Source organism: Sphingomonas sp. (assembly GCF_039595165.1).
Classification (GTDB): Bacteria; Pseudomonadota; Alphaproteobacteria; order Sphingomonadales; family Sphingomonadaceae; genus Sphingomonas.
In genome coordinates this window covers 1-53,092 of the sequence record NZ_JBCNMA010000008.1, presented here as the reverse complement: position 1 = coordinate 53,092, position 53,092 = coordinate 1, and the positions used below count along the sequence as shown (strand labels likewise).

The window sequence follows — 53,092 nt, the reverse complement described above, 5'->3', positions numbered from 1 at the left end:
GCCGACGCGCCCTGAATATCCCGGCTCATTCCACCACTCCTTTAGAGACAGACCGGGGAGCGGCGATCAGGGCATAGGCCCGCGCAAACGCTTCACGATCGCTAGGCTGCCAAGGGTTGAACGGCGCTTCCCGGTACCCCGCGACATCGAAGTGCGCGCGGCCAGCATCGAGATAATCGGCCATCTCCCATTCGGAGCGGTCGCGCACGTAGGGATCGAGCGTGTCGAGCTTCGACATGGGATCAGGACTCCCCGCGAGCTTTGGCGATGGCGGCGGCTGCCACATTGAACGCCGTCTCGGCCTCGGCGAGCATATTCTCCATGCCCTCCACGTCCCGGTTCTTTTCGGCGTCCGGGCCGGTGAAATAGAACGCTATGAACTCGGCCAGATTGCCGAGTGACGTCAGCAACTCCGGGGCGGCGGCGATCAGGCGGGCGTTGGCGCGCCGCTCACCGCCTATGATCTGCGCGGCCGAATTGAAGGTCACGACGCGGCGACCATCTGCACCGAGGATGTGACGGGGGATATCTGGCGCGTCAGGGCGCGTCTTCTTGCAGAGCGTGACGGCCCAAGGTCCCGGCGTATGCTGTTCGATCGACATTACGTGATCCTTTGGAGAATCTGACTGTTTCACGCGGCGCGCTTTTCGGCCTGAGCCAATTGACGGCGGCGAGTCCTTGCGTGATTGCAGGCGCGGCATTTCCAGCAGGGCCTGCCATCTCGAACCTCGACGTAATCGTCGACGCGGGCATGCCCGCACTTGCAGCACACCCCGCCGTGACCAAACGTTGGTCGCGCCTCCGCTGCGCAGGTGCGGCACCCGCGGTATGCAAGGCTGTTGATGACGTTATCCCCCTCTAGGGGGTGCCCATTCGGGCAGAACCGACGCAGGGCCCGTGCGTTAGCGCGACCCTTCGCGATGGCGTCTCTGGTGTTCTCGGAAAGAGTTCCGGGCCAGATATGATTGGGATTGACGCAGTTAGGATTATCGCATGAGTGGCAGGCGAACTTCCCCTCGGGGAACGGCTTGCCGTTGGCGATTTCCCAAGACAGCCGAGTCGCTACATACCGCCGCCCGTTGCGGCTGATGCGGCCATAACCGGCGCGAGTTTTCGTGCCCGTCCAAGGCCAGCATTCATCCGCGCCGCGCCGATCGACCTTGGACCAGAACTTTGCCTCAAGCTGTTCCACTGAACGCATCTCCCCAGCCACCACAACGGCGGCTATGGGAGGGGTATGAATGAGAAATATCTCACCGTCAATAGAGAAATGAGAAAAATCTCACTTCATTGATTCGTTGCCCATATGAGGGCAAAATCCCTCTCTCGACGGGGGAGGGCTATGCGAGTTGCAGCTGTTGTTTGCGCCGTGGCGGCCATATTCGGCCTGCCTGCGGAAGCGCAGAAAAGGACGCGGCCGAGCGTAGTAGTGCCCGCGCCGCCGCCGCTCCCTGGCGAGCGTTACGGGAACTGGTATGTAACTACAACGACCGGCGCCACTTTCGCCACTACCGAGAATGAGAGTGGATCGGCCTTCGGCGTGCTATGCGGGTCATCTTGCGTATTCTTCTTCAATCCCGTCATTCAATGCGAGCATGACGGGAAGTTCCCCGTTCTCATCAACACGCCTGCCGGTGCTTTCAACGCGACGTTGACCTGTCGGGTCGCGGAGGGGCGGTATCTCCTGGCCGCGCCGCTGGACACGACCCTTCTGGACGCGATGGAGATCGGCGGCGAGCTGGGCGTAGCCTTCCCCATGGAAAGCGGGCAGTTCAAAGTCACGCGCTTCTCACTAACCGGCGCGCTGAAAGCCACCTTGCGAGCATATCAGCTTTCCGAAAGCGGCCGTGCCAATCCGACTGAAAAAGGGCTACGTGACCAGACGCTCTAGGCAGAGATTTGCACCCACGACGGCTAGGGAGTTGGAGGGGAGGGGCAATTAGCGCTGCTCTATGCATTCCCCGCTTCGCAATTCCCTCACAAACCCCCTCTCAAAATAGGCTATCCGTCCTTGCCGAACCGCGTCAGGAAAAATCGCGGGTCAGCTCATCCTCATCCATAGCGGCCTGTTCGCGCCGATCCGGGATCGGCCATTCGGTAAAGGCGATGATCCAGAGAGCAATAAGAGGGAGAAGCGGCACAATCGCAGTTGCTGCCCAAACGGGACTGAAGCCGAACCTGCTAAGAAACCTGGCGAAGATGGCTAACTGTACCGCGAATGCGATGAGCGGGATCCAAATCGTCATCTCACCACCTCTCATACTTGCTTGAGCCTGCATCGGGTATCGGCCAGCGCCATAGCGCAAGGAACAGATACATCAGCAGTCCCAAGAGGGGGATAAGCGCCAAGCACGCGAACCAGACCGGATACCCGACGCGCCAAGCGATTCTAGCCAGCGGAATCCCCGCGAGCACAGTGACAGGTAGGATGCCGAGCAGCATCCCAAGTACATTGTCCATAATACCCCCTAAGAAAATTCCTAGACTTGTTGGATTTCGCGGAACACAACAGGAACATGGAACAGACGACTCGCCCCGACGTGCTGCTGTCAGAGCCCGCCTGTGAAGTGGGCTGCCGCGAGTGCACGCTTGAATGTTCAATCATTCCTGAGCGCTTGTCATGGTGGGAGTCTGAGGTTGAGCGTCTCTATCGGGAGCGTTCACTGGCTCAGGATAGGGCTTCCCTCGACGCGCATTTGCGTATCGCGCTAGGCGCAGTCGCAAAGCTGGCCCAACGACTCGCGGATAGTCCGCGAGGGTCGTTCCGATCGGCAGTTCGCGCTGCGCCTCTGCCAAAAACCCGGCGATCTCATCTTCACTAGGCAGGGGGTTTGCCGGAGGCTCTACGCCTTCAAGTAACTCGGATAGTGTGACCCCCGCGGCGCGGGCGAGACGATCAACCTTGTCAATACCAGGCTCGGTGCCCTTCCGAAGATCGCGCCAGAAGCCCGGACTTACAGCGGCCTCCTCGCACCAGCGTTTGTCGCTCCACGGCTTCCCAGTTTCGTCAATCGGACGAATGCGCTCAAGCGCCTTCACCAGGGTGGGACTGATCCTCTGCTGATTCGACACGCGCGCCATGTGAGGAATTTCCCACACGGGCTGCGTCAGCGCTATTTGAGAGATTTCGCACATCATTGCTTGTGCTGTGAGAAATATCTCATATAATGCCCGTCATGATCATGACCGACGCAATGCTGCTGGAGGCGGTCGAGGCCTTCCTCGCACGCACCGAGATGAAGCCGACGCGCCTAGGGCTTGAGTCGCTCGGCGATGGTGGGTTGGTGAAGAACATAAGGGAGGGCCGGTCTCTCTCGCTGCGCAACGCTGAGAAGCTTGTCGCCTTCATGGAAGAATTCGAGCGCAAGCGCCCCGAACCCGCGAGGGCCGCATGATCCCCGCCGCGATCATCGTTCTCGCGTGCGCGTTCGCCGTTCTGACAGCGGTCGTAATCACAGGCGATGACCGGAGCGCACGCAGTCTTGCCGCTACTGCTCTGGTGCGCGCCTCGCTGGAAGAATTGAAACGAGCAAATCCAGGTGTTCAGCCCGCGTGTCGTTATCGTCGCAGCGGGAAGCCACTTCGGCAAGGATCGGGAGCTGGCGATGAATGAGGTCGCGCGTCTCGTCGTCCATGAGCCCCGCGCGCTCCAGTATGCGGGCCATGTGAGCCACCATGTTGAGTGTGAACCCTGCGGTAAGCCTGTCGAACACCTCATCTGGTTCCATTCGAATCCTCCGTCCATTCCTCGCAAGTTGGACGGTAGGACGGGGGCTGCATCGGAGTCCATGCCGAGCAGCCCCCGGAACTTCACGGGGAGGGCGGGGTGAGCCGCGCGCGCGTAATCATCCATGCCGAACCCGGCGACTTCATCCTCGCCAGCCGCGCAGCCGCATTTTGCCTGCGCGACGACTATCAGTGGCCGAAAGATGGTTGGGGCTTGGTCCAGTACGGCGACGACCTGAAGAACGTCTTCAACGTCCGCCGAAACAAAGTCGGCGTCACCGTCTATGGTCCTATTCGTGCTCACGCTACTCCTCCCGGAGAAGGCGCATGAGCGCTCTGATCATCGGCTCCACTGTTTTCGCGGCCATCCTCTGCTGTGCCCCGTATCTGTTGATCCGGGCTGTCAGCGGCCCGATCCACGACCCTGAGCATATCGCCGCCTTCCGCTATGCCAGCCAACCGCGCCGCCAGCTCAAGCGCGGTCAGGCGCCAGATATGGACGCCGACGCAATTGGGATCGGGGGCGGGTCTGATTTCATCCATTTCGGAGGCGTCTCATAATGCCGCAGCGCAACAATGTCTGTCCAATAGAGCCGCTGTCGAAGGACAAGTTTCAGCGCAAGCTCGCTGCGGCATGGGGACGTGTTTGGCCCACCATGGGCAAGGGCGTGATGGCCGAGCGGATGGGCCTCAACGACGCAAAGACGATCGATCGCGCCGTGACGGCAAGCAATCTTCCCGAGGCGCACACCGTCTTCAACTCGCTCGTCGCCGACATCTCAGCGCTTGATGAGGTGTTGAAGGAATACGGGCTTCGCGCCGCCCCGCGCCACGCCGTCGCTGCAAATGACATGGCGCTGGCCGCTGACCTTTCGCTGACCGTGACGGAGTTCCTCAAGCGGCTCGCGGACGGAAAGCGCTGCCATATCGACACCGCCGTCCTTGCCGAGCTTTTCCGCCGTCTCATCCCGCAGATGCAGGCCGTCGTCGATGAGCATGACGAAAGGGTCGCGGCATGACCGTCGAAGAGATCACACGCGGTCCCCATGCACGCCACACGGTCAAGGTCGGCAACCGCACGATCGTGATGCTGGAGCGCCTTCGGTTCATACCTGCGCGCCACCTGTCCCCGCTCAACCTCAAGCAACTGGAGAAGCGGTCATGACTTTCACGCTCAGTGCGGATTGGTGGCTCGCACCTGCCATTGTAGCTGTTGCGGCATTCGCCTGGGCAGCTTGGGCCGACCGCGACAATCGACCCCGGGGCGATTACAGCTTCTCGGGGATCGCCAGTGCGTTCGTCTATGGCATCGCCCTTATCGTCTCACTGATCGCATGGCTCATCTGGGCGGTGCTATCATGATCGCCTCCCTCATCAACTGGTATCGCCGCAACGTTCATCGTCACCCTGCCGCGCAGGATAGGCGGGCTAGAGCCGCTCTGTCCCGCAAGGCGACGATCGAGGCGCAGGACAAGGAGCGAGCGCGCTGCCTGATGCTTGCCCGTGGCCTCAATCGCCAGCGCAGGGAGAGCATGGGGTGAACCGGGGCGTCGATCCTCAACTGATCGTCGTGACGGTGCCCGGTGCGCCAGTGGCGAAGGGGCGCCCGCGTATTTCGACGCGCGGCGGGTTCGCTCGCGCCTACACGCCGGCCAAAACGGCTCGCTATGAGGATCTGGTCAGGATCGCGGCCTGTGATCGGATGAACGGCAATTCGCCAGTTCAAGGTCAAGTGACGCTCTGCGTTACGGCCTATGTCCCGATCCCGAAATCCATGCCGAAGCGCGACAGGGAAGCAGCGGTTGAAGGGCTCAAGCACCCCGTCACGCGTCCCGACGCCGACAATTACGCCAAGGCCGCCCTCGATGGCTGCAACGGCATCCTGTTCAAAGACGACAGCCAGGTCACCGATCTGATCGTGCGCAAGCGCTACAGCGATCGGCCGCGGCTCGTCATTTCCATGGAGTATGGCGAGTGACCAAGCCCCGGCCTAGTGCCGCGCTGTGGATGCCTTGGTTCATCAAGGACCATCGCGCTCAAGTAGCCACCTTCAGTCATGTCGAACATAGCGCTTACGTCTTCCTGCGTATGCTCTTTTGGCAGCGCGATGGCGTGATTCCGGACGACGCGAAACTGATTGCCCGAGAGCTGCGGATTACGCCGAAGCAGTGGTCAGACATGCGGTCCATGCTGCTGGAGGACTGCACCATCTCCGGAGGGCAGATCACCCATCCTTGGACCATAGAAGAATTGGCAAAAGCACGCAGGCTGATCGAACAGCGCAGGGCCGCAGGCATCGCATCCGCCGCTGCACGAGCGAACCAACGAGAAGGCAACGAGCGTTCAACGAACGTTGCAACGAGCGTTCAACCACGCGCGGGTAGTGGTGATTGTCCTATCCAGGATAAGGCTAATGATACGGATACGGCTGATTCGCTTGAGCGAGGTCCGTTCGCTGTAATCGGGGGTCGCAAGTGAGCGCCCTTGCCAACTCTGCTGCTGGTTGGGGCTTGTTCGACACTCGACCTGAGCCGAAGCCCTTGAGGCCCCATCAGGTCTGTGCGCTCGCGATGGTCCGTCACGAGGTGGCTACTGGAACTTTCCGGGTGCTGCTAAAATTGCCGACCGGGGCTGGCAAGACGCGTACCGCCGCCGAGATCATCAAGGGCGCTCGGGCGAAGGGCAGGCGGGTGGTCTTCACCGTGCCGGCCATCTCGTTGATCGATCAGACGCTGGAAGCGTTCGAGGCGGAAGGGATCTACGAAATCGGCGTGATGCAGGCATCGCATCCACGAACCGATTGGCGGCAACCCGTGCAGATCGTGTCGGTTCAAACGCTAGCTAGGCGCGAGCGCCCTCTGGCGGACGTGGTAATCGTGGACGAGTGCCACCAGCAATACCAGTCGGTGATCGATTGGATGGTGGACTCTCCACAGACGGTGTTCATCGGTTTGTCCGCGACGCCGTGGGCCAAGGGCTTGGGTGACCAGTGGCAGAAGCTGGTCATCCCCGTGCGGATGCAGGAACTTATCGACGAAGGATACCTTTCGCCATTCCGCGTTTATGCTCCGAGCCACCCAGATTTGTCTGGCGTCAAAGTACTCGCAGGCGATTACCACGAGGGCCAGCTTGCGGATGTCATGGGATCGGCGACGCTCGTTGCTGATGTCGTTCAGACTTGGCTACAGCGGGGCAAAGGGCTGCCTACCCTCGTGTTCGCGGTGAATAAGGCGCACGCTGCACAGCTTGTCGATGAGTTCGCGGAAGCTGGCGTGCGGATGGGTTACTGCGACGACAGCATCGATCTGATCGAGCGTAGGACGCTGTTCGATCGTATGGGCCGTGGCGAGTTGGCGGGGATCGTCAACATCGCAACACTTACCACTGGCGTTGATGCTGACATCCGGTGCGTCGTGCTGGCGCGGCCGACCAAATCCGAGATGCTATTCGTTCAAATGATCGGGCGGGGCCTGCGCGCGGCCCCAGGCAAGACCGAGTGTATCATTCTTGACCACGCCGACAATCACGACCGGCTCGGTTTCGTGACCGACATTCACCACGAAACTTTGCTCACTGGGCGGGACAAGAAGCACGAGACACGCAAGGACAAGGGCGATGCTTTGCCCAAGGAATGCCCGTCATGCGGTGTCCTGAAACCGCCCCGATTGCGCCAATGCGATAGGTGTGGGTTCGAGCCGAAACGTTCGCCGGAGGTCGAAACGGCGGACGGTGAACTGGTCGAGTTCAAGCCCAAGTCGGGCGAGAAATTCACCAAGGACACAAAGCAGCGATTCTGGTCGATGGCGCTCCATATCGATCGCCATCGCAACAAAGGGGGGAGGCTCGCCAAAGCCCTCTACCGCAGCAAGTTCGGCGTATGGCCGCAGGGGTTGGCGTACCATGCCATCGAGCCAGACAGCGCCTTCCTTGGATACGAGCGCTCGCGCCGCATTGCCTATGCCAAACGAAAGGGGGCGCGGTCATGAGAAGCACGAAAGAGGCGGCGCGCGGAAAATGGCGTGGAATCCTTCTGGCGCTCGGGGCTGATGAGCGATCACTATCCGGCAAACACGGGCCATGTCCGTTTTGCGAGGGCCGTGATCGGTTCCGCTGGGACAACAAGGATGGATCGGGATCCTTCATCTGTTCGCACTGTGGTGCGGGAGATGGATTCGAGTTCCTGAAACGGTTGAAGGGTTGGGCATTTCCAGAAGCAGCTCGAGAAATCGATCGTGTCGTGGGCAATGTGAGGCCTGAGCCGGTCCAGAAGCGGATGGACGACAGAGAGCGGGTGGAAATGCTGAACCGCCTATGGGTCGGCTCGACGCCTATCACGCCGTTTGACCTAGCCGGCCGTTACCTGGCGGGCAGAGGTCTTCCAATGCCGCAGAACTTCAACTGCATCCGGTTTACTGATCGCTGTCCTGTTCCGGGTGGGGGCTATGCGCCCGCCATGATAGCCATGGTGAGCAAGGCTGACGGTTCTCCAGCAAATCTGCATCGGACCTTCCTAGGTCCGAATGGCAAGGCAGATATGGAAGATCCACGGGCTACAATGCCCGGTGTATTACCGGATGGCTGCGCGGTTCGATTGTCGATGCACGGCGGCCGCCTCGGCATCGCCGAAGGGATCGAAACCGCGCTCAAGGCAACGCAACGGTTCACGATGCCCGTATGGGCTGCGCTCAATGCCACGATGCTCGCCAAGTGGATACCGCCCATTGGCGTCGAAGAAGTCGTGATCTTCGGCGACAATGACGGGAACTATACCGGGCAGGCGGCTGCCTACGCCTTGGCGCGTCGCCTCAGTACGCTTCCTGGGCGCGCTTTGGCGGTGAGGGTCGAAATCCCGAAGCGGCCTGGGCTGGATTGGGCAGACGAGGACGCAGCATGACCACCACAGAACGATCAGAAGATGGGCGGGAGCTATTTTACATCGACTGCGAGTTCGACGGCCATAGCGGCCCGTTGCTCAGCATAGCGTTGGTTCGCGAGGATGGGCGAAGCATCCACATCGCTACGACGGCTGAGGCTCGCGATCCTTGGGTAGTAGCAAATGTCGTCCCAATCATGGGTATGCACCAAGCGACGCTCAATTGGAGCAGCGTGCATCTCAACGATGTGGGAACGGTTATCCGCCACTTCCTCGGCGAAATCGAGAACCCCGTCATTGTTGCCGACAGTCCCGTAGACATCGGGCGTTTTTGCTCCGCCATCTCGACATCCCCCACAGGCGGTTGGGCCTCCGCAGAGTACCCGACGATGACCTTCGAGGTTCACAATGTCGATTGCTATCCCACGGCGCTGGAAGGCGCTGTCCAGCACAACGCTTGGTGGGACGCAATGGCGCTCCGGCACAAGCTCCAACCGGAAAGGGCCGGCGCATGACCCTCCCCAAAGAAACACCCATGATCGAGAGACTGGCTCGGGTCGCGATTGAAGCGCGGCGTGGTGAAGATTTCAACCCGTCACGGTTCCATGTTCGCCTTGAAGAGCAAGTGATCCGCGAAGTCCTGACAGCCCTCCGGGAGCCTACGCCTGAGATGGTGGCCGAAGCGACCTCAGAATACGTCGGGGACATTGACGCCCTACTGACATGGCAAGCCATGATCGACGCAGCCCTCACCAAAGGAGAAGGGTGAGGATGAACGCACTCGTCATTCCAACGGGAAACGCGGCGATCGTTGAACTGGCGACGGCCCTTGGTCGCGAGCGAGCCCTAGATGAGCGAGAGAGCCGCATCCTCCAACGCGCCATCATCCGCGATCAGGGCGCATTCCGCAGATGGACGCCGGCCGATGACGCCAAGCTTCTCAAGATGCACAAGGCCCGCATCCGAGCTGCTCAGATGGCAACCACACTCAATCGAACGGAAGACGCAGTGCGACGCAGACTATGTGATCTGAAGAAGGCGAGACGATATGGCTGAGCGAACCCAGGAATTGGCGGATGCGCTGGTGGAAGGCCTCTACGAGGGCAAACCACTTCGCCAGCTATGCCGTGATAACGGGATCAGCAAGAGCGCAGTTTATCGTTGGTTCGATGAGGACGAGGAACTGGCGGGACGCATCGCGCGTGCGCGCGAACATGGCTATCACGAGATCGCTGACGAGTGTCTTGAGATTGCCGACGAGGAACCTGCCGATGCCGTGGACGTGCAGGACAAGAAGGTCCGGATCGACACGCGCCTGAAGTTGCTGGCGAAGTGGAGCCCGAAGCTTTACGGCGACCGCCAACTCGTCGGCTCCGATCCCGAAAACCCGCTGCCAGCGGGCTTCCAAGTCAATCTCGTAAAGCCGAAGGATGCTTAGGAGCGTCGATCTCCCTGAATATGCGTCGGATTTGTGGGAGCCGTTTCGCCATCTCGCATGGAAGGGCGGACGAGGGGCGGCTAAGTCGCGCACGGTGGCCAGCGGGCTTGTACTGCTCGCCTCGCAATCGCACGAGCGCATCCTATGCGGGCGTGAGGTTCAACGCAGCATCAAGGATTCCGTCAAGCGATTGCTGGATGATGAGATCAGGCGTCTCGGGCTGGAGACGGTTTTCGAAAGCACCGAAACCGAGATCAGGGGGCCTAACGACAGCCTGTTTCTGTTCTCGGGCGTCAAGGGCAATGCGAACGGCATCAAATCGACCGAGGGCATCACCATTTTCTGGGGAGAGGAGGCGCAGACCTTCAGCCAGGCCAGCATTGACACGGTGGTGCCGACAATTCGTGCGCCGGGTTCGCGGCTGATCTGGACATGGAACCCAGACCTGCCAACCGACCCTATCGATCGCATGTTCTGCGGTGAGGACGGCCCGCCACCGCGCTCCATCGTGCGCCACGTCAACTACGACGCCAATCCGTGGTTTCCTGAAGAGCTGCGCGCCGAGATGGAGTACATGCGCGGGCGAGATTACGACAAGTACCTGCATGTGTGGGAGGGCCAGTACCGCCAGAACAGTGAAGCGCGGGTATTCAAGAACTGGAAGGTAAATGCTGATCTGGCGGCGCCAGCGGGGGCGGTGTTCCGGCAAGGAGCCGACTTCGGCTTCTCGATCGACCCGAGCTGCTTGGTGCGTTGCTGGATCGACGGCCACAAACTCTACGTAGATCACGAGGCGTGGGGGCTAGGTGTCGAAATCGACAAGCTCCCCGAGCTGTTCCTGTCGGTCCCGGATAGCGAGAAGTGGTGGACGACGGCGGACACCTCGCGCCCTGAGACGATCAGCTACCTACGTCGCCACGGCTTCCCGAACATCCGCGCTGCGGTAAAGGGCGCGCGATCGGTAGAGGAGGGGGTCGAGTTCCTGAAGGCGTTCGATATCGAGGTGCATCCCCGGTGCGAACATCTGATCCAAGAGCTCACGCACTACAGCTACAAGACCGATCCCCTGACAGGCGACGTTCTACCCGTGCTCGAGGACAAGGATAATCACCTGATCGACGCGCTGCGCTATGCCTGCGAAGGCGCGCGCAGGGCGCAGGCAGGAGTGAAGACCATCAAACTGGCGATGCCATCCACAGCATCGGCATTCGCGAAGCGCTGACCCTCACAAACCCTCAGGTTCGGACGAACGTGTCGCTAGGATAAATTCCGGCGCGCGATGGCCGAAAAACCTCTCCCCGAAAGCGAAGTCGAAGGATCGACCGCCGACAAGGACAGCGAGCGCCTCGCAAAGATCCACGATGAGGCGATGCAGCGGTTCGATAGCGTCGCTATGCCGCAGCAGGAATTGCGCGCTGACTCCCTTCAGGCTCGTCGCTTCGTTACGATCCCGGGCGCGCAGTGGGAAGGCCAGTGGGGCGTCCAATACGAGAACGTGCCCCGCCCCGAGGTGGATAAGATCACCAAGTCTCTCGAAAAGATCGAGACCGACTATCGCGAGAACCGTCTGACCGTCGATTACGTGCCCTCAGATGAGGCGGCCGACGACAGCACGGCGGAGACGCTCGACGGCATCCATCGTGCTGACAGCTATCACTTCAAGGCTCAGCAAGCGCGAGACAACGCGTTTCAGGAGGCCATCCGGGGCGGGTTCGGCGCCTATCGCCTGACCACGGACTATGCCGACCCCTACGACCCGTCGAGCGACGAGCAGCGGGTCAACCCCGGCCTCACGATCGTGGACGCAGACCAGTCGGTCTATTTCGACGGCGCGAGTAAGGTGTACGACAAGTCGGACGCTGAATGGGCGTTCGTTGTCTCCGCGCTTCCCCGTGCGACGGCCATTGCCACATGGGGCGAAGACAACATCGATCCGTGGCCACTCGAAAATTGGAAATGGGCCTATGACTGGTACACGCCCGATGTCGTACGCATCGCGGAGTATTACGTCTGCGAGAAGGTTCCGGACAAGCTCTTCATCCTGACGCATGAGACATCAGGCGAAGAACAACGCCTGTTCGAGAGTGAGCTCGCGGAGGGCGCGCTTGACGATCTGAAGGCTGAGGGCTGGACCGTTGAGGAGCGCGACTTCAAGCGCAAGCGGGTCCGCAAGTACGTTCTCAACGGCTCGCGCGTCCTGAAGGACTGCAAGTACATTGCGGGCTGCGAAATCCCCATCGTGCCGGTCTATGGACGCCGCGATTTCGTGGATAACATGGAGCGTTGGCGCGGACACGTCGGCAAGCGCATGGATCGCCAGCGTATCTACAACGCCTCGATCGCCAAGGTGGTCGAGCTTCAGGCGCTCGCTCCCTACGAAGTGCCGATCGTCGATCCAGAGCAGGTCAGCGGCTACGTGGACGGCAATACGACGATCCTGGAGCATTGGGCCAAGGGCAACATCGAGCGCTATCCGGTGCGATTGCTGCACGCCCTTCGAAACGAGAACGGCGAAATCGTGAGTGCCGGGCCAATCGGCAAGATCGAGCCGCCGCAGGTTCAGCCGGCCACCGCTGCCCTGCTTCAGGTTTCGAGTGCCGACCTGACTGACGACGACGATCAGGCAGATGAAGTCAAGGCCAATGTCTCGGCCGATGCAATGGATATCGCCGCGAGCCGCGTGGACAGCCGTTCTGCGATCTATCTCGATAACATGCGTCAGAGCATTCAGCGCGAAGCCGAAATCTACCTTGGGATGGCCAAGGAGGTATATTTCGAGCCGGGCCGAAAGGTTGAGACGCGCACGCAGGACGGCAAGGATGGGCAGGCGGTCCTTCACGAGCCTTACATGGGCGAGGATAACGTCTATCGCATCCGCAATGACCTCTCGCGTGGGCGGTATAAGGTCATTGCTGATGTTCAGGAATCGACGGTGACGGCTCGTCAAAAGACGGTGCGCCAGAACGTTGCCCTGGCCGAAATCGCGGTCAAGGCCGGGTCGAATGAGTTGGCCAACGCGGCCCTGCTTACCGCCGTGATGAACCAAGACGGTGAGGGCCAGGCCGACATGCAGGATTGGGCGCGTCAGCAGCTCATCGGTCTCGGCGTTGTGAAGCCGACGCCGGAAGAGCAGCGGATGATCGAGCAGGCCGCACAGGAGCAGCAGAATCAGCCCCCGAGCGCTGCGGATCAGGCGTTGCAGGCACAAGCGATGGAGTTGGTCAGCAAGGCCAAGCTCAACGACGCCAACGCGGTGCAAAAGATCGCCGACGCCATGCTCAAGGAAGCGCAGGCGCAAGCAGTGGGTGGACCGGTCAGCGAGCCCGAGACGCCCTCGGGCCTAACGGCGGCGAACGACGAAGCGAACATCGCGGAGCGCTTCGCCAGCGCCGATCTCAAGCGCGCGCAAGCTGAGGAGATCAGGCGTGGCGGAAGCGAGAAGCGCATCCGGATGGGGCACGAAATTGAGATGGAGCGCCGCCAGCAGGAGCAGGCAGAACGGGAGCCGCGAGACGCCGCATGAGCCGGTACTTCACCAAGGGTAAGAACCTCCGTCCGCGAGCTGATTGGCTGGACGAGGAATATCCGCTCATCCCGCCGCTGACGGTGGATGATCACGAGGCGACGGACACGGGCATTCTCGACGGTGACGGCGACACGATTTGGAGGGCGCCGAATCCGATGGGTTTTATCTGGAACGATGGTTGAGCCGACCGCCGGGCATTCGGGCGAGGGAGTTGAACATGGCTGACGAAACCGATGACGAACTGGTCCTGACACCCCCGGAGGGCATGGAAGAGCAGCCTCCGGAGGAGCCAGAGAACGCCCATTCCGAGGAGGGGGAGTTTTCGATCGAGCTTGAGGGCGAGGTCGCTGAAGACGAGACGCCTCTGGTCAAGAAGCTGCGCGAAGAAATCCGCGAGCGCGATAAGCGCTTGGCTGGCTATCAGCGCACCGAGGCTCCCAAGATCGAGGTTGGGCCAAAGCCGACGCTGGAGACCTGCGAATGGGATGAAGAGCGCTACGAGGCTGAACTCGACGCGTGGAAGGACCTCAAGGCCAAGGCGGAGACGGCGGAAGCTGACGCCGCCCGTGCGCAGCAGGCGAAGGATCAAGAGAATCAGCAGCGTGTCATTGCCTATAAGGCGAAGGCCGCGGCGCTACCCGTCAAGGACTTCGCCCAGGCGGAAGCCGCAGTGGTGAGCGTGCTGCCCGATATCCATCAGGCAGCGCTTCTGGCCTATACGAACAACCCCGCCCAGTTGGTCTATGCGCTCGCCAAGCACCCGCAGATGCTCGACCGCATCGCGTCGGAGCCTGATCCGATCCGCGCAATCATCCTCGCCCGTGAACTGGAAGGACGCCTCAAGGTGACGACCCGTGCAAAGCCCCCGGCTCCCGAGGCCGAAACCATTCAGCGCAGCTCCGCATCCATGACGCAGACCGGCGACAAGGAGGAAGAGCGTCTGCGCAAGAAGGCAGAAGAGACCGGCGATTACTCGGCGCTCACCCTCTACAAGGCCCAGAAAAAGAAAGCTGCCTGACGGGTATTGAGATACCCGTTCAGTTCGCGTATATGTCATTCGCCAATTCAGGGACCAGCGCCTGCGACGGCTGAGCATCGGCGAGGGGTCATTACGACCCGTTGATGTTCAACCAATTCGCAAGGTGCTGAAATGGCTAACAATTTTACCAAGGAAGAGCGCGTCCAGTGGGAGAACCTTCTGGAGGGGTTCGATGATCTTCTCGTTATCGCTCGCGAGGCTGAAACCTACACGATGCCTGGTGGCGCGGTGGGGCAGCAGCGTCAGAGCGACAAGATCTGGCGCCCGATGCCGTACATCCCTGCGGTCTATGACGGCTTCGACCAGTCGGCGAATTTCGGCGACATTACGCAGCTGTCGGTTCCGGTCACGATCGGCCAGCACAAGGTCGCCAACGGCAAAATGTCCTCCAAGGACATGCGCGACCCGCTTCAGCTCTCGCGCTATTTCGACGGCGCGAAGAAGACCCTGGCAAGCTCGGTCAACATGGCCGTGTTCACCTCGGTCGCCAACAACGGCTCGCTGGTCTCAAAGCGCACCGTAGCAGCGTCGGGCTATGACGACCTTGCTGCGGCGGGCGCCATGATGACAGAGCAGGGCGTGCCGATGGACGACCGCAGCGCGTTCTATTCGTCTCGTGACTACCTGACGATGGCGGGCAACATCGCCAAGCCGCAGACTTCGGACAGCCCGCTCGCTCGCACTGCCTATGAGCGCGCCTATGTCCGCACGGTCGGCAACTTCAAGGTATTCGAGAATGACCAGATCATCCGACTGACCGCCGCAACGGCGACGGGCGTGACGATCACGAACACACAGCCGCTCTACTACACGCCGGTCGGCTCGACCGTGGATGCTGACGGCAACACCACCAACATCGACAACCGTTACCAGGTCATCTCGATCGCGGTGACCGGCAACACGGTGAAGGTCGGCGATGCGTTCACGATCGCCGGTGTCAACGCCCTGCATCACATTTCGAAGCAGGATACCGGCCAGCTGAAAACCTTCCGCATCACCAAGATCATCACCGGTGCGGGCGGTACGGGGACGGTGCAGATCACGCCCCCGATCATCTCGAACGGCGGCGGCACGAAGGCCGAGCTGGAGTACAAGAACGTCTCGGCGACGCCCGCTAACGGCGCGGCGATCACCTTCCTCAACACCACTGCGGCGAATGTGAACCCCTTCTTTGTCAAGGGCGCGGTGGAGATCATTCCCGGCACCTTTGCGGTCGAGCCGGAGGATGGCTGGCAGGTGCTTCGCGGGACGACCCCACTCGGCATTCCGATCACCTACACCCGTCAGGGCGCGATCAACGACCTAAGCGTCAAGTTCCGCTTCGACATCGATTTCGGCGTCGCGACCCTGAACACCGAAATGGCCGGCATCCAGCTATTCGGCCAAGCCTAACCGAACCGGCCCTTCCGTGCGCGACGGGAGGGCCAACCAAGCAGGGCGGGGGAACAGAGGAGTAGAATGATGGCTGATACCAAGAAGCTCGAAACGCCCGATGGCGTGCCCGATCTTTCGGCTGCGGAGGTGAAGGCGGCCCAGAAGGAAGGCGTCAAGGAGAACGTCAAGCAATATACCCGCGCTCGCCTTGCGGCGGACACCGGCACTGACGGGGATATCGAGGAAACGGCCAAGCGCGACCAGATGCGCGTTCCCGCCGATCTCAATACCACCTTCATCGCCCCGCTGCTCAACCTCGGCCTGGACGAGTTCAAGGATCGTGTCGCCGAGAAGGCAAAGGAGCCGCTGGACGAGAACACGGTGAAGGGCCTGCTGGCGCTGGAGCGGAACGGCAAGAACCGCACCGACTATGTGCAGGCGCTGATGAAGCGCCTTGGCGTCAAGACTCCATATGACGTGGCGAACGGCGGCCCTGGCTACACCAACGATGTCACGAGCGTATCCGCGCTGTGACCGACGAGTATCCGAAGGCCATCTACAAGGATGGAGGCGACGAGTTGATCTGGGGTGAGCCCGTTCAGACGAGCGCCGTCCATTCGGATACGGAAGAAAGGGAGGCGCTGGCGAAAGGCTGGCGCCTCCATCCTCTCAAATTCGATCCGCTCGACCACGACAGGAACGGCCACAAAGGTGGTTCCATGCCAGGACGGCGCGGACGCAGGCCGAAGGTGATGGACGATGGCGACGCTGGTCCGCAGTAGTGACGAAGACACGATTGGTGTCGTCGTTACCTTAGGTGATGGGACGAAGGCAGTACTGCCCGCTGCGGCGATTGTCAGCGAGACAGGTGGGGTCCCCGCAATTAACGTCAGCCCGACGCAGGGCGGCACGCAGTTTCAATACGCCAGTCCGACCGGCGGACTGACCGACGACGCGGTAGACATTTTTTATGCCGTCCCCCCGGCGACGGGGCAGCGTGGATATTGCGGCTCGCTCCAGTTCTGCAACGGATCCGCGACGCCATCCGAGATCGTCATACAGACGGCCTCGGCGTCGGGCGTGATTTGGCGCGGCTATGCCCCGGCGAGCATGACGGAAACCGCTAGCGTGGTCTTCGATCCTCCGCTCCAAGGTGGGGACGGTGGATTGCTCTACGTGAAGATGGTCACCACTGGCACCGCGACGCGCGTCTCGGCGCAGGGCTACATCAAGTAGTCCGATGACCACGCTTGGAATCTATGGCGGGGCGCTCAAGAGCACCTTGATCGAACGTGCGTTCGGCATGTGCGGTCAGTCGATCACAGAGTTCGAGTTGACGCCGGAGGAATACACCCTCGGCCTCCGCTGCCTCAATGACGTGGCGGCGACGTTTCCTGCCACGCTCGGCTACAACATGCCGAACAATGGCGACGGCAATCCGGAGGACGAAAGCGGCATTCTGCGATCTGACGAGCTTGGGATCACAGTCCTGCTCGCACAAGAGATCGCGCAGAACATCGGCAAGACATTCTCGCCGAACAAGAAGCAGGCGCAGGCGTCGTCGATCCTCACGGGGCGGTATCTCACACTCGTTCCCCGCGAGTTGGCGCGTCAGACGATCCGGGGGGCGGGAAACCGCTACTGGAATGGCCCGGACCCATTCTTCAGGCAGGCGACGCCCGAAGATGAGGTGGCGCAGTAATGCAAATTCCGCTCCTCAGCGGCATCTCGGCGACACAGCAGGCGGATTTCAGCCTGTCTTATCCGATCAACCTTGAAGGCGTCCCCACTGACACGGGCCTGTCGAAGGGGTATTTGCGCAGCGCGGCCGGGGCCACGCACTATGCATCAGGCCCGGGGATCAATCGCGGCGGCCTCGAATGGAACGGCGTACTCTACCGTGTCATGGGCTCCAAGCTGGTCAGCGTTGCGCAAAACGGCACCGTCACAATTCTCGGCGACGTGGAGGACGACGGCAAGCCCGTGGCCATGGACTACGGCTTCGATCGTCTCGCGATCAAGAGCAACGCCAAGCTGTGGTATTGGGACGGCTTGACCCTGACGCAGGTGACCGACCCGGACCTCGGGCCCGTTCTCGACGTAGTGTGGATGAATGGTCACTACGTCACCACCGACGGCAGCTACATCGTCGTGACGCAGCTTTCCGATCCGACCGCCGTTGACCCGCTGAAGTACGGCTCCGCCGAAGCTGATCCGGACATGGTGACCGGCCTCATCCGCCTCCGGAACGAACTCTATGCCACGGGTCAGGACACCATCCAGGTATTCTACTACCAAGGCGGCTCCGGCTTTCCGTTTGCGGTCAACGACGGCGCCACGATCCCGCTGGGCTGTGTTGGTCCTAAGGCTAAGGCGCTCTTCATGCAGAGCTTCGCCTTCGTCGGGGCCGGAAGGAACCAGGGAACAAGCGTTTGGCTGGCGCAAGGCGGAACGGCGCTGAAACTGTCCACGCGCGCGATCGATGACCTGCTAGCCCAAGAAGCCGACCCTTCATCGATCGTCGTTGAGGCTCGGGTGTCTCGCGACGAGCACCGTTTGCTGGTTCATCTGACCGACAAGACGCTCGTGTTTCTCGACAGCGCATCTCGGAAGGCGGGGGAGGGGGTGTGGTACGTTGCCGCCTCGGGCCGCGCGATGGACAAGCCGTACCGGCTGCGCGATGCCATCCTCTGCTACGGCAAGTGGATCGTGGGCGACAAGGAGACAAGCAGTCTTGGCGTGCTGGATGACGGAGTGTCGTCTCATTTCGGCGAGTCCGTTGGCTGGCAGTTCGATACACGCCTGCTCTACAATCCGGGCAACGGCGCGATCCTGCATAGCCTGGAGCTAGTGGGATTGCCGGGCAGGGCAGAAGGCGATCGGCCTGTTGCCTTCCTGTCGTTCACCACAGACGGGCAGACGTGGAGCATGGAGCGTGCTGGCGTCTTGGGTCGCAATGGTCAGCGATCGAGGCGGTGCCAGTGGCGGCCACACAAGCGGTTCGCGAACTATATGGGCGTGAGGTTCCGCGGCGATAGCGATGCGCTTGCCGGGTGGGCGGCGCTAGAGGCGGTGATGGAGCCGCTTACGGCATGACGACCGTTGTCACTCGCGCTCTGCTTTCTGAGCTGACCAAGAACCCACGGCTCCTGCAGTTCTTCGAGCAGATCTTCGCAACGGGCCAGAGCAACGCGAGCCAACTTGAGGGTGCGGCGGGCGCGACACGGGCCATTCAGGATGCCACCGTTCTCGCGCTCTCCTCAAATGCCGCCTTCAACAACGAGCGCATCGTCCAGTTCGACAGCACGGTGTTTCAGGTCGTTGACGGCGGTCCCGGTGGGACGCTTGCGATCACGCTGCTGTCGGTCATCACAACCAACGGCGGCTATCGGCTCACCTTCAATCTGGAGGCCGATACCAACCTCGATCTTCCCAGCGAGGGGAGGGTACTGGTCAGCACCATCTCCCCTGCGGCTTATGCCGATGACGCGGCTGCGGCTGCGGCGGGTATTGAAGTCGGAGAGGCTTACCGGAAGACTGGCGGAACGGTGGCTTGGAGGGTCGCTTAGGGACAAGCGCGAGCGACCCGCTTAACGAGGTCCCCATAACCGTAGAATTTAGCCACGCGCTTTGCGTCATCACAACGGTTATCAGCTACGAGTTGCGACAGTTGCTCGCTGGCGCGGTCGTGGGGGGTGGATCCTGGGGGAGTGCTGGATTTCGGAGGCCCCACGGCATCAAGCAGCCCCTGATAATCGGGTTGCGAAGTCGAACGCTCCGTACAGCGCGTCACACCAGCGACGGTGTTGCATGTCGTTGTCGTTTGAGCGAGCGCGAGAAGTAAGATCAGCAATATAGCCCCTCGTGACGCTTGAGTTTCGATTCGCAATGATGTAGCGTTCGCCGCATCGGCCGTCAAAGTCCTGCGCCGGGGACATCACACGTCTTGCGAGACGCAGATGATCCGCCGCGAAACAGACGCCGAACTCGTCAACCGCATTGCTAATCACCCCTCGGTCTGGCCGCATGTCGCGCGCCACGGGCAGCCTCTTGATTTCTCCGCAGCGTTTCCGGCGACCCAAAGCGGCGCGGTGGTCCTTACCAACGGTGAGGATGCCGCGATGGTATTCGAGCAGACCGCCGATCGGGTGTGGCAAGTCTGCACGATGTTTCAGGACACGTGCCGCAAGGAGCGGGCACGCGAAGTCGGCGCTGCGATGCGGGACTACATGGCCCCCTATGCCGACCTGATTTTCGGCAAGGTTCCCAACAGCCTCCCGCACGCCAAACGATTCTATGCAGATCTAGGCGCCGTTCCCGTGCCGGTCGTCAAGGTCGATGGTGAAGATCTGCAAGCCATCCAAGTCGGCGATGACTGGTATGTCTCCGAACCCGGCGAAGAGCTTTTCGCGCTGCGGATGGCGCACTGATGGCGTCCGCAGCAATCTCCCTTGGCGGTTCGCTCCTGTCGGGCTTGTTTGGCGGCAAGAGCGCTAAAAAGGCAGCCCAGCAACGAGCTCAAGCAATCCAACAGGCTATCGCCGAGCAGCGCCGCCAGTATGACCAGTCTCGCTCGGACTTCATGCCGTTTCTCAATGCAGGCACCGGAGCTCTCGGTCAGGTCCAAGGGCTGCTCGGGCTTAACGGAGGTGACATTCAGCAACAGCTGATCGACAGCCTCAAGGGATCACCTTCCTTCACCTCGCGCTTCAACACAGGTGCAGACACGATCCTCCAGAACGCCGCAGCGACCGGTGGCCTGCGTGGAGGAAACACCCAGAGCAGTCTAGCCAATTTTGGCTCGTCTCTCTTGTCAGATGTGATCCAGCAGCAGCTGGGGAATCTGGGCGGCCTTGTGAATATCGGCTCTGGCACAGCCGGGGATCTCGGCTCTCTCGGCCAGTCCAACGCAAATAGTATCAGCGCTCTCTTGGAGACGTTCGGCAACGCTAAGGCTGGTGGTACGCTGGGCCAAGGTACTGCTTGGCTAAAGGGCCTTAACGGAGGCATCGCGCCCTTCCAGGACCTCGCCAAAAAGTGGGCCTGGTAGATGCAGGCCTACGACCTGACCCGGCTTACTGAGGGGCTGCTCGGCCAAGTTGGCATTCAAGGGCAAATCATCAATGACGCCCGAAACACTCAGCTCGCCCAGCAACAGGCGGGCGCGCAGACTGCGTTGCTCAACGCCCAGGCGACGGAAGCGCAGCGCCAAGCTGAGCAGCAGAAAGCCTATGATGCCGCGGTCGCGCAATATCTGGCCAAGCCTGACGCCGCTGGCCTGAGCGCTCTCGCAGCTCGCTTCCCGAAGCAGGCAGAGGCGCTCAAGCAGGCGTGGGCTGTGAAGGAGGCCGCGCAGAAGACGGCGGACCTTCGCGTTCTCGGGTCCGCTCATGCCGCGCTGCGGGCTGGCCGCGCCGATCTCGCGATCAAGCAGCTCACCGCACGTCGCGATGCCGAGAAGGCGCGCGGGATCGATACCAGTGGTCTTGATGATCAGATTGCCGCGCTTCAGAGCGGCGACAAGGCTGCCATCCGTGCGGTCGAAGGCGGCTTGCTGGCTGAGATTTCAGCGGGCTCCGACCCGGAGAAGTTCGGCGCCACCTATGAGAATGTAGGCGGCGAGGTCCAGAACGGCTTCACGCTTAGCCCTGGATCACGGCGGTTTGATGCTGACGGCAAGCTGATTGCAACTGCCCCGTTTGCCCCGCGCCCGGTGAGCGTGGGCGAGGGCGAGACCGTCATTGAGTACGACCCTAACTCGGGAGGAGGTGATCCACCATCTGGTGATGCGGGGGACGGCGATATCGTCTCCCGCATGCTCCCCATCACGCTTCAGAGCGAGAGCGGGAACCGGGACTACGCGGCCAATGGCCAGCCCCTCACATCGTCGGCCGGGGCGGTCGGGCGCATGCAGGTTATGCCAGGCACAAACCGCGACCCGGGTTTTGGCGTTCGTCCGGCGCAGGACGACAGCATGGAGGAGCGGGCGCGTGTGGGCCGCGATTACCTCTCCGCTATGGTCCAGCGCTATGGCAACCCGGCGCAGGCCTGGGCCGCCTATAACGCGGGTCCGGGACGCGTAGACCAGGCTATTCAAGAGGGAGGCCAGAACTGGCTCCAGCGTCTTCCTCAAGAGACGCAAGCCTATGTCCGCAAGAACATGTCGCAGCTTCAGGGTGGCGGTCAGAGCGGGCCGCGCGTCATCGCGCAGGGCGCGCCGAAGCGGCGCGAACAGTATCGCAGCCTCACCCGCGATGAGAAGGTAGCGCAGGGCCTCAACCCAGACGTTGCCTATCAGGTCGCTCCCAACGGGCAGATTACGGCGATTGGAGGCCAGGATAACCGGACTAAGCCGGGTAGGCCGCTGCCTGACAGCATTATCAAGCGCACCGAGGGATATGTAGATATTCGCGAGACGCTTCGAAACGCGGTCGGCGCGTTCCAAGACGACTACGCGGGCAACACGCTGACTGGCGGTCTTGAAAACACGATGCAGGGCCTGCTTGGAACGGGAACGCCGGGCCAGCGCGATTGGTGGGCAAACTTTCAGTCGATCGACAACCAAATCCGTAACGACCTGTTCGGCTCCGCGCTGACCGCAACCGAGAAAAAGGCGTACCAAGACACCACCGTCTCGCCGCGGATGGACCCCGCTCAGGTGCGAAAGAACCTGACGCGCCGCCTGCGCATCATCGAAGCAGTGCTTGAGCGTCGTCGAAAGACGCTGAAGGCGAACAAGTTCGATTCCGAAGCTGTTGACGCGCTCATCGGCGAAGAGGCTCCGGTACAGGTGCGATCGGTACAGGAAGCGCAGCGACTAGCACCCGGCACCGTCTATCTTGCCCCAGACGGCAAGCTGCGGAGGCGTTGATGGCGAACTGGCCCGGCACCGTCGTCAAGTCTGACGAGGCATATGGCAACCGCCGCATCCTTGGGCCGATTGAGCAGCCTGCGCCGCGGGCGCGTGAGGCTAGTGCGTCTGATGGGCGGTCCCAAGGGACAAGCCAGTATCCGGGCGAAGCGGTGGAAGGCGGCCCAATGGCCTCCGGCGGCCACCTCGAAGGTGACCTCGGATTCTACAACGACAGCGCCATGGACGCGAACTCGCGGCCCCCGCGTTCGGATGAATTTCAGCGCGCGGCCTGGGAAGGATTGCAGAACGGCTCGATCCGAACGCTGCGCGATTTTGAAGAGTTGCAGGCGAAGTACGGCTTCGTCTTCTCTCCCGAGAACAGAGAGAAGGCGGCGAAAGCATTCGAAGACGCCGCTCGCGGCATCCCGATCACAGGCGTCAACCCCGCTGAGTTCGCGGTACGCCCCATCTCCGAGCTGCGCCAGAACGCCGTTCTCCCAGAGTGGATGGATGCGACGGCACGAGGGGCGGCAGGGTTCGCCGGTCTAGACGACGAGATCGATGCAATCGCCACGACTGCGATCCATGGCGGCGAGTTCCGTCAGAACCTCTCCAACTCGCGCGCTATCCGCGACTATGACGAGGAGAACAACTTCTGGCCTCGCCTCGGGGGCGAATTGGCCGGTGGTCTCGCGGCGGGCATGGCGACGCCTTCGCGTATTCGGGAGGCCGCAAGCCTCGCTGCGCGCCAAGTCATCCGCATGGGCGGGTCGCGGGAAGCGGCATTGGCCGCTGCTCGACGAGCCGTGGCCATTCGATCCGCACAAGAGGGCGCCGCCTTTGGAGCGGTAGCCGGGTTTGGTGAAGCGGACGGCAACGTCCTCGATCGAACCTTGGGCGCGCTTGGCGGGGGTGCTGCTGGTGGCGTTGCTGGCGGGGCCTTGGGCGCGGTTGGCGCTCGCTTTGCACAGCCACGAATGGCTCGTCAGCCGGTCACCGATGGCCAGCAAGCGATGCAGGCGGCTGACCGGCTGTCTGAGAGGCTGCCCGATGGCCAGAACCTTGATCTGCTACCAGCGGATGTGGGAGGCGCTGCCACAAGGAGAATTACTTCTGGCACCTTCCAAACGCCATTCGGCGTAGGACCACTCGCCCGAGCATCCAACAGGGTCATAGAGCGTGGGCGAGCTGCTCTCGACAACGTAGCCGCCTCCGTTGGTCAGGCATCCGACCTGGAGGCAGCTGGTGACGCGGCCCGACGCGGCGCGATGCGCTATATTCGCCAGAGTGGCTCCAGGATCGGCCGTGTTTATGACACCGCGAGCGCGATGTCGCGGGATGCCCGGATCGAGTTGACGGGCGCCAAGCGGATGCTTGACGAGCAGATCGCGCGACTTGAGCAGAATCCGACAGCGGGTCGCGCTCTCGAAGAGGCTAGGCAACTTCGGCGCAGTCTGGATGGGGAGTTCACCGTACAGGGCGTCCGCGACATGCGGACGGAAATGTTCGTGGCGCCCGAGCTTCGGGGAACGCCGATCGAGCGGCGCATGCGACAGGTAGTGGACGCGGCCGGGCAAGACATTGAGCAGGGGCTGCGCTCGCAAGGGCTTGGCGATGCGGCAAACGCTTTCGCTTCCGCCGACAGGCAGTGGCGCCAGCGTCTGAAAACCATCGACCGCGTGCTTGAGCCGATCATCGGTAAGCATGGGGACGACGAGATTCTCGCTGCGAAATCAGGTGAGGAAATCGCCAACGCGCTGACGCGTGCGGCAAAGGGTAACAGCCTGCGCCTCCAGAGATTCCTAGAGACAATTCCCGAGGATGAAGCTTCACTGGTGCGCGCCACATTGATAGGGCGTCTCGGGCTGGCGCGCGAAGGTGCGCAAAATGCCGATGGCACCGCATTTTCCCTCTCTACCTTCCTGACCAACTGGAACAAGATGAACGAACGTGCGCGACGCGCTGTGTTCGGCGACGAAGCGCGTGCGGCACTCAATGATCTCGCCACTGTTGCTTCCGCTAGCCGAGAGGCGCAGCGTTTCGCCAACAGCTCAAACACTGCTGGGGCGAACGCCGTCAATCTGACCAGCGGCTCACTCGGAGCTGCGGTCATCTCACTACTTACCGGCAACTTTACTGCGGCGGCTGCGCTGGCATCTCCTGCGGCCACTCAGGCCATTTCGGGTCGCCTCTTAGCGTCGCCGCGGTTCGCTCGTTGGCTAGCGCGCGCGCCACGGACCCAGCTTTCCGCGCCAGCCTACATTGATCGCTTGAGCCGCATCGCCCGGGCTGAACCCGCAATTGCTGGGGACATCCTCAGCCTTCAGCGTCACCTCACCAACGCCTTCTCGGGCGCACCTTCAAAGTTGGCCGCCGAACAAGGCGAACAGGAATCTGGCGGGGTCGTAGGGGAGAACAACGAAGGCGCAGAACAACGCCGTCAGCCGGAGCTTGCGCCAGTAATTCCGGGGAATATCGACTTGGGCAACCGCCCCGTCGTCCGCAACGGAGACGGCTCGATCTCGACGATACGGTCCATGTCGTTCGGCACGGATCAAGGCGAGGTTCTCGTGCCCACGGTTACCGATGATGGCAGGCTTCTCACCGACGAGCAAGCTATCGAGCAGTATCGGCGGACAGGTCGGCACCTCGGCATTTTCAAAACACCTAGTGAAGCGGACGACTATGCGCGCCGCCTTAGCGCGGAGCAGGGGCGGAGGTACCTAAACTAATGCAGAAACTCGGCAATCCGGTACCATTTTTCTTCGACGGGAGCGGGCGTCCGCTAACTGGCGGATATGTCTATGTGGGCGTGGCGAACGCTGATCCGCAGACCAATCCGATTGACCTGTTTTGGGATTTGGAGGGTGACGATCCCGCCGCGCAGCCGTTGCGCACGATCGGCGGATTTCTCGTCAACGGAACCCAGCCTGCCAGCGTCTTCTTCGACGAAGACGATTATTCCATGCGCGTCCGCGACGACAATGGCGTTGAGGTCTTTTACTCGCCCTCGGTCTACGGGCCCACTGACGCCTTTCAGCCAGCGAGCGACACGCTGACGGCCATCGCTGCGCTCACGACAACTGCTTTCGGGCGCAATCTGCTGACGCTCGCGAACTCGACCGCGTTGGCAACCGCCACGGGCATCCCTACGCCGCTGCCTGCTGCTGGCGGGACCATTACCGGCAATATCACGCGACAGGGAGCTGGCGTGCACACCTATCACACCGATAGCGCCCTCACGAGTGGGCGCATCTTCTTGACCGCCAACGGCGCGGCTGACCCGACATCGCTGCCTGGAGATATTTGGTTGGAGAAGTCGGCATGATCTCGGTCAGGGACGCTGGCGGCTTGGCCAACATCGGTGCAATCAAGGTGCGCGACGCCGGGGGCCTGGCGCCGATCGCACAACTATACATTCGGGACGCGGGTGGGCTTCATCCGTGCTTCTCGACATTCAGCGCAAGCGCTTCCCCCACGTACAATTACGGTTCGGGCTATAGCTTCGGGCCGATCCAAGTGACCACGGGCGCTTGCGTGGTCAGTACAACGGGCGGAGGGGCTCCGTTCACCTATAACTGGATCGCCGCTGACAGCGGATGGGAGGCGGTAGCCCCCACGTCGGCCGCAACCTCCTTCAGGTCACCGGCACTCGCTCCTGGTGACGATTCAAGCACCGACTTCACCTGTGAAGTCACTGACGCCTTTGGAAATACGGTCATCACGAACGCTGTCACGGCCGTTGCTCGAAATAACGCGGGGGCATAGCTAATGGCACGATACAGCGCGACAGTACGAGATCAGGACGGCGGAACACTTTCGGGAGTGAAGGTGACCGTCACTCTTCAGGACGGAAGCACGCCGACGCTCACCAGCGACGACGGAGGCGTCCTATCGCAACCGCTGGTGACGGATGCTTACGGCGCCTTCTATTTCAATGCCGCGACGCAGTTCTACGATCTGGAATATTACTACGGCGGTCGCCTCGTGCAGCGCGATTTCAGCGTTCCTGTTGGTGGACCGGTCACGAGCTTCGATGTCACGATTGAGATGATCGAGCTTCGCGACGAAGCCCAGGCTTACGCGACCGCCTCGTATAATAGCTCGGTCGCCTCCGCGGCGCAGGTTTCCCTTGCGACCGCCCAGGCTGACCGCGCCGAGATGGCGGCGGACGCGGCGGCGCTCGATGGTGGCCTCTATGACAATGCGGCGGCGGGTCGTGCCGCTGTCGCCGATGGTGAGAATTATGCCGCGGTCGGCGCCGATAGTGACAAGGCGATCGATATCTGGAAACGCGTGGACGCGAGCAACTCCACACTTCTGCGCTCCTATCCCTCGCTCGATTACCTCACCGCTCAGATCGCGACGACTACCGCGCTACAGCCGTTTCCGCCGGGGCATGATGTGGATCTGGATCGATTGGAAGCGCCAGTCCTTTGGGGGCCTGGCGTCAGGACGGACGTAAGCTATCGGCTGCGCCAGTTCGATAACAACGAGCCTGGTGTATTCAACCGCTTCTACGTTGGGGTGCAGCAGACCGATCTTGGCACCGACAATAACCCGGTCGATGTCTGCATTCTTCAGGAAGCGTCGCCCCGCACCGGCAAGACACCCTTGGTGGTGCCGCCGTGGAACGATTCGGGCGTCTATTTCGGCGCGGCTTCGGTTGATTGCGGGACCTACGACCAGTTTCAGGCCAGCAATGGAACGTTGGCGACTGCTGGTATCAATGCGCGGGTTCAGATCGATACGCCAGCGTGGAAGGATGCTGTCCGACAGACCGTGGGGGGAGGGGCAACGACCGCACCCACTCGTCAGATCGGCACCGTCCTCTACACCGGCATGACTGAATACGAGTTCGACAACTCGGCAAGCGGAGGAGGGACGTTCCGCACGGTCTTCACGATCCCCGCCGCAGTGAGCCGGATGCGTGCCATCTTCGCGCTGTCGAACACCGACCCGATCAACGTGCAGCGCGCGGCGATCGTGCCGGTTGCCACCCTTGCGGGGGTAAGCTCGATTTCGAATGGCGATTGGACCGCGCTGACCTTCAGCGGGGCAGAAGGAGCTGTCATCCCCTCGCGCCCGAACAACAACCGCCGCTCCTACATCGCGTCGGATTGGGTCAATGTCGCGTCGGTCGCCCGTACCGACGACGCAAGCAAGCTCCCCCTGGTTGCCGTGGCCGCCTACCTCCCCGATGAGGTCAATATCCGCATGCTCGGCAACGTGCCGAACGATATCGACCGCACGGTGTGGGCGACGCATCCGGATCGACCGTGGATCTCCCGCTACGACACCGGCGATTGCGTCACCACCCCGGCGGACTTCACCTCCACCACGAACATCAGCAACACGCCGATCATTGGGCTTCAGTACGAGTTGGTCTCGGGCGAGGTGCTGACCATCGGCGCGATCGGCGACAGCATCACGGAATGCATTGCGCTTGGGACAACCTATCCCGGTGCAAGCTGGGCGTTCGAAACGGCGCTGGACATGCAGAGCCCGTTCCTGGCTGTCGATTGCGCCAACATCGGCTGGAGCGGGGCGAGCGCTTCGGCGATCGGCTACCAGTGGATCGACTATCTGGCGTTCTGCGAGGCATACGGACTTACGGTGCCTTCGCTGGTGTTCTGCCCCAACGCGACCCCGAACAGCTTTTCCGCGCCCATTCTTCCGGCTGAGGTAGGCCCACAGTTCGTGCTGATGCGCGACGCGATGAAGCAGATCAAATCGGCCGGCGCATTGCCGATCGGCTGGACGATCATCCCGACCAATCCGGCGAACAAGGACTACGGGTCGAGCGACATCTACCGCCGAGACTACAACGATGAGTGGCGCGACGATTACGCCGGGGCCGGGATCACCGTCGCCGACATGGACGAGGTGATGGCGGGCGTTCTCGACGCGGATGGTCAGATGCAGATCGGCGTCGGCCTCACCTCCGACAATATCCACCCGAACGACGCAGGCATTCAGGCAATGGCCTCGGTCGCGCAGCCTGCGGTTCGCTCTGTCGCCGCCACGATCGGATTCAATCTCGGAACCCTTGTTGAAGCTGTCTGAAAGGAGACAATCAATGCTGGAATACCTGAATATCGACGGACAGAACGGGCCGCCCCCTTCGCCCACGCCGACGCCGAGCCCCACCCCGACGCCGACCGATCCGCCGAAACCGGACAACCCGGGAAGCTGATGATGGTGCCCGAGTACCTTTACTATGCGCTGGTCATAGGACTGGCGGGCACGGCGGCACCGTTCAACAGGGTGGCGCTGGTCGTGCTGGCGGTATGGGTACTCGGGCAGTTCGCCTGGCTTCTCGGCCTTCCGTTGGCCCCGGTCTATCTGGTGATCCACTGCATGGCGTTCGTCATGGCTTGTGTGGTCGCGCGGAACCCGATGTGCGCCATCGTGGCCGCGCTGTTCATCCCGATCATCGCGACCGACGCCGCCGAGTTGATGCGCTGGATCAGCCCTCACTCTGCATGGTGGGGGCGGGTCTATCTCGGTTCGGCTCAGCTTCTTCTTCTCTGGCCAGCGGTCAAGTTCGACGCGCTGCTGCGTGCGTACAACCGGATCAATGATCGCAGCTCAGCGCACGTCGAGCGGGTAGCTGCGTGAATGGCGGGGGAGGCCGCATTGGACCTTGACTATACGGGGCCGCAAGGGGGGCTTCTGGCGCTGGCGTTCGCCGCGGGCTGTGTAGCGTGCTTCGCCTTCTGCGCGCTGATCGGGAAGTTTCTTTGGGGCGTGCTGGAGAAGGCCAAGGACAATGAGATCGCATGCCTCAAGGCCTCGGCCGAGGAAGACCGCCAGCATTGCCGGGAGATGGAGGAGCGCTTGAACGCCCGCATCGCCAGCCTTGAGGGCGCTCTCCTGATGGGGGTGCCGGGACATCTTCGCGCTCAGGTGCAAGCGGCCCTGTCAGAGCAGCGCTACGAAATCGACCAAATCAAGCGAGGCGACGAATGAGCGACGACGACGGCACCGATCGCTTTCGCTCCCTCGTCTACGGCGTGGCGGCGGCTGCGACGCTGGCGTTCCTGGGATGGGTAGGGATGTCGGTCAACAGCATGACCGATCGCCTGACGACGATCGAGGTGACAATGCGCGAAAACCGCGAGGAGCGATTGCAGCAAGTGACCGATCTGCGCAGTCGTGTGAACCGTCTGGAGGATCGGCTTGAGGTCACGCGCGGGCGTGAAGGAGGTGGGCAATGAGCAAAACGATCAACGGCATTATCGAGGACGTGCTCGCCAACGAAGGCGGCTACGTCAACGATCCGCGCGATGCTGGCGGCGAGACGATGTACGGCATCACGATCGCAACGGCCCGAGCCAACGGCTACCAGGGCAAGATGCGCGATCTCCCGCGCGAAACGGCCTTCGATATCTATAGGCGCCGCTATGTCGTGGCTCCGGGCTTCGACCAGATCGCGACGATCTCCGCACCGATCGCAGCCGAGCTGGTGGACACGGGCGTCAACATGGGGCCGGTGGTCGCAGCCAAGTTCCTCCAGCGCGCGCTCAACGCCCTCAACAACCAAGGCAAGGACTTCGCGGATCTGGCCGTGGACGGGCAGGCAGGGGCGAACACCCGCAGAGCCCTGAACGCCTTTCTCAACAAGCGTGGCGCGGAAGGCGAGGCCGTGATGCTCGCTGCCCTGAACGCCCTCCAAGGCGAGCGCTACATCTCGCTCGGCGAGGCGAGGCAGGCGAACGAGGCGTTCATGTTCGGTTGGTTCCGCACGAGGGTAGCGGCATGAGCAATATCGATCATCGCCTCGAAATGGGGCTGCTGGCGCTGATGACGATCGTCGTTGGTGTCTTGGCAGGCTGGGCTATCGCTAAGGGAAGTGCGGGCGAGAGCGCTGCGTGGTCGGCAATCCTCATGGCCATCGTGAACAGCATCAAGGAAAAGTGGCAGTCGCGCACTATCGATCGGATGGGCGCCAATTTGGCGAACGCCCCTGCTGCTGAACCGCCTGCAAAGGAGCCCGGCCAATGAAATACCTATTCATCCCCCTCAGCTTGGCACTGGCATCGTGCAACGTCGTCGGAACACTGCCCGCGCCGAACATGGTCGCGGACCGAGCCACGCTGGACGAACGCGCTGCGATCGGTGTTGAGCTTGCATATCAAGCCGCTGCGCAAGTCGCACTCGCGTCCGGCGCCGCGAAAACCGAGCGCGTCAAGGCAGCCGACCGTCGCGCATATGCCGCCGTAAAGGCTGTCAGAGCCGCGTACAGCGCCGGGAACGCGTCGAGCTACCCGACAGCCGCTATCGCTGCTCACGAGGCCGTGGCGGCCCTCCTGACCGCGATCAAGGGATAATCCGATGGACCTACGAACGATACTCAAGGCGATCGAGCTGGTGGGTGATAATCTCCCGGCTGCCAAGGCGCTCTACGAGGGGTTCATCGCTGTCACCCGAGGAGCCGATCAGGACGAACTTAAGGCTCGGTACGAAGCGGCCAAGCTGGCGTCGGATGAGCTGCACCAGCGTATTCAGGACGCCTAGACTCTCGGTTCTCCAGCATATTAGGTTGATGGAGCGTCGAACGAGCCTGCCTTGAGATCAGCGATCAGGGTTGATGGATCGAAGCCGGAGCCAAGGTAGACGCGGTCGTCGTCAACGTCGTCATCGCTCGCGTCGTCATCCAGCAGGCCGTCCAGCCAGCCCGTGCCGGCCTCCATCATGTGCATGTTCAGCCGCCATTCGGGGACCAGCGTGCTGTAGCGGAGCATGGCCTTGGCACGCAGCGTCTCGAAGTCCATGCCGTTGGCTGCGCGGTTGATGTCGCCGATCGAGCGGTTCATTCGCTCCACGACGCCGCTGGTCCAGCGATGGTCGAAGTAGGTGAAGATGTATTTCTTCTGCCGCTGGATCATGGTCATCAGCGGCTTCCACTCGTCCATCTGGTCCTTAGATCGGACGAACTGGACCCATTGCGTGTAGGCCGCCTCGGCGTCAGCACGCGTTGGCGCGTCATACCAGTAGTAGAACGATTCCTTAATCGCGTAGGCGTCCGACAATCGCCGGCTGTGCGACATCACCTCCTCGATCCGGTCCCTCTGCCGATCGCTGATCTTCTCGTAATGCATGTCGAGCAGCCGGATTATCCCCGGCATCTTCTTGCGTATCTCCAGCGGCAGTTTCGACGTCTCCGCCTGCCGGATCTTCATGAACCAGTGGTTCGCCTTGGTCACGACGTGGAACTTGTCGACGACGATCGTCGCCTTCGGGAACAGATCCTCGGCCACGCCCTTGTAGCCGCCAGCCATATCCTGGCACCACACCTCTACGTTGTCCCAGTCCTCCATTCGTGTCTGCAAGCCGCGCCGCACCTCGGACTGGGTGTTGCCCGGCAGGATGTCGAGCAGCTTCGCGTTCTCGACATCCACGATCACGCCGCGCAGGCCCTTGAGCAGCATATTCTCGTCGATGCCGAAGATGCGGGGTGCCTTGTAGCGATAGTTGAGCAGCATCCGGTCGGCGTAGGACCGGAAGACGCGCGTCGCGAGCGTGGGTTCGACGCCATGGACGTGGACCGTGTCGGCGAACGTCCGCTTCACGGCCGATAGCTCTACCGCTTCACGCAGACGGGTCGTCATCATGTGCTTGTCGTCGACGTGCGGAACCTTCTGGTAGAGGGTCCTGTCGCAGCTCTGGCATCGGTAGCGCTGCTTAGTGACCAGCAGCCACGTCGGCGCGGCTTCGATCTTGAGGTCGCGATAGCGGACGGCCTTGTTGCCGTTCTTGACCAGCTTCCTCGCAAGGCAGCACAGGTCGACGTCGAACTTGTTGGGCACGCAGTCCACCTGCACCTCGACCACCTCGTCGTGCTCGCCCCGGATCAACCGGGGATTGCCGACGTCGAAGCCGTCTAGGCGCAGCCAGTTCATCGCTTCTTCTCCCTCCGGTCCAACTCGGCCTCCACGGCGTCGCGGATGAAGGCTGCTCGTTTGCCGGGCCCGGTGATCGCGTCGATCCGGTCCAGCATCTCCGGCGGTAGCCGAACGGCGGTAAACTTTCCGATAGGCGGGCGTCCCATGCGCACCTGACTAACCGTTATCTTTTTTTCAGTCGAGCCGCTCATTTCCGTTATCGCCTATTGACAGTAGCCGTTATCGCATACAGATAAGCGTTATCGGTTATGGAGGCAAGGAAATGTCACCTCAGGTTCGATACATTCACGATGGGGAGTGGGCTCAAGTCTGCCGTCCCGGTGGCGGCGAGAGCCTGATGGTTTATCCGCGCGAGGGCGGGACCTTCTCGATCGGTCGGCCTGCCGGCGCCGCATGCTGGCGCGATCTCGACCGTCAGACCGGTTTCGCTAACATGCAGGCCGCGATCGATCAGGCCGTCTGGTTGGCCGAAGAGCCGGACATGCTACGCCAGGTATGGTCGTGATCCGGGTTGACCGAACCAAGGCTGCGGTTGCCGACGGCATGATCGTTGACGTCGGCGGACGACCGCTGTGTGTGACCAGCAACAGCCGATGGCTTGACCCTCAGGTCGGCGGTTACAAGCCTGCCGACGGTCGCGATGACGCCGCTCGCAGGATCGCGCTCTGCTGGAATGCCTGCCGCCATCTCACCGATGAACAGCTCGCAGCCTATCAACCCGAAACGCCGTAGCGGTGGTCACCCTGCCAACCGGTCCCATCAACCCGATATGCGGGATGACCAGACTCTCTCTTCATGTTCCCACTATGTTCCGCCCATGTGGAAGGAGCATCGATTCGCCGAGTTTGAAGGATGGCCCGTACTGTTCGGCATCCGCTGCGGCTGCACCAGGGTGATCTCGGCGAGGTACGGCTATTTCATGGGAAGGCTAGGCGACGATGCCAGACCGTTGGATGCCGAGCGGCGCATGCGCTGCCAGACCTGCCACGAACGCGCCGTGATCACGCTCAGCCTGGAATATGCTGTTAGCGGGGGCAGGGACAGGCGGGTTAATCCACCGCAATATCCCGAATGGATGCCTTTCCGGGTGTAGTGCCAGGACCGCTGTCGGAATGATCGGGCGTGATCGGCGATCCCGGCGAATGGGAACGTAGCGCGAACGGTGGTGGCTGGCAATGGGGTCGGTCGCGGGCAGGGGCGCAACTTCCTGCTGACATAGCAGGGTCCGCTAATCGCGGGTCCATCGCTCGGTTTGCACCGCCGCGACCGAAGACCGCGATAACAGATTGCTTGCGAGTCGGTCAAGGCTGTGGCATGAAGAAGGTGCCAGTTTGATCCGGCGAAGGCTGGGGTAGATCGGGCACAGCTGCGGCGACCGTTTTACGGAGCTAACCGCATAAGGGATGGTTAGGCACGCGCACGTCGCGCGGTTAGTTGGTGGAGCCTCGCAGCTTCGCCGCAGCATTGAGCGGGTCTGGCCGAGTGGTTAGGCACCAGCCTTCCAAGCTGAGGATGTGGGTTCGATCCCCACGGCCCGCTCCACCCTATCCAATGACCGTAGGCGGTCAGTATGAGTTCCGGTTCGTACCGCGTCCGCCGCGTGCGGTCCGATCGCTCCGGGTGGAAGCCGCTGAGGGTCGCTCCCTTGCACCGGCAAGCCACGACAAAAACGGGTTGGTGACAGCCGGAAAGCACGGCACCTACTCACCCCGTCCAGTATGAGACAGGGTTAGGTTACCAAGCGCTCTTGTTCTGACAGAATTCGATATGGTCATCGATTGAGGCTTCGGCCCACTGGCGCATAGTGCTTGGCACTACGAAGTCTCGTTGCCGTTTCAAGAATCTGCCCCACCAGCTAAGGGCGTCGTACTCAACGACCCACTGCTCGTAGAACGCCTTACGCCGGCGCGCGCGCTCAACTAATGATGGCGCAGAAAGCTCGATCCACGATAGCTCGCTCACTGCTCACTCCCTCGTAATATCTGATCCGGAGCGTTGATCTCGGCGAAGTGGGTGGGCTGGACGCGGCGGTCCAGCACCATATCGTACCATCCAGCGGAGGTATCCCCGTATACATCGGCGAATTTATCAGCCCAACGGATCAGGGTTTCGACGCCATGCCAACCAAGCAAGCGCCGTCCGTCCTTCATCTCCTCGGGCAAATGCTCGATCTCAAGCCATTCGATACGGCCCATGCTCAACTCCTCAGGGACATGAAGAAGGGGAATTGGCCGCCACATTTTGTCGGTAGTTCTCCGCAGCTTCGCGTAACATTTTGGCGGCTCGTCGCATGCGAACGGCGCAAACAAGGGCAACGCTTAGGCACGCGATGTTAAGAACACCGGTGGCGATATTGAACGCGACCGCCCAATGAAGGTTTGATAGTGCCTGCTCAAGCATGTGCGGGGTCCTTTAGCCAGAAGGCAGTTGGAACAGCTTCGCCTAGTTCGCGCAAGCGCCGGTCCTCCTTTTCTTCTGGCGTTTCCGTGCGGCGTTCCCAGCGACAGCCACATTCGCAGAAGACCTTGACCAGATCCGGCTCAACGCCGTGCCAAGGATCGAGTTTGGCACCGGCGGGGCCGAGGGGTTCAATCCGCTTGAGATAATCTCGATCAGGGTCAATCGAACTCCACCCCATCGACGCGCCGCGTATCATGCCACTCGCACGCGGCCTCGTGCACGGAACTTGCTGGTAGATTTTCGGTTTGGTGCCGGGGAGCAGCGCCTTGTAGGTTTCGCGGGCGCTTAGCAGGTCGAGATTCTTCAGGATCGAAACCATGCCCTTGTTGGTGATGCAGACGAGATGCCATAGGCCATCACCGATCGCATCGTCCGCGCTAGGGATACCGGCTATGCTCGAAACCGCTTGCGGGTTCGACCGCGCAGCGGCGGTAGCCCGCCCCGAACGGGAGCGCCCAGCTTTTTGTCTCGCAGTCATTCCTCCACCACCTCTGTCGGGGATGCTGATAGGGCTCTGCGGCGGACTTCCACGACCCAAGCCGGCCCATCCTGGCTATAAACCGCCGCATAGTGGTTGGCTTCAGCGAGCGAGGTTGATCCCGCGACCATTGCGTCGCCATCGCCGAACGCGTCTTTCTGCCACACCTCGTATTCGACCTCGACTGTCTGCGTCTCTGGTGTGGAGGTCTTGAGGGCGGCAACCTTGGCGAGCGCAGACGCGATGTCGTCCGCGCCGAGGGCAATCCCGGCCTTCTCGACCATCCGCTTGAACAGCAGCCGATTGTTCGGATGACCGATTTCATCGCGCCAGTTTGCCAGCACCGATCCTTCTTCATCCCGTGATGGCGTAGTATCGGTGGCGAAGCGGAGCATCAGCCTGATGCACGACGAACGGGTGACCACATTCGTCACACCCGCCATTTCTTCAAAGAGCGCGTTTGCCCGCTCCTCTGTTGGTGCAGGGCGGCTTTGCAGGGCGGTGAGGGCATGCCGAACCGCGATTTCCATTTGTGCAGGCGTGTACCTGCGACGGCCGTCATCGGCTTTCGGCGTGTCATATGCCTCAGCGTGCTCGATAGCCCGCGTGATCAGCTCGTCATTTCCCATGGGGGCGGTCTCCGATATCGAGATGGTCGAACTCGCCGCGACGAGCGCGCTCCATGATGCGATGGCGCTTGCTGACCTGGGCTAGCCGCTGGGCGGCCTTGTCCCTTTCGGCTTGCTTATCCTCTGGACCGAGTCCACAGATTCCCTCTTTCCAGCCATCAAACGGGCAATCTCCGCAGACGTAGCAGGCTGGCCAGAACGAGCAGTTCTCCGCCGCACGCGGTCGCTGATCCTCACCCGGCATGGGAGTGGTCCTTGGATTGAAGGGCTTCGCGAGCCCCGAGGATTGCCGCATCACGAGCACGGCGACGCTCGCCCATCATGTGGATGCGCTCCTCAGCCGAAAGCGAGCCAAAATGCTCATCGTCGGCGGCCAGTATCTCCGCCGATGTCATCTGGCTCGCCAGCCATTGCGCCGATGCCCGCAACCGCTCCACCTCCGCTGTGGATGATCGGGCTGCCTCATCACGGGTGCGGAGGGCGATCAGGACGGCGCGCATTTCAGTGCTGCTGGCATCGTACTTCCCGGTCAGGAACCCTTCGGCATGTTCCGGGCGAGCTTCCGCGCAGATCGCGCGCGCCCGCTCCACCAGCTCGTCTCCCGGTGTGGGGTGATTAGTTGTCATGGGCGCGCGCTCCGAAGTATGATGTCGATCTCGTCACGAAACTTCTGCTGGTCCGCAGGCCACAGGTCCCTCAACTCCCGCTGATGCTCCCCCGGAGACGCGGGGCATGATGTGGGGTGTAGGCGGCGAAATATGCGCTCGTAATCAGGCTTCTGCAGCAACGCTTCGCCGACAGAGTAGACGGTTAGCGAGCGCTCACCCGACATTGGGCGTCTCCTTCAGGGCGGCGCGGATCAGGGCGATGCGTTCGTCCGATCCGTCACCCTCATGGCCACCGCTTTCGTGAAAGCGCAGAAGGGGCTCGACGACGCTTGCAACGATCTCCAAGCCCGTTGCGATGCCCAGATTGACCCCGGACATTGCCTGGTCACGCCAGCTATGATAGCGGCCGGTGAATTTATCACCTGCGTACTCTCGCTGGAAATTGAAAGGGTAGATCTGAGTCGGGAGGCGGGTTTCGTCCTCCCGGTAGAAGTCGCTCTCATTCCATGACGCGGGGGGCCAGGTCACGCGAGCGGTGGACAATTTCTGGACAGCAGATTTGCCTTTGTTCCTCATTTCGGTCCGCCTTGTTCACGGTCAATCTTCCGTGAAACGACGGTTTTCCGTGCTTTTCCCGCATTCGTAATGCGGGGGTCACAGGTTCGAGTCCTGTAAGCGGCACCATTTTCTCCACCACCCCTACGGCGTCGGTGCGTTGAGCGCCGCGATCATGCCGGCGGCGATCGAGAGTGCGATCTCCGACGCGCCGGTCGCGCGGATGTCGAGGCCGGCGGGGCCCTGAATGCGCGCGAGGTCGCGTGCCGACATGCCGGCATCCGCCAGTCGCTCGAGCCGCGCGGCGTGGCTGCGGCGCGATCCCAGTGCGGCGATGTAGCCGGTCGGCGCGGCGAGGGCGGCGAGCAGGGCGGGATCGTCGATCTTGGGGTCGTGGCTCAAGGTGACGATCGCGGTGGCCATGTCCGGCTTGCGCCGGGCGATCGCTTCGTCGGGCCAGCCGTCGTCGAGCTCGCAATCGGCGAAGCGCTCCGCGGTCAGGAAGCGGCCGCGCGGATCGATCACGGTCGGCGTCACGCCGACCTGCCGGGCGAGCGCCGCGAGCGCCTGGGCGATCTGGACCGCGCCGACGATCAGCAGGCGGCGCGGCGGGTCATAGCGATTGACGAAGCCGGAGCCGTCGCCCTCGCGGCTCAGTCCGGTGGCGAGATCGGTCGCGACGACGAGCCGTTCGCCCGCATTGCGCGCCCGCGCGATGCGCTCGAACAGGAACGGCGGGAAACCGGCGTCCGAGACCGGCTGGACCAGCACGGCGATCTCGCCGCCGCACGGCATGCCGACCTCCCAGGCGGTGGCGTCGGCGACGCCGTAACGTTTGAGCATGGCGTGGGCGCCGGCGATGACGTCGGCCGCCGCCTGGAGGACGTCGCCCTCGACGCAACCGCCGGACACCGAGCCCTCGAACCGCCCGTCCGCGTTGACCAGCATGTGGCTGCCCACCGGCCGCGGCGCCGAGCCCCAGGTCGAGATCACGGTCACGAGCGCCATGCGGTCGCCGTGCCAGCGGGCGGCCGCGTCGAGGATGATCTCGATGTCGCTCAAGCGGCGGGCAGCTGCTCGAAGAACTTGTCCAGCGTGATCGGATACTCGCGTACGCGCACCCCGGTCGCGTTGTAGACCGCATTGGCGACCGCGGCTGCCACGCCGCAGATGCCGAGCTCGCCCACGCCCTTGGCCTTCATCGGCGAGGACAGCGGATCGACCTCGTCGAGGAAGATGCATTCCTGGTGCGGGATGTCGGCATGGACCGGCACCTCGTACCCGGCGAGGTCGTGATTGACGAAGAAACCGAAGCGCTTGTCGACCGCCAGCTCCTCCATCAGCGCGGCGCCGACGGCCATCGTCATCGCGCCGATCACCTGGCTGCGCGCCGATTTGGGATTGAGGATGCGCCCGGCCGCGCACACCGCCAGCATGCGGCGGACGCGGACCTCGCCGGTATGGGCATGCACCGCCGCCTCGACGAAATGGCCGGCGAAGGTGGATTGCTGGTAGCGGCGGGCGAGGTCGCCGAACTCGATCGCGTCCTCGGCCACGATCTCGCCGCCTTCGGCAGCCTTGCCGAGCGCGAAGCTGCGCCGGCCGCCGCGGACCTTGCCGCCGCTGAAGGTCGCGGTGGCGGGATCGAGGCCGAGCTTCTGTGCGACCGTCTCGCGCAGCTTGACGCAGGCGGTGTAGACGCCGGCGGTCGAGCTGGCCGCGCCCCATTGCCCGCCCGAGCCGGACGAGACCGGGAAGCTCGAATCGCCGAGCCGCACCGTGACCCGGTCGAGCGGCACGCCCATCATTTCGGCGGCGGTCTGGGCGATGATCGTGTAGCTGCCGGTGCCGATGTCGGTCATGTCGGTCTCGACCGTCACGTGCCCGTCGGCGGCGAGCCGCACCCGCGCGGCGGACTTGGTCACCGGCGCGTTGCGGAAGCCGGCGGCGACGCCCATGCCGACCAGCCACTGGCCGTCGCGCACGCTGGCGGGAGTCGCCGAGCGCTTGCTCCAGCCGAAGCGCTGCGCACCCTGGCGCAGGCACTCGACCAGCTGGCGCTGCGAGAAGGGCTTGGGCGGGTTCTCGGGCACCACCTGGGTGTCGTTGAGGATGCGGAACTCGACCGGGTCCATGCCGAGCTTCTCGGCCATCTCGTCGATCGCGATCTCGAGCGCCATCATCCCCGGCGCCTCGCCCGGGGCGCGCATCGCATTGCCCTCGGGCAGGTCGAGCACCGCGAGGCGGCACTGCAGCATGCGGTTCTCGCCGGCATAGAGGAAGCGCGTCTGCTGCACGCCATTCTCGATGCCGCCGCCGGGCAGGTCGCCCGACCAATTCTCATGCCCGATCGCGGTGATCTTGCCCTCGCGCGTCGCGCCGAGGCGGATGCGCTGGATCGTCGCGGGGCGATGCGGGGTGTTGTTGAACATCAGCGGCCGGGTCAGCGCGACCTTGACCGGGCGGCCCGCGGCCCTGGCGCCGAGCGCGGCGAGGATCGCATCGGCGCGGACGAACAGCTTCCCGCCGAAGCCGCCGCCGATATAGGGCGAGATCAGCCGCACCTTCTCGCGCGGGATGCCGAGCGTCCGCGCGACGTCGCCGCGGCCCCAGTTGATCATCTGGTTCGCGGTCCACAGCGTGAGCTGGTCGCCCTCCCATGCCGCGATGCTGGCGTGCGGCTCCATCATCGCGTGCGCCTGGTCGGGGGTGTGGTAGGTCGCGTCGATCGTCACCGGCGCCGAGGCGAAGGCGGCGGCGAAGTCGCCGAGCTTGAGGTCGGCCTGCTCGCGCGAGGGCTGTGCGCCGTCCTTGGCGGCATGGAGGTCGAACGCGCCCTTTCCGCGGGCATAGTCGATGCGGACCAGCGCCGCGGCGGCGCGGGCCTGCTCGAACGTTTCCGCGACGACCAGCGCGACCGCCTGGTGGTAATGCTGGATCTCGGGGCCGCCGAGCAGGTGCGCGGTGTTGAAATTGCCCTTTTCGAGCTTGCCGGCATTGTCGGCGGTGATGATCGCCAGCACGCCGGGCGACGCCTTGGCAGCGGCGAGGTCGATCGACTCGATCCGTCCCTTGGCGATCGCCGAGCCGACGACGAAGCCATAGGCGGCGTCGGGCGCGGGTTGCTCATAGGCATAGGGCGCCTGGCCGCAGACCTTGAGCGGGCCGTCGATGCGGTCGGTGGGCTTGCCGACGACCTTGAGCTGGTCGATCGGGTTGGTGCCGGCGGGGGTGTCGAACTTCATGACCATCAACCCCTTGCCTGCGCCAGCACCGCGCCGAGCGTGCGCTCGACGAGGGGCAGCTTGAACGCATTGTCCTTGGTCGGGCGGGCTCCGGCGAGCAGCCGGTCGGCCACCGCCTTCGCCCCGCGCGGCAGCGCCGCCTCGACCGCCTCGACGCGCCACGGCTTGGGCGCGATCCCGCCCACCGCGATGCGGCCGCTGCCGTCGCGCTGGAGGACCGCCGCGATCGAGACGAGCGCGAAGGCATAGGAAGCGCGGTCGCGCACCTTGTGATAGACATGCACGCCGCCGAGCGGTGCGGGCAGCGTCACCGCGGTGACCAGCTCCCCGCTTTCGAGCGCGGTCTCGACGTGCGGCGTGCCGCCCGGAAGCACATGGAAGTTGGCGAGCGGAATCGCGCGCGTCGCACCGTCGGGCTTGACCGTCTCCACCGTCGCATCGAGCGCGCGCATCGCGACGGCCATGTCGCTGGGATGCGTGGCGATGCATGCCTCGCTCGTCCCGATCACGCCGAGCTGGCGGCTGAACCCGCCGATCGCGGCGCAGCCCGAGCCGGGCTTGCGCTTGTTACAGGCCTGATTGGTGTCGTAGAAATACGGGCACCGCGTACGCTGGAGCAGATTGCCGGCGGTGGTCGCGCGGTTGCGCAGCTGGCCCGAGGCGCCCGCGAGCAGGGCGCGCGACAGAACGCCATAGTCCTTGCGGATGCGCCGGTCGGCGGCGAGATCGGTGTTGCGCACCAGCGCGCCGATGCGCAGCCCGCCGTCGGACGTCGCCTCGATCCGGTCGAGCCCGATGCGGTTGACGTCGATCAGATGGGTCGGCGCCTCGATCTGAAGCTTCATCAGGTCGAGCAGGTTGGTGCCGCCGGCGATGAACCGCGCGCCCTGGGTGCGCACGGCCGCGGCAGCGGCTTCCGCCGGGGTGTGCACGCGCTCATAGGTGAAGGGTTTCATGCGCGCCTCCCCGCGACTTCGGTCATCGCGTCGAGGATGTTGGAATAGGCGCCGCAGCGGCAGATGTTGCCGCTCATCCGCTCGCGCATCTCGTCGTTGGTGGCGCGGGGGCGGGCGTTGAGGTCGGCCGAAACGTGGCTTGGGATCCCCGCGCGGATCTCGTCGAGCACCGCCACCGCCGAGCAGATCTGGCCTGGCGTGCAATAGCCGCACTGATAGCCGTCATGCTTGACGAAGGCGGCCTGCATCGGATGGAGCTTGCCGGGCGTGCCGAGGCCCTCGATCGTCGTCACTTCGTCGCCGTCGTGCATCACGGCGAGCGTCAGGCACGAGTTGATCCGCCGCCCCGCGACGATCACCGTGCAGGCGCCGCACTGGCCGTGGTCGCAGCCCTTCTTGGTGCCGGTGAGGCGAAGATGCTCGCGCAATGCGTCGAGCAGGGTGGTGCGGGGATCGAGCGCGAGCTCGCGCTTCGCGCCGTTGACGGTGATCGTCACGGGAGTCATCGCGGGTCCCGCTTGCGGCGCCGCGACCCGCGCCTCCGTTGCAGGAACCGCCGCGACCGCGACCGAGGCGCTGCCGCCGACCAGCACGCCGCGCCGCGTGACGCCGAACTCGTCGTCCTTCATGTCCTGACTCCCGTGCCGTGGCGATCGTCTGTCGCGGGCTGCCGATTCACCGGCATTGTAACCGTTGTCATCGCCTTGGGCGATAGCGGTTCATCGAAGAGCGGGAGAGGTCAGGCGGCGTGGGCCGCGGTCCAGTCGGTGCGGGTGTTGATGTTGTGTAGCGGGCGGGGTTCGGCGACCCGCGTCGCGCCGCAACGGTCGATCCAGACGCGCCAGCGGCGGTCGCCGGTGGCGAGGAAGGCGGTGAGCGCAGCGTGCAGCGCGGCGGGCCACCAGCCAATGAGCCATTGCTGCTCGAACACCTTCGGCTGTGAGCCGGCGAGGCGCTCGGGAAGATCGTCCGGGAGGGGCACGACATCCACCGGCGCGGTCAGGACTCCGTCAAACCCGTTCGCTGCGGCGTAGCGGAGCGCTGCCTCAAGACCGGCGAGCGGGCCGATGCGTTCGGCGGTGGAATCGGGGAGGGCGCGGAACTCGCCCCAGCTGCGGCCGCAGATTGCGACCTCCTCGACCTGGCATGCGAGGACGGTCACGATGTGGTCGAGCATCGGGGCGCCGTTCAACGGCACGAGCGCCTTGTCGCTGCCGAAGCGGCGAGAGGCGCCGCCGGCGAGCACCGCACCGAGGATACGCGGCGGGCGGGTCACGCGATGAGTGCTCGTGCTGGCCGGACCGCGGCCGGGCGAGCCACTGCCTCGCCGATCAGCAGCAGGGTCGGGCGGTTGCCGGCGATCGACTTGACCGCCAGCGGGAGGAGGTCGAGCCGGCTGGAGAGATGCTGTTCGGTGGGTAGGCTGACGTCGCAGACAACGAGGACTGGGGTCGAGCGGGGGAGACCCGCCGCGGTGAGCTTCTCGCTGATCTCGCGCGCGGCCCCGCGGCCCATGTAGAAGGCAAGCGTCGAGCCGGCATGGGCGAGCGCGGCCCAGTCGAGATCGAGCGGCTCGCCGGCGCGGGCGTGCGCCGTCACGAACTGGACGCGGCGGGCGAGGCCGCGCAGCGACAGGGATAGCCCGGCCGAAGCCGCGGCGGCGCTGGCGGTGGTGATGCCGGGGCAGATGCGCGCAAGGATGCCGGCGCGGGCACAGGCCTCCATCTCCTCGGCGCTGCGCGCGAAGATCGCCGGATCGCCACCCTTGAGGCGCACGACGCGCTTGCCGAGCAAGGCCGCCTCGACGAGCAGGCCGTTGATCGCGTCCTGGTCCTTGGAGTGGCGGCCCGCGCGCTTGCCGACGGGAATCAGCTCGGCATCGGGTGCGAGCGCGAGGATGTCGGGGCCGACCAGCGCGTCGTAGAAGACGATCTCCGCCGCGGCGATCAGGCGGGCGGCCTTGAGCGTGAGCAGCTCGACATCGCCGGGGCCGGCGCCGACGAGCCAGACCGAGCCGGATGGGAAGTCGTCAGCCATTCACGGCCTCCTGTCTGGTGTCGGCGAGGATGCGGGCGAGCGCGGGGCGGCACGATCCGCAATTGGTGCCGGCTTGGAGCGCCGTGCCGATCGCGGGGACATCGGCCAGCTGCTGGTCGCGGATCGCGGCGACGATGGTGTTGAGGCCGATATCGAAGCAGACGCAGATCACCGCGCCGCGATCGGGCTGGGCGCCCGGCGCACGGCCGGCGAGCAGGGTCGGGGCGACCTGCGGCGCGGAAAGCTGCGCGATCAGCCAGTCGCGTCGCGGCAGCTCGCCGGTGCGGGTGACGAACAGGGCGGCGGCGAGGCGGCCGTCGCGCAGGATCGCGACGCGGCGGGTGCCGCGCGCCGGGTCGGTCGCCTCGATCCGCTCGCCCGCGGGCAGCAGCTTGTCGAGCCGGAGGGCATCGCCATTGCCCGCCATCTCCCACAGCGTCCCGGCCGGGATCGCGACGCGCGTCGCCCAGAGGCATTTGGGCGGGGCAGGGAGATCGCCCGTGACAATCAGGAAGGCGCGCCATTCCGCCGAGACCGGATCGATCCGCGCCGGGGTCAGCTTGAAGCCCGGCTGGCCGGAGATCGGATCGGCGAGCGGGCGCGGGAGCAGGCCGGTGCGGCCGCCGGTCGAGGTGCGATCGGTCCAGTGGATCGGCGTGAACAGCTCGCCCGGCCGCTGTGCCTCGGTGACGGACGCGCGGAAGATGCTTTCGCCCTGCGGCGTGGCGACGCGGGCGAGGCCGCCATCGGCGATGCCGAGCGTAGCGGCGTCGTCTGGGTGGATCTCGACCAGAGGCTCCTCGCGGTGGCGCGCCAGTTTCGGCGACAGGCCGGTGCGCGTCATCGTGTGCCACTGGTCGCGATAGCGCCCGGTGTTGAGCGTCATCGGCCAGTTGGCGAGCGCGTCCTGGAGCGGGCGCTGCGCCACCGGCACCAGCCGTGCCCGACGGTCGGGCGTGGAATAGCGGCCGTCGGCGAAGGGCGTGCCGCCCCAGCGCTGCGGTTCCATCGTCTCGTACGCCGCGTTGCCGCCTGCGCCGCCATTGGGCAGCGCGAAGACGCGCGCGCCGTCATTCTGGTAGGTCGAGAGGCGGCAATGCTCGCGCCAGATCTCGGCGGCGCGGTCATAGGCGAAGGGCGTTTTCCAGCCCATGCGCCGGGCGACTTCCTTGACGATCCACCAGTCGGGTTTCGCTTCGCCCGGCAGCGGGAACAGCGCGCGCTGGCGGCTGATCGTGCGGTCGGAGTTGGTGACGGTGCCGTCCTTCTCGCCCCAGGCGGCGGCGGGGAGGCGGACATGCGCGAACTCGCCGGTGTCGGTGCGCTCCATCACGTCGCTGACCACGACGAAGGGACAGGCGGCGAGCGCCTCGCGGACGCGGCCGGCATCGGGCATCGACACGGCGGGGTTGGTCGCCATCACCCACAAAGCCTTGATCCGTCCCTCGTCGATCGCGCGGAACAGGTCGACGGCCTTGAGGCCCGGCTTCTCGGCGATCGACGGAGACGCCCAGAAACGCTGCACGCGCTCGCGATTCTCGGGCGCGAAGTCCATGTGCGCGGCGAGGGTCGAGGCGAGCCCGCCGACCTCGCGCCCGCCCATCGCATTGGGCTGGCCGGTGATCGAGAAGGGCGCCGCGCCGGGCTTGCCGATCCGGCCGGTGGCGAGATGGACGTTGATGATCGCATTGCCCTGGTCGGTGCCGCTGATCGACTGGTTCACCCCCTGGCTGAACAGCGTGATCGTGCGGGGCGTCGCGGCGAACCATTCGTAGAAACGCCTGAGGTCTGACGGCGGCACGTCGCAGACGCGCGCCACCGACCACAGGTCGCTTCCCTCTCCAAGCTTGTCCCAGAAATCGTCCGGCACCGCGACATGCGCGGCGAGATAGTCCCGGTCGAGCGCGCCCGCCTCGCGGCAATAGTGAAGCAGGCCGTTCATCAGCGCGACGTCGCTGCCTGGGCGGATCGGCAGGTGGAGATCGGCTTCCTCGGCGGTCTCGGTGCGTCGCGGGTCGATCACGACGAGCTTCGCCCCCGTCTCGCAGCGCGCGCGGATGCGCTGGTAGACGATCGGGTGGCACCAGGCGGTGTTCGACCCCACCAGCACGAACAGGTCGGCGGCGTCGAGGTCGTCATAGCTGGCGGGCACGACATCCTCGCCGAACGCGCGGGCGTGCGCGGCGACCGCGCTCGACATGCAGAGGCGCGAATTGGTGTCGATGTTCGCCGAGCCGATGAAGCCCTTCATCAGCTTGTTGGCGACATAATAGTCCTCGGTAAGCAGCTGGCCCGAGACATAGAAGGCGACGCTGTTGGGGCCGTGCTGCGCGACGGCGTCGCGGAAGCGCTTCGCGACCAGGTTCAGCGCCTTGTCCCAGCCCGCGCGCTTCATCCCGATCATCGGATGGAGCAGCCGGCCCTCCAGCCCGACGGTCTCGCCGAGATGGGTGCCCTTGGAGCAGAGCCTGCCGCGGTTGGCGGGGTGGTCGGGATCGCCCTCGATCTTCGCTTCGCGCGGGCCGGTGACGGTCGCGCGAATGCCGCAGCCGACGCCGCAATAGGCGCAGGTGGTGCGGATGGGGGTCACTTAAGCCCCTCCCTTTCAGGGGAGGATTGGAAGCCCCCTTCTTGCTCTTGCAATGTTGGAATTCGTCTGCTGCACTTGGGCTGCCGGAGCCGATGTCCCGGCCGCGCTTCGAACCGCGGTTTTATCCGCCGCGCGGACCCGTTGAGTCTGTCGACTTCGTCAACTCCGCAGGCGCTCGCGATAGTGTAAAGCCAGTGTAAAGTTTCAGCCCGCGAAAGCCCCGATCGCTTCCAATGACGCCGCCGGGCCCAAAATGCTGCCCTCCGGGGAAGGATTTGAGAAGTGAGCTTCACGCCGCCCCCGCGAGCGCCTCGGCGCGGGCGATGAGGATGCGGCCGCCGTCGATCTTGACCGGGATCACGGGGACACAGCCTTCGTCGCCGCCCAGCGCCTTGCCGGTGACGAGCGAGATGCGCCAGTTGTGCAGCGGACAGGCGACCGAGGTGTCGTGGACGATGCCCTGGCTGAGCGGTCCCTGCTTGTGCGGGCATTTGTTGACCAGCGCATGGACCGATCCGGTCGCGGTGCGGAAGATCGCGATCTCGTCGCCGCCATGCACCGGAAGGGTGCGCGCGCCCATCGCGGGCAGCTGGTCCACGGGACCGATATCGAGCCATTCGGCGTCCATCATTCTGCTCCCACGACCGCGAAGGGCCGGATTTCCGCGATATGCTGGTGAAGTTCGCGCTCGGCGCCCGCGGCGCGCTCCGCCCAGGGGTCCTTCTGGAGGTGGCGCTGGGATTCGAGGAAGCGTTCCTTGAGCGCCTCGCGGCCCTCGGCGTCGTCGACGATGCGCGACTTGATGTAATCGAGCCCGACGCGCTCGACCCATGGCGCGGTGCGGTCGAGGTAGCGCGCTTCCTCGCGATAGAGCTGGATGAAGGCGGCGCAGTAATCGAGCGCTTCCTGCTCGGTCGCGACCTTGCACAAGAGGTCGGTGCCGCGCAGGTGGATACCGCCGTTTCCGCCGATGTGCAGCTCGTAGCCCGAATCGACGCAGATCACGCCGAAGTCCTTGATCGTCGCCTCGGCGCAGTTGCGCGGGCAACCGCTGACCGCGATCTTGAACTTGTGGGGCATCCACGAGCCCCAGGTCATCTGCTCGGTCTTGATGCCGAGCCCGGTCGAATCCTGCGTGCCGAAGCGGCACCATTCGGAGCCGACACAGGTCTTCACCGTGCGCAGCGCCTTGCCATAGGCATGGCCCGAGACCATCCCCGCGGCGTTGAGGTCGCCCCAGATCGCGGGCAAGTCTTCCTTCTTGATCCCGAACAGATCGAGCCGCTGGCCGCCGGTGACCTTGACCATGCGCGCGCCATATTTGTCGGCGGCGTCGGCGATCGCACGCAACTCGTCCGGGGTGGTGACGCCGCCCCACATGCGCGGGACGACCGAATAGGTGCCGTCCTTCTGGATGTTGGCGTGCATCCGCTCGTTGACGAAGCGACTCTGCGGGTCCTCGACATGTTCGCCGGGCCAGGCGCAGAGCAGGTAATAGTTGAGCGCCGGGCGGCATGACGAGCAGCCGTCGGGCGTCGACCAGTTGAGCGCCTGCATCACCTGGGGGATGACCTTGAGCTCCTGCGCGACGATCTCGCGACGGACATCGTCGTGCGTGAAGCTGGTGCATTTGCACATCGTCTTCGGCCCGGCCTGGACCTCGTCGCCCAGCGTCAGCGCGAGCAAGGTCTCGACCAGCCCCGTGCACTGGCCGCAGCTCGCCGAAGCCTTGCAGGTGCCGCGCACCGCGTCGAGGCTGTTCGCGCCGCCGGCGATGCAGGCGACGACCTGGCCCTTGGAGACGCCGTTGCAGCCGCAGATTTCCGCATTGTCGGAAAGCGCCGCAACGGCCGCCTTAGGGTCCGCCTGGCCCCCTCCCGAGGCGAAGGCCTGGCCGAAGATCAGATAGTCGCGCAGGTCGGACACATCCTCCTGCTTCTTGAGCAGATCGAAATACCAGCCGCCGTCGGCGGTATCGCCGTAGAGGACGGCGCCGACGATCCTGTCGTCCTTGACGATCACGCGCTTGTACACGCCGCGCGCGGCGTCGCGCAGGACAATGTCCTCGCAGCCTTCGCCGCCCGAGAAATCGCCCGCGGAGAAGACGTCGAGCCCGGCGACCTTGAGCTTGGTCGAGGTGACCGATCCGCGATAGCCGGTTGGACTTTCTGTGAGATGATCGGCGAGCGCGCGGCACATGTCCCACAGCGGCGCGACAAGGCCATAGACGTTGCCGTCATGCTCGACGCACTCGCCGACCGCGAGCACGTCGGGGTCGGACGTGACCATATGGTCGTCGACCTTGATCCCGCGCCCGACCTCGAGCCCCGCGTCGCGCGCAAGGGTGGTGGAGGGGCGGATGCCGACGGCCATCACGACGAGGTCGGCGGGAATTTCGGTGCCGTCCTTGAGGCGAACGCCCTCGACATGGTTCTCGCCGAGGATCGCGGCGGTGTCGGCGCCGGTGATGACCGTCTGGCCGCGCGCCTCGAGCGCCTGTTTGAGCAGCCAGCCCGCGGCTTCATCGAGCTGGCGCTCCATCAGGGTGGGCATGAGGTGGAGGACGGTGACCTTCATCCCGCGCAGGGAGAGGCCGTGCGCGGCCTCGAGGCCAAGCAGGCCGCCCCCGATCACCACCGCGCTGCCGCCCTTGTTGGCGGCGGCGAGCATCGTGTCGACATCGTCCATGTCGCGGAAGCTGATCACGCCGGGCAGATCCTTGCCCGGCACCGGGATGATGAACGGATCGGAGCCGGTGGCGATCAGCAGCTTGTCGTAGCTGGTCGAGATGCCGCCGCGCGAGGTCACGGTCTTCGCCGCGCGGTCGATGCCGATCACGGGGTCACCGGCGATCAGGTCGATGCCGTTCTCGACATACCATTCGGGCGTGTTGATGACGATGTCGTCGAACGCCTTCTCGCCCGCGAGCACGGGAGAGAGCATGATGCGGTTGTAGTTCACGCGCGGCTCGGCGCCGAAGATGGTGACGCGGTAGCGCGTCGGGTCACGAGCGAGGATCTCCTCGACCGCGCGGCAGCCGGCCATGCCGTTGCCGATCACCACAAGATGCTCGCGCGTATCGTCCTTTGCGGCCGCGATGCGTTGCAATTCCATCAGATCGTCCAATCCAGTTGCAGCCAGAATTTGCTTGTGTCGGCCGCGAAGCGGTCCGCCTCGTAGTCTGCGAAGCGGACCGAGGCGGTGGTCTTGCCGAACTTCGCCGAGGCGAGGAGGTTGAGCTCGTCGCCATAGTGGCGGGTCAGGCGGTCGCTCTCGTAGCGGTGCCAGGCGGCCTGGAAGGTCACGCCCCTGGCCGGGCCGATCGACTGCCAGCCCCAGCCGGCGCTGACATAGAGGTCACGCACGCCGTCGGGCGGGGTGGTGAGATACTTGTCCGCCCAGCCCTGGAATTTGAAGTTGGTGCCGAGCGGGGTCTGGAAGCTGGTGAGCGCTGCGCCGCTGCTGGCGCCGAGGATCTCATAGCCTGCGCCGAGCTTCGGGCCGTTGAGGTCGAGCGACAGGTCGGCGAGCCAGTAATCGGCGGCATAGTCGTTGGGGTTGCGGCCCATGTCCGACTGGCGGGCGTGGCTGAGTTGCCAGGCGAGCTTGGCCTTGCCGATCGGGCGGGCGCCGGCGAGGCGCACGCCGAAGGTCTTGCTGGAGAGGCGGAAGCCCTGCACCGCGGCCTCGTCCTGATCGACCCAGTAAGCGAAGCCGGTGAGGGCGCCGATCGGCGTGGCGTAGGAGAGATTGGCGAAGATGTTGTCGCCGCTCACCGCGCGCTGGCGGGCGCCGGTCCCGTCGATCCCCCAGATGGTGCGTACGGCCCAGGCATAGGTCAGGTCGGCCTTGAGCCCCTTGAGCGGCGTCACTTCGGCGCGGACGGCGTCGAAGCTCTGGCCGTTCTGGCGGAAACCGACGCCGCCGACGAAACGCTCGTCGTCGAGCAGGATGCGCTGACGGCCCGCCGTGAGCGTGGCGAACGGCAGCTTGAGGCCGAGCTGAGCGCGACTGATCGCGACATTCTGCGGGTCGGCGATCAGCGGGCGGGTCACGGCGCCGTGGAGACCGTCATCATAGTCGCCCGCGATGGCGAGGTTGCCCTGCGCCTCGACCAATGCGGTGAGCGGACCGTGGCTCGCCTGCACCCCGGCGCGGACGCGGAGGGTGAGCGCGTCGGCATCGAGCGGCAGGCCATTCTGGTCCACTTGTTCGTAACGCAGCCGGGCCTCGGCAATGGGCGTGGCGGTCTGGGCGGCGGCGGGCACTGCCGCCGCCAGCCCGGCGAGGAGGAACGCGGCGCGCATCAGATGCGCACGCCCTCGGCCGCGCCCCAAGTCGCGCGCCACTTGCCCTTGACCAGCAGGAGGCCGGCCAGCGCCATCACTGCGAGGCCAGCGAAGATCAGGAAGCCGCCCGAGAAGCTGCCGGTCCACTGCTTGACGAGCCCGAGCGAGGAGGCGAGGTAGAAACCGCCGACGCCGCCGGCCATGCCGACCAGCCCGGTCATCACCCCGATCTCGGCCGCGAAACGCTGCGGCACGAGCTGGAACACCGAGCCGTTGCCGGTTCCGAGCGCGAGCATCGCGAGGACGAACAGCAGCAACGCGGTCGCGAAATTCTCGGCCATGCTGACGCCGACCAATGCGAAGGCGGCGAAGATGAACACCGCGGTGAGCGCCTTCACCCCGCCGATCGCGTCGGCGAGCGCGCCGCCGAGCGGGCGGATCAGCGATCCGGCGAAGACGCAGCCTGCCGTTGCATAGCCCGCCTGGATGGTGGTGAGGTCGAAGCGGTCGGTGAAATAGATCGGCAGGCTGGCGGCGAGGCCGACGAATCCGCCGAACGTGACGGCGTAAAAGCCCATCAGCCACCAGGCGTCGGCCACCTTGAGCGGCTCGAAATAGTCGGTCAGCGACTTGGCCGGCGGGCGGCCCGGCGCGTCCTTGGCCATCACGACATAGGCGATCAGGACGAGGGTCAGCGGGATGCAGGCGAGGCCCAGTACCGCGTTCCAGCCGAACAGCTTGGCGAGCGCCGGGGCGAACAGCGCGGCGAGCACGGTGCCCGAATTGCCCATGCCGGCAAGGCCCATCGCCTTGCCCTGATGCTCGGGCGGATACCAGCGGCTGGCGAGGGGCAGCGCGATCGCGAAGCTTGCCCCGGCGAAGCCCAGGATGACGCCGAGCGCAAGCGTTCCGGCGAAACTCGTGACGCCGGCCACCCAGGCGGTGGACAGGCCGACGATGACGATCACCTGACTGATCGTGCCCGAGCGCTTGGGCCCGATGCGGTCGACCAGCAGGCCGTTGACGACGCGCAGAATCGCCCCGGCGAGCGTGGGCACCGCGACCATCAGCCCCTTTTGCGCCGGGGTGAGTGCGAGCGTCGTGGCGATCTCGGGGGCGAGCGGACCGAGGATCACCCAGACCATGAAGGCGAGGTCGAAATAGAGGAATGCGGCGATCAGCGTGGGCTTGTGCCCGCTCGACCAGAAATCCGACTTTGCGGGCGCATTCGCGCCCAGGAATGTGGTTGCCATCTTCTGTCCCCGTGCGATGGACAAGAAAAAAGCCGCCGGAACGGCGGCCATTGACAGCGCGTTCCGGCGGCTTCGTTGCCTGTTTCGGTTGATGGGGCTTACGCCCCGGCCCGTTCGCGGTGCCGCTCCCTCCGTTGGAAGCCTAGCCGCTCGATTCTGCCCCGGCGTCCTTGCCGAGTATGGAAAAGCTGCCCGATTCATGCGGGCCCGGCAAGCGTTTTCTTCGCACGTGCAATATTTTTAGGTGCGCCGCATTACGGCAGGGCGGCGAGATAGCCGGGGATGTCCTCAGGGTCGAAGGCCCGGCGATCGAAGAAACGGTCGGCGCCGAGGACGAGGCGGCCCTGTACCGAGCCGGCCCCGATCGGCTCGTCCAGCCCGCCCTCGAGCTTCGAGCTGGCACCGGGCAACGGCGCGCCCGATCCCGCCAGCGCCGCGCGGTAGAGGTCGGGACGGAAGGTGCTTGCCGCGGTCGCCGCATCGGCGTCGGAGTAGGAAAGACCGTCCCACCGCGCCATCTGCGAATAAAGCCACGCCGCCTGGCTGCGCCACGGGAAATTGGCGGCCTCGCGATACTGGAACATGAAGTCGGGATAATGGACCGGCGCGCCGCCGGGAACGAGGCGGATGCGATCGGTGATCGCGCGCAGGATCGCGTCACGCGAGGCATCGAGATAGGCCGCGCCGGCGAGGATGTCGGCGCTCTGCTCGGCGGTCTCGGGACGCACGAAATGCGCCGCGGCGGCATGGAGCGCGCGGATCAGGCGGAGCACGGCATCGCGCCGATCGTCGGCGACGTCGCCGCGCAACGCGAGCACCTTCTCGACCCCGCGCCGCCAGATCTGCGCCGTGGCGAGCGCGATGCGGCCGACGCCGCGATCGACCGCGATCGAGTTCCACGGCTCGCCGACGCAGATGCCGTCAACCTCGCCCGCCGCCAGCGCGTCAGCGGCGAAGGGCGGGCTGGTGACGGCGATCTCGACATCGGTGTCGGGACGGATGCCAACGCCGGCGAGCCAGTAGCGCAGCATATAGTTGTGGCTTGAATAGCGGTGGACCACGCCGAATCGCAGCGGGCGCCCTGCCGCGACGCGCGCCGTCGCGACCTGCTTGAGCGCAGCCCCGACCGCGACCGGATCGCCGAGCTCGCTGCGCAGGCCGACGGCATCCGCGTGGCGGCCCGCCGCGATGGTGCCGCGGGCCGCCACGCGAATGCCGTCGGCCTGCGCGCGTTCGACGATAGCGCGGACCCGCG

At 64.0% G+C, this 53,092-nt stretch carries 66 protein-coding genes and 1 tRNA gene (1 of these 67 cut by a window edge); 43 read left to right on the top strand and 24 right to left on the bottom strand.

Features of this window, described 5'->3' with window-relative positions:
* The 3 genes in view from ABDV68_RS02775 to ABDV68_RS02765 are tightly spaced (at most 4 nt apart) and all read right to left on the bottom strand, a layout consistent with a single transcriptional unit that may run on beyond the window.
* A protein-coding gene (locus ABDV68_RS02775) for a hypothetical protein (protein WP_343518124.1) crosses the window boundary here: on the bottom strand, positions 1-29 show its start. It extends 583 nt beyond the left edge of the window; only the first 29 of its 612 coding nucleotides appear in the window; the start codon lies at positions 27-29; its stop codon lies beyond the left edge, outside the window.
* Positions 26-238, bottom strand: a complete 213-nt coding sequence (locus tag ABDV68_RS02770) for a hypothetical protein (RefSeq protein ID WP_343518123.1) — start codon at positions 236-238, stop codon at positions 26-28. Before ABDV68_RS02770 ends, ABDV68_RS02775 begins: the two co-directional genes overlap by 4 nt.
* A gap of 4 nt (positions 239-242) precedes the next feature.
* On the bottom strand, positions 243-602 hold the full coding sequence (locus ABDV68_RS02765) for a hypothetical protein (protein ID WP_343518122.1): 360 nt from the start codon (positions 600-602) through the stop codon (positions 243-245).
* 767 nt (positions 603-1,369) lie between these two features.
* Here ABDV68_RS02765 and ABDV68_RS02760 point away from each other — a divergent pair.
* Positions 1,370-1,891 (top strand): hypothetical protein, encoded by a 522-nt coding sequence (locus tag ABDV68_RS02760; RefSeq protein WP_343518121.1) that lies wholly within the window; start codon positions 1,370-1,372, stop codon positions 1,889-1,891.
* 133 nt (positions 1,892-2,024) lie between these two features.
* Here the strand turns inward: ABDV68_RS02760 and ABDV68_RS02755 are convergent, their stop codons facing one another.
* Entirely contained in the window at positions 2,025-2,246 is a 222-nt protein-coding gene (locus tag ABDV68_RS02755) for a hypothetical protein (RefSeq protein WP_343518120.1), read from the bottom strand.
* Between the two features lie 930 nt (positions 2,247-3,176).
* Here ABDV68_RS02755 and ABDV68_RS02750 point away from each other — a divergent pair.
* Positions 3,177-3,395 carry a hypothetical protein gene (locus ABDV68_RS02750; protein ID WP_343518119.1) on the top strand — a complete coding sequence of 73 codons (219 nt, stop codon included), beginning with the start codon at positions 3,177-3,179 and terminating at the stop codon, positions 3,393-3,395.
* Positions 3,396-3,488: 93 nt separating this feature from the next.
* Here the strand turns inward: ABDV68_RS02750 and ABDV68_RS02745 are convergent, their stop codons facing one another.
* Positions 3,489-3,728, bottom strand: a complete 240-nt coding sequence (locus ABDV68_RS02745; protein ID WP_343518118.1) for a hypothetical protein — start codon at positions 3,726-3,728, stop codon at positions 3,489-3,491.
* Positions 3,729-3,826: 98 nt separating this feature from the next.
* Between ABDV68_RS02745 and ABDV68_RS02740 the strand changes: the two genes are divergently transcribed.
* From ABDV68_RS02740 to ABDV68_RS02560, 37 genes are all read left to right on the top strand, one after another.
* Positions 3,827-4,057, top strand: coding sequence for a hypothetical protein (locus ABDV68_RS02740; RefSeq protein ID WP_343518117.1), 231 nt, complete (start codon positions 3,827-3,829; stop codon positions 4,055-4,057).
* Entirely contained in the window at positions 4,054-4,287 is a 234-nt protein-coding gene (locus ABDV68_RS02735; RefSeq protein WP_343518116.1) for a hypothetical protein, read from the top strand. The genes ABDV68_RS02740 and ABDV68_RS02735 overlap by 4 nt, the downstream gene beginning before the upstream one ends.
* Positions 4,287-4,745: a hypothetical protein gene (locus ABDV68_RS02730; protein ID WP_343518115.1), complete on the top strand. Its 459-nt coding sequence runs from the start codon at positions 4,287-4,289 to the stop codon at positions 4,743-4,745. The genes ABDV68_RS02735 and ABDV68_RS02730 overlap by 1 nt, the downstream gene beginning before the upstream one ends.
* Positions 4,742-4,891, top strand: coding sequence for a hypothetical protein (locus ABDV68_RS02725; RefSeq protein ID WP_343518114.1), 150 nt, complete (start codon positions 4,742-4,744; stop codon positions 4,889-4,891). Before ABDV68_RS02730 ends, ABDV68_RS02725 begins: the two co-directional genes overlap by 4 nt.
* Positions 4,888-5,088 carry a hypothetical protein gene (locus tag ABDV68_RS02720; protein ID WP_343518113.1) on the top strand — a complete coding sequence of 67 codons (201 nt, stop codon included), beginning with the start codon at positions 4,888-4,890 and terminating at the stop codon, positions 5,086-5,088. The genes ABDV68_RS02725 and ABDV68_RS02720 overlap by 4 nt, the downstream gene beginning before the upstream one ends.
* Before the next feature lie 175 nt (positions 5,089-5,263).
* A complete protein-coding gene (locus tag ABDV68_RS02715; RefSeq protein ID WP_343518112.1) occupies positions 5,264-5,704 on the top strand; it encodes a RusA family crossover junction endodeoxyribonuclease in 441 nt (146 codons plus the stop codon).
* Positions 5,701-6,204: a DUF1376 domain-containing protein gene (locus ABDV68_RS02710; RefSeq protein WP_343518111.1), complete on the top strand. Its 504-nt coding sequence runs from the start codon at positions 5,701-5,703 to the stop codon at positions 6,202-6,204. The genes ABDV68_RS02715 and ABDV68_RS02710 overlap by 4 nt, the downstream gene beginning before the upstream one ends.
* Positions 6,201-7,712: a DEAD/DEAH box helicase gene (locus ABDV68_RS02705; protein ID WP_343518110.1), complete on the top strand. Its 1,512-nt coding sequence runs from the start codon at positions 6,201-6,203 to the stop codon at positions 7,710-7,712. Before ABDV68_RS02710 ends, ABDV68_RS02705 begins: the two co-directional genes overlap by 4 nt.
* The gene (locus tag ABDV68_RS02700) at positions 7,709-8,620 is read left to right on the top strand and encodes a toprim domain-containing protein (RefSeq protein ID WP_343518109.1); all 912 of its coding nucleotides are present in this window, start codon (positions 7,709-7,711) and stop codon (positions 8,618-8,620) included. The genes ABDV68_RS02705 and ABDV68_RS02700 overlap by 4 nt, the downstream gene beginning before the upstream one ends.
* On the top strand, positions 8,617-9,114 hold the full coding sequence (locus ABDV68_RS02695) for a hypothetical protein (protein WP_343518108.1): 498 nt from the start codon (positions 8,617-8,619) through the stop codon (positions 9,112-9,114). The genes ABDV68_RS02700 and ABDV68_RS02695 overlap by 4 nt, the downstream gene beginning before the upstream one ends.
* 20 nt (positions 9,115-9,134) lie before the next feature.
* Positions 9,135-9,368 carry a hypothetical protein gene (locus ABDV68_RS02690; protein WP_343518107.1) on the top strand — a complete coding sequence of 78 codons (234 nt, stop codon included), beginning with the start codon at positions 9,135-9,137 and terminating at the stop codon, positions 9,366-9,368.
* A gap of 2 nt (positions 9,369-9,370) precedes the next feature.
* A complete protein-coding gene (locus ABDV68_RS02685; RefSeq protein ID WP_343518106.1) occupies positions 9,371-9,655 on the top strand; it encodes a hypothetical protein in 285 nt (94 codons plus the stop codon).
* Entirely contained in the window at positions 9,648-10,037 is a 390-nt protein-coding gene (locus ABDV68_RS02680; RefSeq protein WP_343518104.1) for a hypothetical protein, read from the top strand. The genes ABDV68_RS02685 and ABDV68_RS02680 overlap by 8 nt, the downstream gene beginning before the upstream one ends.
* Positions 10,030-11,259, top strand: coding sequence for a PBSX family phage terminase large subunit (locus ABDV68_RS02675; RefSeq protein WP_343518103.1), 1,230 nt, complete (start codon positions 10,030-10,032; stop codon positions 11,257-11,259). The genes ABDV68_RS02680 and ABDV68_RS02675 overlap by 8 nt, the downstream gene beginning before the upstream one ends.
* Positions 11,260-11,316: 57 nt before the next feature.
* Positions 11,317-13,560 (top strand): portal protein, encoded by a 2,244-nt coding sequence (locus ABDV68_RS02670; RefSeq protein ID WP_343518102.1) that lies wholly within the window; start codon positions 11,317-11,319, stop codon positions 13,558-13,560.
* On the top strand, positions 13,557-13,745 hold the full coding sequence (locus ABDV68_RS02665) for a hypothetical protein (protein ID WP_343518101.1): 189 nt from the start codon (positions 13,557-13,559) through the stop codon (positions 13,743-13,745). The genes ABDV68_RS02670 and ABDV68_RS02665 overlap by 4 nt, the downstream gene beginning before the upstream one ends.
* 35 nt (positions 13,746-13,780) lie before the next feature.
* Positions 13,781-14,581: a hypothetical protein gene (locus tag ABDV68_RS02660; RefSeq protein ID WP_343518100.1), complete on the top strand. Its 801-nt coding sequence runs from the start codon at positions 13,781-13,783 to the stop codon at positions 14,579-14,581.
* 132 nt (positions 14,582-14,713) lie between these two features.
* Positions 14,714-15,994, top strand: a complete 1,281-nt coding sequence (locus ABDV68_RS02655) for a P22 phage major capsid protein family protein (protein WP_343518099.1) — start codon at positions 14,714-14,716, stop codon at positions 15,992-15,994.
* A 69-nt stretch (positions 15,995-16,063) separates the two neighbouring features.
* Positions 16,064-16,510: a hypothetical protein gene (locus tag ABDV68_RS02650; protein WP_343518098.1), complete on the top strand. Its 447-nt coding sequence runs from the start codon at positions 16,064-16,066 to the stop codon at positions 16,508-16,510.
* The gene (locus tag ABDV68_RS02645; protein WP_343518097.1) at positions 16,507-16,758 is read left to right on the top strand and encodes a hypothetical protein; all 252 of its coding nucleotides are present in this window, start codon (positions 16,507-16,509) and stop codon (positions 16,756-16,758) included. Before ABDV68_RS02650 ends, ABDV68_RS02645 begins: the two co-directional genes overlap by 4 nt.
* The gene (locus ABDV68_RS02640; protein ID WP_343518096.1) at positions 16,736-17,212 is read left to right on the top strand and encodes a hypothetical protein; all 477 of its coding nucleotides are present in this window, start codon (positions 16,736-16,738) and stop codon (positions 17,210-17,212) included. The genes ABDV68_RS02645 and ABDV68_RS02640 overlap by 23 nt, the downstream gene beginning before the upstream one ends.
* Before the next feature lie 4 nt (positions 17,213-17,216).
* Positions 17,217-17,678, top strand: a complete 462-nt coding sequence (locus ABDV68_RS02635) for a hypothetical protein (RefSeq protein WP_343518095.1) — start codon at positions 17,217-17,219, stop codon at positions 17,676-17,678.
* Entirely contained in the window at positions 17,678-19,072 is a 1,395-nt protein-coding gene (locus ABDV68_RS02630) for a packaged DNA stabilization protein (protein ID WP_343518094.1), read from the top strand. The genes ABDV68_RS02635 and ABDV68_RS02630 overlap by 1 nt, the downstream gene beginning before the upstream one ends.
* A complete protein-coding gene (locus ABDV68_RS02625) occupies positions 19,069-19,545 on the top strand; it encodes a hypothetical protein (protein ID WP_343518093.1) in 477 nt (158 codons plus the stop codon). The genes ABDV68_RS02630 and ABDV68_RS02625 overlap by 4 nt, the downstream gene beginning before the upstream one ends.
* A gap of 390 nt (positions 19,546-19,935) precedes the next feature.
* Positions 19,936-20,406: a hypothetical protein gene (locus ABDV68_RS02620; protein ID WP_343518092.1), complete on the top strand. Its 471-nt coding sequence runs from the start codon at positions 19,936-19,938 to the stop codon at positions 20,404-20,406.
* The gene (locus ABDV68_RS02615) at positions 20,406-21,026 is read left to right on the top strand and encodes a hypothetical protein (protein ID WP_343518091.1); all 621 of its coding nucleotides are present in this window, start codon (positions 20,406-20,408) and stop codon (positions 21,024-21,026) included. Before ABDV68_RS02620 ends, ABDV68_RS02615 begins: the two co-directional genes overlap by 1 nt.
* The gene (locus ABDV68_RS02610) at positions 21,027-22,847 is read left to right on the top strand and encodes a transglycosylase SLT domain-containing protein (RefSeq protein WP_343518090.1); all 1,821 of its coding nucleotides are present in this window, start codon (positions 21,027-21,029) and stop codon (positions 22,845-22,847) included.
* Between the two features lie 167 nt (positions 22,848-23,014).
* Positions 23,015-25,561: a hypothetical protein gene (locus ABDV68_RS02605; RefSeq protein ID WP_343518089.1), complete on the top strand. Its 2,547-nt coding sequence runs from the start codon at positions 23,015-23,017 to the stop codon at positions 25,559-25,561.
* A complete protein-coding gene (locus tag ABDV68_RS02600; protein WP_343518088.1) occupies positions 25,561-26,157 on the top strand; it encodes a hypothetical protein in 597 nt (198 codons plus the stop codon). Before ABDV68_RS02605 ends, ABDV68_RS02600 begins: the two co-directional genes overlap by 1 nt.
* A 503-nt stretch (positions 26,158-26,660) precedes the next feature.
* Positions 26,661-28,895: an SGNH/GDSL hydrolase family protein gene (locus tag ABDV68_RS02595; RefSeq protein ID WP_343518087.1), complete on the top strand. Its 2,235-nt coding sequence runs from the start codon at positions 26,661-26,663 to the stop codon at positions 28,893-28,895.
* Between the two features lie 129 nt (positions 28,896-29,024).
* Positions 29,025-29,450: a hypothetical protein gene (locus ABDV68_RS02590; protein ID WP_343518086.1), complete on the top strand. Its 426-nt coding sequence runs from the start codon at positions 29,025-29,027 to the stop codon at positions 29,448-29,450.
* An 18-nt stretch (positions 29,451-29,468) separates the two neighbouring features.
* Positions 29,469-29,801, top strand: coding sequence for a hypothetical protein (locus tag ABDV68_RS02585; protein ID WP_343518085.1), 333 nt, complete (start codon positions 29,469-29,471; stop codon positions 29,799-29,801).
* Positions 29,798-30,049: a hypothetical protein gene (locus ABDV68_RS02580; RefSeq protein ID WP_343518084.1), complete on the top strand. Its 252-nt coding sequence runs from the start codon at positions 29,798-29,800 to the stop codon at positions 30,047-30,049. Before ABDV68_RS02585 ends, ABDV68_RS02580 begins: the two co-directional genes overlap by 4 nt.
* Complete coding sequence (locus ABDV68_RS02575) at positions 30,046-30,594, top strand: glycosyl hydrolase 108 family protein (RefSeq protein ID WP_343518083.1); 549 nt, start codon at positions 30,046-30,048, stop codon at positions 30,592-30,594. Before ABDV68_RS02580 ends, ABDV68_RS02575 begins: the two co-directional genes overlap by 4 nt.
* Positions 30,591-30,836: a hypothetical protein gene (locus ABDV68_RS02570; RefSeq protein ID WP_343518082.1), complete on the top strand. Its 246-nt coding sequence runs from the start codon at positions 30,591-30,593 to the stop codon at positions 30,834-30,836. Before ABDV68_RS02575 ends, ABDV68_RS02570 begins: the two co-directional genes overlap by 4 nt.
* On the top strand, positions 30,833-31,162 hold the full coding sequence (locus ABDV68_RS02565) for a hypothetical protein (RefSeq protein WP_343518081.1): 330 nt from the start codon (positions 30,833-30,835) through the stop codon (positions 31,160-31,162). The genes ABDV68_RS02570 and ABDV68_RS02565 overlap by 4 nt, the downstream gene beginning before the upstream one ends.
* Before the next feature lie 4 nt (positions 31,163-31,166).
* Positions 31,167-31,349: a hypothetical protein gene (locus tag ABDV68_RS02560; protein WP_343518080.1), complete on the top strand. Its 183-nt coding sequence runs from the start codon at positions 31,167-31,169 to the stop codon at positions 31,347-31,349.
* A gap of 20 nt (positions 31,350-31,369) precedes the next feature.
* Here the strand turns inward: ABDV68_RS02560 and ABDV68_RS02555 are convergent, their stop codons facing one another.
* Together ABDV68_RS02555 and ABDV68_RS02550 are read right to left on the bottom strand one after the other, a co-directional pair.
* Positions 31,370-32,734 carry an ISL3 family transposase gene (locus tag ABDV68_RS02555; RefSeq protein WP_343518079.1) on the bottom strand — a complete coding sequence of 455 codons (1,365 nt, stop codon included), beginning with the start codon at positions 32,732-32,734 and terminating at the stop codon, positions 31,370-31,372.
* On the bottom strand, positions 32,731-32,928 hold the full coding sequence (locus ABDV68_RS02550; protein WP_343518078.1) for a YlcI/YnfO family protein: 198 nt from the start codon (positions 32,926-32,928) through the stop codon (positions 32,731-32,733). Before ABDV68_RS02550 ends, ABDV68_RS02555 begins: the two co-directional genes overlap by 4 nt.
* A 146-nt stretch (positions 32,929-33,074) precedes the next feature.
* On the opposite strand from ABDV68_RS02550, the gene ABDV68_RS02545 reads away from it, so the two are divergent.
* From ABDV68_RS02545 to ABDV68_RS02530, 4 genes are all read left to right on the top strand, one after another.
* On the top strand, positions 33,075-33,242 hold the full coding sequence (locus ABDV68_RS02545; RefSeq protein ID WP_343518077.1) for a hypothetical protein: 168 nt from the start codon (positions 33,075-33,077) through the stop codon (positions 33,240-33,242).
* Positions 33,233-33,469 carry a hypothetical protein gene (locus ABDV68_RS02540; RefSeq protein WP_343518076.1) on the top strand — a complete coding sequence of 79 codons (237 nt, stop codon included), beginning with the start codon at positions 33,233-33,235 and terminating at the stop codon, positions 33,467-33,469. The genes ABDV68_RS02545 and ABDV68_RS02540 overlap by 10 nt, the downstream gene beginning before the upstream one ends.
* 85 nt (positions 33,470-33,554) lie before the next feature.
* The gene (locus ABDV68_RS02535; RefSeq protein WP_343518075.1) at positions 33,555-33,830 is read left to right on the top strand and encodes a hypothetical protein; all 276 of its coding nucleotides are present in this window, start codon (positions 33,555-33,557) and stop codon (positions 33,828-33,830) included.
* Between the two features lie 375 nt (positions 33,831-34,205).
* Positions 34,206-34,279 (top strand) — tRNA-Gly (locus ABDV68_RS02530).
* Positions 34,280-34,695: 416 nt separating this feature from the next.
* On the opposite strand, the gene ABDV68_RS02525 is transcribed toward ABDV68_RS02530, so the two are convergent.
* The 17 genes from ABDV68_RS02525 to ABDV68_RS02445 form a co-directional block, all read right to left on the bottom strand.
* Positions 34,696-34,932 (bottom strand): hypothetical protein, encoded by a 237-nt coding sequence (locus tag ABDV68_RS02525; RefSeq protein WP_343518074.1) that lies wholly within the window; start codon positions 34,930-34,932, stop codon positions 34,696-34,698.
* A 197-nt stretch (positions 34,933-35,129) separates the two neighbouring features.
* Positions 35,130-35,516, bottom strand: a complete 387-nt coding sequence (locus tag ABDV68_RS02520) for a hypothetical protein (protein ID WP_343518073.1) — start codon at positions 35,514-35,516, stop codon at positions 35,130-35,132.
* Between the two features lie 155 nt (positions 35,517-35,671).
* Positions 35,672-36,304 carry a hypothetical protein gene (locus ABDV68_RS02515; RefSeq protein ID WP_343518072.1) on the bottom strand — a complete coding sequence of 211 codons (633 nt, stop codon included), beginning with the start codon at positions 36,302-36,304 and terminating at the stop codon, positions 35,672-35,674.
* A gap of 233 nt (positions 36,305-36,537) precedes the next feature.
* On the bottom strand, positions 36,538-36,930 hold the full coding sequence (locus ABDV68_RS02510; protein ID WP_343518071.1) for a hypothetical protein: 393 nt from the start codon (positions 36,928-36,930) through the stop codon (positions 36,538-36,540).
* Positions 36,931-37,125: 195 nt separating this feature from the next.
* On the bottom strand, positions 37,126-37,488 hold the full coding sequence (locus ABDV68_RS02505) for a hypothetical protein (protein WP_343518070.1): 363 nt from the start codon (positions 37,486-37,488) through the stop codon (positions 37,126-37,128).
* A gap of 123 nt (positions 37,489-37,611) precedes the next feature.
* Positions 37,612-38,475 (bottom strand): XdhC family protein, encoded by an 864-nt coding sequence (locus tag ABDV68_RS02500; RefSeq protein ID WP_343518141.1) that lies wholly within the window; start codon positions 38,473-38,475, stop codon positions 37,612-37,614.
* 50 nt (positions 38,476-38,525) lie between these two features.
* Positions 38,526-40,712: an aldehyde oxidoreductase molybdenum-binding subunit PaoC gene (gene paoC, locus ABDV68_RS02495; protein WP_343518069.1), complete on the bottom strand. Its 2,187-nt coding sequence runs from the start codon at positions 40,710-40,712 to the stop codon at positions 38,526-38,528.
* 5 nt (positions 40,713-40,717) lie between these two features.
* A complete protein-coding gene (locus tag ABDV68_RS02490) occupies positions 40,718-41,668 on the bottom strand; it encodes a xanthine dehydrogenase family protein subunit M (RefSeq protein WP_343518068.1) in 951 nt (316 codons plus the stop codon).
* Positions 41,665-42,297 (bottom strand): aldehyde dehydrogenase iron-sulfur subunit PaoA, encoded by a 633-nt coding sequence (gene paoA / locus ABDV68_RS02485; RefSeq protein WP_343518067.1) that lies wholly within the window; start codon positions 42,295-42,297, stop codon positions 41,665-41,667. Before paoA ends, ABDV68_RS02490 begins: the two co-directional genes overlap by 4 nt.
* 110 nt (positions 42,298-42,407) lie before the next feature.
* Complete coding sequence (locus ABDV68_RS02480) at positions 42,408-42,944, bottom strand: molybdenum cofactor guanylyltransferase (RefSeq protein ID WP_343518066.1); 537 nt, start codon at positions 42,942-42,944, stop codon at positions 42,408-42,410.
* The gene (gene cobA, locus ABDV68_RS02475) at positions 42,941-43,705 is read right to left on the bottom strand and encodes a uroporphyrinogen-III C-methyltransferase (protein WP_343518065.1); all 765 of its coding nucleotides are present in this window, start codon (positions 43,703-43,705) and stop codon (positions 42,941-42,943) included. The genes ABDV68_RS02480 and cobA overlap by 4 nt, the downstream gene beginning before the upstream one ends.
* The gene (locus ABDV68_RS02470) at positions 43,698-46,295 is read right to left on the bottom strand and encodes a molybdopterin-dependent oxidoreductase (RefSeq protein ID WP_343518064.1); all 2,598 of its coding nucleotides are present in this window, start codon (positions 46,293-46,295) and stop codon (positions 43,698-43,700) included. The genes cobA and ABDV68_RS02470 overlap by 8 nt, the downstream gene beginning before the upstream one ends.
* A 289-nt stretch (positions 46,296-46,584) precedes the next feature.
* Positions 46,585-46,923, bottom strand: coding sequence for a nitrite reductase small subunit NirD (gene nirD, locus ABDV68_RS02465; protein WP_343518063.1), 339 nt, complete (start codon positions 46,921-46,923; stop codon positions 46,585-46,587).
* Positions 46,923-49,409: a nitrite reductase large subunit NirB gene (gene nirB / locus ABDV68_RS02460; RefSeq protein ID WP_343518062.1), complete on the bottom strand. Its 2,487-nt coding sequence runs from the start codon at positions 49,407-49,409 to the stop codon at positions 46,923-46,925. The genes nirD and nirB overlap by 1 nt, the downstream gene beginning before the upstream one ends.
* Complete coding sequence (locus ABDV68_RS02455) at positions 49,409-50,602, bottom strand: hypothetical protein (protein WP_343518061.1); 1,194 nt, start codon at positions 50,600-50,602, stop codon at positions 49,409-49,411. The genes nirB and ABDV68_RS02455 overlap by 1 nt, the downstream gene beginning before the upstream one ends.
* Positions 50,602-51,837, bottom strand: coding sequence for a nitrate/nitrite transporter (locus tag ABDV68_RS02450; RefSeq protein WP_343518060.1), 1,236 nt, complete (start codon positions 51,835-51,837; stop codon positions 50,602-50,604). Before ABDV68_RS02450 ends, ABDV68_RS02455 begins: the two co-directional genes overlap by 1 nt.
* A 254-nt stretch (positions 51,838-52,091) precedes the next feature.
* On the bottom strand, positions 52,092-53,092 hold a 1,001-nt coding region (locus tag ABDV68_RS02445), incomplete at its 5' end, for an ABC transporter substrate-binding protein (protein ID WP_343518059.1).

Coding starts and splice junctions, on each gene's coding strand:
- ABDV68_RS02640 (WP_343518096.1), top strand. CDS start 16,736: ATGGCGACGCTGGTCCGCAGTAGTGACGAAGACACGATTGGTGTCGTC.
- ABDV68_RS02620 (WP_343518092.1), top strand. CDS start 19,936: ATGATCCGCCGCGAAACAGACGCCGAACTCGTCAACCGCATTGCTAAT.
- ABDV68_RS02765 (WP_343518122.1), bottom strand. CDS start 602: ATGTCGATCGAACAGCATACGCCGGGACCTTGGGCCGTCACGCTCTGC.
- ABDV68_RS02570 (WP_343518082.1), top strand. CDS start 30,591: ATGAGCAATATCGATCATCGCCTCGAAATGGGGCTGCTGGCGCTGATG.
- ABDV68_RS02770 (WP_343518123.1), bottom strand. CDS start 238: ATGTCGAAGCTCGACACGCTCGATCCCTACGTGCGCGACCGCTCCGAA.
- ABDV68_RS02490 (WP_343518068.1), bottom strand. CDS start 41,668: ATGAAACCCTTCACCTATGAGCGCGTGCACACCCCGGCGGAAGCCGCT.
- ABDV68_RS02670 (WP_343518102.1), top strand. CDS start 11,317: ATGGCCGAAAAACCTCTCCCCGAAAGCGAAGTCGAAGGATCGACCGCC.
- ABDV68_RS02450 (WP_343518060.1), bottom strand. CDS start 51,837: ATGGCAACCACATTCCTGGGCGCGAATGCGCCCGCAAAGTCGGATTTC.
- ABDV68_RS02455 (WP_343518061.1), bottom strand. CDS start 50,602: ATGCGCGCCGCGTTCCTCCTCGCCGGGCTGGCGGCGGCAGTGCCCGCC.
- ABDV68_RS02675 (WP_343518103.1), top strand. CDS start 10,030: ATGCTTAGGAGCGTCGATCTCCCTGAATATGCGTCGGATTTGTGGGAG.
- ABDV68_RS02700 (WP_343518109.1), top strand. CDS start 7,709: ATGAGAAGCACGAAAGAGGCGGCGCGCGGAAAATGGCGTGGAATCCTT.
- ABDV68_RS02750 (WP_343518119.1), top strand. CDS start 3,177: ATGATCATGACCGACGCAATGCTGCTGGAGGCGGTCGAGGCCTTCCTC.
- ABDV68_RS02665 (WP_343518101.1), top strand. CDS start 13,557: ATGAGCCGGTACTTCACCAAGGGTAAGAACCTCCGTCCGCGAGCTGAT.
- ABDV68_RS02685 (WP_343518106.1), top strand. CDS start 9,371: ATGAACGCACTCGTCATTCCAACGGGAAACGCGGCGATCGTTGAACTG.
- ABDV68_RS02575 (WP_343518083.1), top strand. CDS start 30,046: ATGAGCAAAACGATCAACGGCATTATCGAGGACGTGCTCGCCAACGAA.
- ABDV68_RS02695 (WP_343518108.1), top strand. CDS start 8,617: ATGACCACCACAGAACGATCAGAAGATGGGCGGGAGCTATTTTACATC.
- ABDV68_RS02720 (WP_343518113.1), top strand. CDS start 4,888: ATGACTTTCACGCTCAGTGCGGATTGGTGGCTCGCACCTGCCATTGTA.
- ABDV68_RS02630 (WP_343518094.1), top strand. CDS start 17,678: ATGCAAATTCCGCTCCTCAGCGGCATCTCGGCGACACAGCAGGCGGAT.
- cobA (WP_343518065.1), bottom strand. CDS start 43,705: ATGGCTGACGACTTCCCATCCGGCTCGGTCTGGCTCGTCGGCGCCGGC.
- ABDV68_RS02605 (WP_343518089.1), top strand. CDS start 23,015: ATGGCCTCCGGCGGCCACCTCGAAGGTGACCTCGGATTCTACAACGAC.
- ABDV68_RS02510 (WP_343518071.1), bottom strand. CDS start 36,930: ATGACAACTAATCACCCCACACCGGGAGACGAGCTGGTGGAGCGGGCG.
- ABDV68_RS02515 (WP_343518072.1), bottom strand. CDS start 36,304: ATGGGAAATGACGAGCTGATCACGCGGGCTATCGAGCACGCTGAGGCA.
- nirB (WP_343518062.1), bottom strand. CDS start 49,409: ATGGAATTGCAACGCATCGCGGCCGCAAAGGACGATACGCGCGAGCAT.
- ABDV68_RS02635 (WP_343518095.1), top strand. CDS start 17,217: ATGACCACGCTTGGAATCTATGGCGGGGCGCTCAAGAGCACCTTGATC.
- ABDV68_RS02565 (WP_343518081.1), top strand. CDS start 30,833: ATGAAATACCTATTCATCCCCCTCAGCTTGGCACTGGCATCGTGCAAC.
- ABDV68_RS02690 (WP_343518107.1), top strand. CDS start 9,135: ATGATCGAGAGACTGGCTCGGGTCGCGATTGAAGCGCGGCGTGGTGAA.
- ABDV68_RS02660 (WP_343518100.1), top strand. CDS start 13,781: ATGGCTGACGAAACCGATGACGAACTGGTCCTGACACCCCCGGAGGGC.
- ABDV68_RS02580 (WP_343518084.1), top strand. CDS start 29,798: ATGAGCGACGACGACGGCACCGATCGCTTTCGCTCCCTCGTCTACGGC.
- ABDV68_RS02500 (WP_343518141.1), bottom strand. CDS start 38,475: ATGGCGCTCGTGACCGTGATCTCGACCTGGGGCTCGGCGCCGCGGCCG.
- ABDV68_RS02745 (WP_343518118.1), bottom strand. CDS start 3,728: ATGGAACCAGATGAGGTGTTCGACAGGCTTACCGCAGGGTTCACACTC.
- ABDV68_RS02680 (WP_343518104.1), top strand. CDS start 9,648: ATGGCTGAGCGAACCCAGGAATTGGCGGATGCGCTGGTGGAAGGCCTC.
- paoC (WP_343518069.1), bottom strand. CDS start 40,712: ATGAAGTTCGACACCCCCGCCGGCACCAACCCGATCGACCAGCTCAAG.
- ABDV68_RS02560 (WP_343518080.1), top strand. CDS start 31,167: ATGGACCTACGAACGATACTCAAGGCGATCGAGCTGGTGGGTGATAAT.
- ABDV68_RS02545 (WP_343518077.1), top strand. CDS start 33,075: ATGGTTTATCCGCGCGAGGGCGGGACCTTCTCGATCGGTCGGCCTGCC.
- ABDV68_RS02555 (WP_343518079.1), bottom strand. CDS start 32,734: ATGAACTGGCTGCGCCTAGACGGCTTCGACGTCGGCAATCCCCGGTTG.
- ABDV68_RS02725 (WP_343518114.1), top strand. CDS start 4,742: ATGACCGTCGAAGAGATCACACGCGGTCCCCATGCACGCCACACGGTC.
- ABDV68_RS02540 (WP_343518076.1), top strand. CDS start 33,233: ATGGTCGTGATCCGGGTTGACCGAACCAAGGCTGCGGTTGCCGACGGC.
- nirD (WP_343518063.1), bottom strand. CDS start 46,923: ATGGACGCCGAATGGCTCGATATCGGTCCCGTGGACCAGCTGCCCGCG.
- ABDV68_RS02520 (WP_343518073.1), bottom strand. CDS start 35,516: ATGGTTTCGATCCTGAAGAATCTCGACCTGCTAAGCGCCCGCGAAACC.
- ABDV68_RS02550 (WP_343518078.1), bottom strand. CDS start 32,928: ATGAGCGGCTCGACTGAAAAAAAGATAACGGTTAGTCAGGTGCGCATG.
- ABDV68_RS02590 (WP_343518086.1), top strand. CDS start 29,025: ATGATGGTGCCCGAGTACCTTTACTATGCGCTGGTCATAGGACTGGCG.
- ABDV68_RS02535 (WP_343518075.1), top strand. CDS start 33,555: ATGTGGAAGGAGCATCGATTCGCCGAGTTTGAAGGATGGCCCGTACTG.
- ABDV68_RS02505 (WP_343518070.1), bottom strand. CDS start 37,488: ATGAGGAACAAAGGCAAATCTGCTGTCCAGAAATTGTCCACCGCTCGC.
- ABDV68_RS02735 (WP_343518116.1), top strand. CDS start 4,054: ATGAGCGCTCTGATCATCGGCTCCACTGTTTTCGCGGCCATCCTCTGC.
- paoA (WP_343518067.1), bottom strand. CDS start 42,297: ATGAAGGACGACGAGTTCGGCGTCACGCGGCGCGGCGTGCTGGTCGGC.
- ABDV68_RS02600 (WP_343518088.1), top strand. CDS start 25,561: ATGCAGAAACTCGGCAATCCGGTACCATTTTTCTTCGACGGGAGCGGG.
- ABDV68_RS02755 (WP_343518120.1), bottom strand. CDS start 2,246: ATGACGATTTGGATCCCGCTCATCGCATTCGCGGTACAGTTAGCCATC.
- ABDV68_RS02525 (WP_343518074.1), bottom strand. CDS start 34,932: ATGGGCCGTATCGAATGGCTTGAGATCGAGCATTTGCCCGAGGAGATG.
- ABDV68_RS02655 (WP_343518099.1), top strand. CDS start 14,714: ATGGCTAACAATTTTACCAAGGAAGAGCGCGTCCAGTGGGAGAACCTT.
- ABDV68_RS02615 (WP_343518091.1), top strand. CDS start 20,406: ATGGCGTCCGCAGCAATCTCCCTTGGCGGTTCGCTCCTGTCGGGCTTG.
- ABDV68_RS02610 (WP_343518090.1), top strand. CDS start 21,027: ATGCAGGCCTACGACCTGACCCGGCTTACTGAGGGGCTGCTCGGCCAA.
- ABDV68_RS02650 (WP_343518098.1), top strand. CDS start 16,064: ATGGCTGATACCAAGAAGCTCGAAACGCCCGATGGCGTGCCCGATCTT.
- ABDV68_RS02730 (WP_343518115.1), top strand. CDS start 4,287: ATGCCGCAGCGCAACAATGTCTGTCCAATAGAGCCGCTGTCGAAGGAC.
- ABDV68_RS02625 (WP_343518093.1), top strand. CDS start 19,069: ATGACGACCGTTGTCACTCGCGCTCTGCTTTCTGAGCTGACCAAGAAC.